This is a genomic window from Paraburkholderia sp., assembly GCF_035948235.1.
In the GTDB taxonomy this organism is placed as follows: Bacteria; Pseudomonadota; Gammaproteobacteria; order Burkholderiales; family Burkholderiaceae; genus Paraburkholderia.
In genome coordinates, this window is sequence record NZ_DASZJJ010000164.1 from 1 (window position 1) to 46,620 (window position 46,620).

The 46,620-nt window shown below is 64.1% G+C and carries 38 protein-coding genes, 1 tRNA gene and 1 pseudogene; 31 read left to right on the forward strand and 9 right to left on the reverse strand.

The features are described 5' to 3' along the window. Nucleotides 1–153 precede the first annotated feature (153 nt). Both VG320_RS14365 and VG320_RS14370 read left to right on the forward strand, forming a co-directional pair. Complete coding sequence (locus VG320_RS14365) at nucleotides 154–540, forward strand: hypothetical protein (protein WP_327200769.1); 387 nt, start codon at nucleotides 154–156, stop codon at nucleotides 538–540. Nucleotides 541–875: 335 nt separating this feature from the next. Further along, nucleotides 876–2,411, forward strand: a complete 1,536-nt coding sequence (locus VG320_RS14370) for an amino acid permease (RefSeq protein ID WP_327200770.1) — start codon at nucleotides 876–878, stop codon at nucleotides 2,409–2,411. A gap of 97 nt (nucleotides 2,412–2,508) precedes the next feature. Here VG320_RS14370 and VG320_RS14375 read toward each other — a convergent pair whose 3' ends face one another. Further along, complete coding sequence (locus VG320_RS14375) at nucleotides 2,509–4,824, reverse strand: FdhF/YdeP family oxidoreductase (RefSeq protein WP_327200771.1); 2,316 nt, start codon at nucleotides 4,822–4,824, stop codon at nucleotides 2,509–2,511. A gap of 192 nt (nucleotides 4,825–5,016) precedes the next feature. Between VG320_RS14375 and VG320_RS14380 the strand changes: the two genes are divergently transcribed. The 7 genes from VG320_RS14380 to VG320_RS14410 all read left to right on the forward strand — a co-directional run bounded on the left by VG320_RS14380 (nucleotide 5,017) and on the right by VG320_RS14410 (nucleotide 12,753). Beyond that, nucleotides 5,017–6,489 (forward strand): PLP-dependent aminotransferase family protein, encoded by a 1,473-nt coding sequence (locus VG320_RS14380; protein WP_327200772.1) that lies wholly within the window; start codon nucleotides 5,017–5,019, stop codon nucleotides 6,487–6,489. Between the two features lie 9 nt (nucleotides 6,490–6,498). Beyond that, complete coding sequence (locus VG320_RS14385; RefSeq protein WP_327200773.1) at nucleotides 6,499–6,801, forward strand: helix-turn-helix domain-containing protein; 303 nt, start codon at nucleotides 6,499–6,501, stop codon at nucleotides 6,799–6,801. Nucleotides 6,802–6,879: 78 nt separating this feature from the next. Then, nucleotides 6,880–7,800, forward strand: coding sequence for a LysR family transcriptional regulator (locus VG320_RS14390; protein WP_327200774.1), 921 nt, complete (start codon nucleotides 6,880–6,882; stop codon nucleotides 7,798–7,800). Nucleotides 7,801–7,896: 96 nt separating this feature from the next. Then, nucleotides 7,897–8,406, forward strand: coding sequence for a MarR family winged helix-turn-helix transcriptional regulator (locus VG320_RS14395; protein WP_414696040.1), 510 nt, complete (start codon nucleotides 7,897–7,899; stop codon nucleotides 8,404–8,406). A gap of 100 nt (nucleotides 8,407–8,506) precedes the next feature. After that, entirely contained in the window at nucleotides 8,507–9,613 is a 1,107-nt protein-coding gene (locus VG320_RS14400) for an HlyD family secretion protein (RefSeq protein ID WP_327200775.1), read from the forward strand. A 16-nt stretch (nucleotides 9,614–9,629) separates the two neighbouring features. Continuing rightward, nucleotides 9,630–11,255 carry a DHA2 family efflux MFS transporter permease subunit gene (locus tag VG320_RS14405; RefSeq protein WP_327200776.1) on the forward strand — a complete coding sequence of 542 codons (1,626 nt, stop codon included), beginning with the start codon at nucleotides 9,630–9,632 and terminating at the stop codon, nucleotides 11,253–11,255. A gap of 64 nt (nucleotides 11,256–11,319) precedes the next feature. Further along, nucleotides 11,320–12,753, forward strand: a complete 1,434-nt coding sequence (locus VG320_RS14410) for an efflux transporter outer membrane subunit (RefSeq protein ID WP_327200801.1) — start codon at nucleotides 11,320–11,322, stop codon at nucleotides 12,751–12,753. A 29-nt stretch (nucleotides 12,754–12,782) separates the two neighbouring features. On the opposite strand, the gene VG320_RS14415 is transcribed toward VG320_RS14410, so the two are convergent. After that, nucleotides 12,783–13,736 carry an AraC family transcriptional regulator gene (locus VG320_RS14415; protein WP_327200777.1) on the reverse strand — a complete coding sequence of 318 codons (954 nt, stop codon included), beginning with the start codon at nucleotides 13,734–13,736 and terminating at the stop codon, nucleotides 12,783–12,785. Between the two features lie 111 nt (nucleotides 13,737–13,847). Between VG320_RS14415 and VG320_RS14420 the strand changes: the two genes are divergently transcribed. The 7 genes from VG320_RS14420 to VG320_RS14450 all read left to right on the forward strand — a co-directional run bounded on the left by VG320_RS14420 (nucleotide 13,848) and on the right by VG320_RS14450 (nucleotide 21,341). Further along, complete coding sequence (locus VG320_RS14420) at nucleotides 13,848–14,384, forward strand: carboxymuconolactone decarboxylase family protein (protein WP_327200778.1); 537 nt, start codon at nucleotides 13,848–13,850, stop codon at nucleotides 14,382–14,384. A gap of 178 nt (nucleotides 14,385–14,562) precedes the next feature. Continuing rightward, on the forward strand, nucleotides 14,563–15,750 hold the full coding sequence (locus VG320_RS14425; protein WP_327200802.1) for a thiolase family protein: 1,188 nt from the start codon (nucleotides 14,563–14,565) through the stop codon (nucleotides 15,748–15,750). Between the two features lie 75 nt (nucleotides 15,751–15,825). Then, entirely contained in the window at nucleotides 15,826–16,257 is a 432-nt protein-coding gene (locus tag VG320_RS14430; RefSeq protein ID WP_103705205.1) for a MarR family winged helix-turn-helix transcriptional regulator, read from the forward strand. A 153-nt stretch (nucleotides 16,258–16,410) separates the two neighbouring features. Beyond that, on the forward strand, nucleotides 16,411–17,769 hold the full coding sequence (locus tag VG320_RS14435; RefSeq protein ID WP_327200779.1) for a TAXI family TRAP transporter solute-binding subunit: 1,359 nt from the start codon (nucleotides 16,411–16,413) through the stop codon (nucleotides 17,767–17,769). 286 nt (nucleotides 17,770–18,055) lie between these two features. Beyond that, nucleotides 18,056–19,438, forward strand: coding sequence for a DUF3300 domain-containing protein (locus VG320_RS14440; RefSeq protein WP_414696041.1), 1,383 nt, complete (start codon nucleotides 18,056–18,058; stop codon nucleotides 19,436–19,438). A 19-nt stretch (nucleotides 19,439–19,457) separates the two neighbouring features. After that, nucleotides 19,458–20,420 carry a DUF2950 domain-containing protein gene (locus tag VG320_RS14445; protein WP_414696044.1) on the forward strand — a complete coding sequence of 321 codons (963 nt, stop codon included), beginning with the start codon at nucleotides 19,458–19,460 and terminating at the stop codon, nucleotides 20,418–20,420. A gap of 336 nt (nucleotides 20,421–20,756) precedes the next feature. After that, a complete protein-coding gene (locus tag VG320_RS14450) occupies nucleotides 20,757–21,341 on the forward strand; it encodes a BPSL1445 family SYLF domain-containing lipoprotein (RefSeq protein ID WP_327200781.1) in 585 nt (194 codons plus the stop codon). A 120-nt stretch (nucleotides 21,342–21,461) separates the two neighbouring features. Here the strand turns inward: VG320_RS14450 and VG320_RS14455 are convergent, their stop codons facing one another. Then, a complete protein-coding gene (locus tag VG320_RS14455; protein WP_327200782.1) occupies nucleotides 21,462–22,688 on the reverse strand; it encodes a YeeE/YedE family protein in 1,227 nt (408 codons plus the stop codon). Nucleotides 22,689–22,990: 302 nt separating this feature from the next. On the opposite strand from VG320_RS14455, the gene VG320_RS14460 reads away from it, so the two are divergent. From VG320_RS14460 to VG320_RS14470, 3 genes and pseudogenes are all read left to right on the forward strand, one after another. Further along, nucleotides 22,991–24,613 (forward strand): methyl-accepting chemotaxis protein, encoded by a 1,623-nt coding sequence (locus VG320_RS14460; protein WP_327200783.1) that lies wholly within the window; start codon nucleotides 22,991–22,993, stop codon nucleotides 24,611–24,613. Nucleotides 24,614–24,747: 134 nt separating this feature from the next. Beyond that, nucleotides 24,748–26,001 (forward strand): annotated as a pseudogene (locus VG320_RS14465) (D-amino acid dehydrogenase); the annotation flags it as partial. A gap of 75 nt (nucleotides 26,002–26,076) precedes the next feature. After that, the gene (locus VG320_RS14470; RefSeq protein ID WP_327200784.1) at nucleotides 26,077–26,985 is read left to right on the forward strand and encodes a glutamate/aspartate ABC transporter substrate-binding protein; all 909 of its coding nucleotides are present in this window, start codon (nucleotides 26,077–26,079) and stop codon (nucleotides 26,983–26,985) included. A 107-nt stretch (nucleotides 26,986–27,092) separates the two neighbouring features. On the opposite strand, the gene VG320_RS14475 is transcribed toward VG320_RS14470, so the two are convergent. Together VG320_RS14475 and VG320_RS14480 are read right to left on the reverse strand one after the other, a co-directional pair. Then, nucleotides 27,093–27,169, reverse strand: a tRNA-Val gene (locus VG320_RS14475). 98 nt (nucleotides 27,170–27,267) lie between these two features. After that, entirely contained in the window at nucleotides 27,268–28,071 is an 804-nt protein-coding gene (locus VG320_RS14480) for a DNA-binding transcriptional regulator (protein ID WP_327200785.1), read from the reverse strand. A gap of 142 nt (nucleotides 28,072–28,213) precedes the next feature. Between VG320_RS14480 and VG320_RS14485 the strand changes: the two genes are divergently transcribed. From VG320_RS14485 to VG320_RS14520, 8 genes are all read left to right on the forward strand, one after another. Beyond that, on the forward strand, nucleotides 28,214–30,049 hold the full coding sequence (locus VG320_RS14485) for a bifunctional 3-(3-hydroxy-phenyl)propionate/3-hydroxycinnamic acid hydroxylase (RefSeq protein ID WP_327200786.1): 1,836 nt from the start codon (nucleotides 28,214–28,216) through the stop codon (nucleotides 30,047–30,049). A 26-nt stretch (nucleotides 30,050–30,075) separates the two neighbouring features. Beyond that, nucleotides 30,076–31,023: a 3-carboxyethylcatechol 2,3-dioxygenase gene (locus VG320_RS14490; protein ID WP_327200804.1), complete on the forward strand. Its 948-nt coding sequence runs from the start codon at nucleotides 30,076–30,078 to the stop codon at nucleotides 31,021–31,023. Between the two features lie 23 nt (nucleotides 31,024–31,046). After that, a complete protein-coding gene (gene mhpD / locus VG320_RS14495; protein WP_327200787.1) occupies nucleotides 31,047–31,835 on the forward strand; it encodes a 2-keto-4-pentenoate hydratase in 789 nt (262 codons plus the stop codon). Between the two features lie 13 nt (nucleotides 31,836–31,848). Next, nucleotides 31,849–32,799 (forward strand): acetaldehyde dehydrogenase (acetylating), encoded by a 951-nt coding sequence (locus VG320_RS14500; RefSeq protein ID WP_327200788.1) that lies wholly within the window; start codon nucleotides 31,849–31,851, stop codon nucleotides 32,797–32,799. A 4-nt stretch (nucleotides 32,800–32,803) separates the two neighbouring features. Next, nucleotides 32,804–33,829: a 4-hydroxy-2-oxovalerate aldolase gene (gene dmpG / locus VG320_RS14505; protein ID WP_327200789.1), complete on the forward strand. Its 1,026-nt coding sequence runs from the start codon at nucleotides 32,804–32,806 to the stop codon at nucleotides 33,827–33,829. Between the two features lie 114 nt (nucleotides 33,830–33,943). After that, complete coding sequence (gene mhpT / locus VG320_RS14510) at nucleotides 33,944–35,182, forward strand: 3-(3-hydroxy-phenyl)propionate transporter MhpT (RefSeq protein WP_327200790.1); 1,239 nt, start codon at nucleotides 33,944–33,946, stop codon at nucleotides 35,180–35,182. A gap of 69 nt (nucleotides 35,183–35,251) precedes the next feature. Further along, nucleotides 35,252–36,136, forward strand: a complete 885-nt coding sequence (locus VG320_RS14515) for an alpha/beta fold hydrolase (protein ID WP_327200791.1) — start codon at nucleotides 35,252–35,254, stop codon at nucleotides 36,134–36,136. 166 nt (nucleotides 36,137–36,302) lie between these two features. Beyond that, nucleotides 36,303–38,018: a dihydroxyacetone kinase family protein gene (locus VG320_RS14520; protein ID WP_327200792.1), complete on the forward strand. Its 1,716-nt coding sequence runs from the start codon at nucleotides 36,303–36,305 to the stop codon at nucleotides 38,016–38,018. A gap of 31 nt (nucleotides 38,019–38,049) precedes the next feature. Here the strand turns inward: VG320_RS14520 and VG320_RS14525 are convergent, their stop codons facing one another. Continuing rightward, nucleotides 38,050–39,450 (reverse strand): GntP family permease, encoded by a 1,401-nt coding sequence (locus VG320_RS14525; RefSeq protein ID WP_327200793.1) that lies wholly within the window; start codon nucleotides 39,448–39,450, stop codon nucleotides 38,050–38,052. 191 nt (nucleotides 39,451–39,641) lie between these two features. Here VG320_RS14525 and VG320_RS14530 point away from each other — a divergent pair, with 191 nt between their 5' ends. Next, nucleotides 39,642–40,196 (forward strand): BON domain-containing protein, encoded by a 555-nt coding sequence (locus tag VG320_RS14530; RefSeq protein WP_414696042.1) that lies wholly within the window; start codon nucleotides 39,642–39,644, stop codon nucleotides 40,194–40,196. A gap of 108 nt (nucleotides 40,197–40,304) precedes the next feature. Next, complete coding sequence (locus VG320_RS14535; RefSeq protein ID WP_327200794.1) at nucleotides 40,305–40,592, forward strand: hypothetical protein; 288 nt, start codon at nucleotides 40,305–40,307, stop codon at nucleotides 40,590–40,592. A gap of 77 nt (nucleotides 40,593–40,669) precedes the next feature. Here VG320_RS14535 and VG320_RS14540 read toward each other — a convergent pair whose 3' ends face one another. Together VG320_RS14540 and VG320_RS31185 are read right to left on the reverse strand one after the other, a co-directional pair. After that, complete coding sequence (locus VG320_RS14540; RefSeq protein WP_327200795.1) at nucleotides 40,670–41,872, reverse strand: helix-turn-helix transcriptional regulator; 1,203 nt, start codon at nucleotides 41,870–41,872, stop codon at nucleotides 40,670–40,672. A 267-nt stretch (nucleotides 41,873–42,139) separates the two neighbouring features. Continuing rightward, nucleotides 42,140–42,637, reverse strand: coding sequence for a hypothetical protein (locus VG320_RS31185; RefSeq protein WP_414696043.1), 498 nt, complete (start codon nucleotides 42,635–42,637; stop codon nucleotides 42,140–42,142). Here VG320_RS31185 and VG320_RS14550 point away from each other — a divergent pair. Together VG320_RS14550 and VG320_RS14555 are read left to right on the forward strand one after the other, a co-directional pair. Further along, the gene (locus tag VG320_RS14550; RefSeq protein WP_327200797.1) at nucleotides 42,636–42,935 is read left to right on the forward strand and encodes an H-NS histone family protein; all 300 of its coding nucleotides are present in this window, start codon (nucleotides 42,636–42,638) and stop codon (nucleotides 42,933–42,935) included. The two genes, VG320_RS31185 and VG320_RS14550, sit on opposite strands and share 2 nt — an antisense overlap. Nucleotides 42,936–43,545: 610 nt before the next feature. Continuing rightward, on the forward strand, nucleotides 43,546–45,147 hold the full coding sequence (locus VG320_RS14555; protein ID WP_327200798.1) for a peptide chain release factor 3: 1,602 nt from the start codon (nucleotides 43,546–43,548) through the stop codon (nucleotides 45,145–45,147). Nucleotides 45,148–45,204: 57 nt separating this feature from the next. Here the strand turns inward: VG320_RS14555 and VG320_RS14560 are convergent, their stop codons facing one another. Continuing rightward, entirely contained in the window at nucleotides 45,205–46,386 is a 1,182-nt protein-coding gene (locus VG320_RS14560) for a GGDEF domain-containing protein (protein WP_327200799.1), read from the reverse strand. Nucleotides 46,387–46,620 lie beyond the last annotated feature (234 nt).

Consider the following 46,620-nt stretch of genomic DNA (forward strand, 5'->3'; position numbering starts at 1 on the left):
CCGTAACGCCGATAGCATTACCGGATACATCGCAACCTTCGATAAAACTGTCGCAAGATGAGAAAAATAATTCGTTTATCCATATCGCTCGCGTTCGCCTTCGCAACATGGTCGATCTATACAACCTCAATCGCTTGCACCATCAGCGAGTCAATGGAGACGCGGCTTCCTCTCAATTCCACCTATCTGACGAACGACGACAGGCTGGCGATCGCGAATATTGTCATCGAAGCGAAAAGGTGGCCCGACGTTGATATTCAGGCCGTAGTTATCGCAGGCGCGTATATCGGAGAAAGGAACGTCGAGAGGCTGAAAAGTGAGCGCGGCGCAACGGTCAGCGCCTATCTGGTTCAGTTGGGCATCAAACCACAACATGTCCTGATCGAGCCGAAGACGCTGACCGATCAGATGGTGAAGAATGAAGACGGTTCGTTAAACCTCCATCAGATCTATGTCGAACTTGTTCCGTTGTGTGACGGTGGTTGCGAGAGGCTGTGTAACGATCCACGAGTGACACCGAACAGCCGCGCGGTTCAGTAGTCGGGTGCTTAAGGGGCGGGACGCGAAGTGCTGACCAAGGCACGCCCTGACCTGTCCCTCACCGCGCCATGCTCCACTAAGATAAAATAACGGGTTGCGCCTTTCAGGGCGAGCAATCCATTCGGTCGATCACCAGGTAGTCACGAGGCACCACCCGGGCACGCCCATGCGGGCGTCGCATCAAATTGCGGGGTCGAATCCCGCTGTCTGCGGCGATATCGCCACCGGTTTTGTCAGCTATCCGTAAAGAATGGTCGGGCATCCGCCTGGCGGTCTGGCCACGTCCTGGATTGTCGTCACACCCAGTCACACTAGCCATAAAGAAACAGAGTTATATGGATTCGGATCCGCATCGCGTTTCAGGGGGCACAGCCCGCTCGGGAGACGAGCAGCCCTCGTTGCATCGCAGTCTCAAAGCCCGCCATCTCACCATGATCGCCATCGGCGGTTCGATCGGCACGGGTCTGTTCGTCGCCTCGGGCGCGTCGATCTCGCAGGCAGGTCCGGGCGGCGCGCTCGCTGCCTATCTGGTGATCGGCCTGATGGTCTACTTCCTGATGACGAGTCTGGGCGAGATGGCGGCCTTCATGCCCGTGTCCGGCTCGTTCGCGACCTATGGCGCGAAATTCGTCGACGAGGGCTTCGGCTTCGCGCTCGGCTGGAACTACTGGTACAACTGGGCCGTGACGATTGCGGTCGAACTGGTGGCCTCGCAACTGGTGATGGGCTACTGGTTCCCGCACGTGCCGGGCGTCTGGTGGAGCGCGGGATTCCTCGCCATCATGTTCCTGCTCAACGCGCTGTCCGTGCGCGGCTTCGGTGAGGCCGAATACTGGTTCTCGCTGATCAAGGTCGTGACGGTGGTGGCGTTCATCGGCGTGGGTCTGTTCATGATCGTCGGCGTGATGAAGGGCGGTGCGGATCACGTTTGGGGCACGTTCACCTCGGAAGGCGGTCCGTTCGTGGGCGGCCTGCCTGCGCTGCTGGGCGTCACCATGATCGCGGGCTTCTCGTTCCAGGGCACCGAGCTGATTGGCGTGGCCGCCGGCGAATCGGAAAACCCCGGCAAGACGATTCCGCGTGCAGTGCGTCAGGTGTTCTGGCGCATTCTGCTGTTCTACGTGCTGGCGATCATCGTTATCGGCTTGCTGATTCCGCATACCGATCCGAATCTGCTGAAGTCCGATGTCACCGATATCGGCGTGAGTCCGTTTACGCTGGTGTTCCGCCGCGCGGGTCTGGCGCTGTCGGCGGGCGTCATGAATGCGGTGATTTTGACCGCCGTGCTGTCGGCGGGCAATTCGGGCATGTATGCGTCCACGCGGATGCTCTACAACCTCGCCGTCGAGGGCCGCGCGCCCCGCATTTTCGCGAAGCTGTCGTCGAGCGGCGTGCCGCGCAACGCGCTCTACGCGACCACGGCGGTGGGCGCGCTGTGTTTTCTCTCGTCGATGTACGGCGATAAAACCGTGTACATGTGGCTGCTCAATACCTCGGGCATGACGGGCTTTATTGCGTGGCTGGGTATTGCGGTGAGTCACTATCGTTTCCGCAAGGGCTTCGTTGCGCAGGGTCTGTCGTTCGCGCAACTGCCGTATCGCTCGAAGTGGTTCCCCATCGGCCCGATCTTCGCGTTCGTGGTCTGCCTCGTCATCATGCTCGGGCAGGACTATCAGGCGTTCACGTCGAACAAGATCGACTGGGCGAGCGTGCTGGCGACGTATATCGGCATTCCGCTGTTCGCGCTGATGTGGCTGGGTTATCGCATCGTCAAGCGTAGTCGTTTCATCCGCTACGACGAGATGGAAATCGCGCCGCTCACGCAGCAGAAGGGCGCACGCGCTCTGGCTGAGGCGAAGAGCGAAGCGTAAGTCTGCAAGCCGCGCTTGCGCGGCGCACGAATACAAAAAAGCCATTCCGGCTCTAAACCGGAATGGCTTTTTTTACGTCCTGCGATATCGCGCTACTTCAAGCCGCCAACGCCGCCGCCTTCGAACGCGAAAGCAGCACGGGAATCGACTTCGAAGTCGGCGTGCCCGCGCCATCGGCGATCGACGAAAGCGGCACGAGCGGATTCGTCTCCGGGTAATAAGCGCCCAGGCACCCACGCGGAATGTCGTACTCGACGAGCAGGAAGTCTTCCACGTGGCGCTCCACGCCATCGTCCCACACGCTGGTGATATCGACATGCTCGCCCGCTGCGAAGCCGAGCATCGCCAGATCGTCGCGATTGGCGAACAGCACGCGGCGCTGGCCGTACACGCCGCGATAGCGGTCGTCCAGCCCGTAAATCGTGGTGTTGTACTGATCGTGCGAGCGCGTGGTCATCAGCGTCATCAACTGCTGGCCGTGTTCGGCGCGCGCGCGGTGGATCGGCGAGTCGAGTTCGATGGCGTGAACCTTGAACTGGGCCTTTCCGCTAGGCGTTTTCCAGACGCGGTCGCGCGAGGCGACGCCCAGGTGGAAGCCGCCAGGCGTCTTGATGCGCTCGTTGTAGTTCTGGAAGCCGTCGAACACTTGCTCGATGCCGTCGCGGATCTTCGCGTAATCGGCGGTCAGACCGAGCCAGTCGACCTTCGCGCTGCCGAGCGTCGCGTGGGCCATGCGCGCCACGATGGCGATTTCCGACAGCAGGTTCTGCGACGCGGGCCGGTTCATGCCGTACGAGATGTGCACCATGCTCATCGAATCCTCGACGGTCACGCCTTGCGGCACGCCGTTCTGCAGATCGATTTCGGTGCGGCCGAGCGTCGGCAGGATCAGCGCGTCTTCGCCGTGGATCAGATGGCTGCGGTTGAGCTTGGTCGTGACGTGCACGGTGAGCGCGCACGAGCGCATTGCGTCGAAGGTGCGCGGCGTGTCGGGCGTGGCGATGGCGAAGTTGCCGCCCAGGCCGATGAACACCTTCACGTGCCCTTCGAGCATCGCGTGAATCGATTCGACCACGTCGTAGCCGTGCTCGCGCGGCGGCTCGAAATCGTAGGCTTTGCCCAGGCGGTCGAGGAACGCCTGAGTGGGCTTTTCTTCGATGCCGACCGTGCGGTCGCCCTGCACGTTCGAGTGGCCGCGCACCGGGCACAGGCCCGCGCCGCGCCGGCCGATATTGCCGCGCATCATCATCAGGTTCGACAGCAACTGGATCGTCGCCACCGAATTCTTGTGCTGCGTGATGCCCATGCCCCACGTTGAGATCACGGCTTTGCCGTTCACGTAGATATCGGCGAGCTTGAGGACTTCTTCAAGCGGCACGCCCGCTTCGGCGACGATGGTGTCCCACGATTCGGCGCGCAGATCGGCGGCGAAGGCGTCGAAGTCCACCGTATGTTCGGCGATGAAGTCGACGTCGAGAATGCGTTCGGTGCCTTCTGCCACCGCCTGGTCGTCGAGTTCGAGCGTGCGCTTGGCCACGCCCTTGATGAGCGCGAAGTCGCCGCCGATGCGCGGACGGATGAACACCGAGCTGATCTGCACGCCCTTGGGCGAGAGCATGTCGAGCGTGTGCTGCGGGCTCGCAAAGCGCTCAAGACCGCGTTCCTTGAGCGGGTTGATCGACACGATGGTCGCGCCGCGCTTGGCGCAGTCGCGCAACTCGCCCAGCATGCGCGGGTGGTTGGTCGCGGGGTTCTGGCCGAAGATCAGGATGGTGTCCGCGTGCTCGAAATCGTCGAGCGTGACCGTGCCCTTGCCGATGCCGACCGTGCCCGGCAGGCCCCGGCTGGTGGCCTCGTGGCACATGTTCGAGCAGTCGGGGAAGTTGTTGGTGCCGTACATGCGCACGAACAACTGGTAGAGGAACGCGGCTTCGTTGCTGGCGCGGCCCGAGGTGTAGAAGGCGGCGCGGTTCGGATCGTCGAGCGCCTTGAGGTGCTTCGCGATCAGCTTGAACGCGTCGTCCCATTCGATCGGCACGTAGCGGTCGCGCTTCGCGTCGTAGACCATCGGATCGGTCAGGCGGCCGTGCTGCTCCAGCTCGTAGTCCGACTGCGCCATCAGGTCGGTGACGGTGTATTGCTCGAAGAAGGCGGGCGTCACGCGCTTGCTGGTGGCTTCTGCTGCGACGGCCTTGACGCCGTTTTCGCAGAACTCGAAGGTCGAGGCGTGCTCGCGGTCGGGCCATGCGCAGCCGGGGCAGTCGAAGCCGTCGGGCTGGTTCTGCTTGAGCAGCGTGCGGTAGTTGCCGCCCGAGACCTTTTCCTTGATGAGATTGATCGCGACCTGTTTCAGGGCGCCCCAACCGGCGGCGGGATGGTGGTACGGCTCGATGCGGGCTTCCGGCTTCTTCATGATGCGCAGGCTTCGTGTGGTGTGGGCGGTCTGCCCGATGTGTTGAGACTACTGTTTGCCTGTGTACCTGGTGGGCACAGAAAATCGGAAAAGCGAGGGATACAGTTGCGACGATTTGACATAGACTCCCGATATCGTCTTGCCCGCCTCCGGTCTTACGTTTTCATGAATGCTTCGCCCTCCGTGCCCCCCGTGCCTCGCTACGAACAGCTCGCCGACGATATCGAGGCCGCCGTTCAACGCGGCGTGTTCGGCCCCGGCGAGCGCATTCCCTCGGTGCGCCGCGCGAGCGAGCAGCACGGCGTGAGCATCAAGACGGTGCTGCATGCCTACGCGCTGCTGGAAAGCCGTGGCGTGATCGAGTCGCGGCCGCAGTCGGGCTTCTTCGTCAAGGCGCGGCCCAGGATGCACGCCGCGCGCACCACGCAGGCAGCGGCGAAGCCGCGCCGGGCCAGCGCGCCGACCGACGCCCGCACCGCAGCCAGCAAGACCGCACCCGCTACCGCCGCCGCGCCCGTGGACGTGAGCCGACTCGTGCTCTCGACGCTGCGCAGTATCGGCGCGCAGGACGCCGTGCCGCTCGGCTCGCCGTATCCGGACCCCGCGCTCTATCCGTGGCGGCGCGTGAACCAGTACGCCAACGCCATCGCGCGGCGGCACGCAAGCTGGAACCTGATCGACGACCTGCCGCCGGGCAACCCCGAGTTGATTCGCCAGATCGCGCGCCGTTACGCGGAAAACGGCGCGACCATCGATCCCGACGAAATCGTCATCACCGTGGGCGCGACCGAGGCCATCAACCTGAGCCTGCAGGCCGTGGCCAAACCCGGCGACACGGTCGCGGTGGAGTCGCCCACCTACTACGCGATGCTGCACGCCATCGAGCGTCTGGGCATGCGCGCGATCGAAGTGAGCACGCACCCGGACACCGGCATCGACCTGGACGCACTGGAGCGCGTGCTCACGCGCCAGAAGGTGGCGGCCTGCATGGTGATGCCGAACTTCCAGAATCCGCTGGGCTTTCGCATGCCCGACGCAAACAAGGCGCGGCTGGTGGCGCTGGCAAGCGCGCACGATCTGCCGGTGATCGAAAACGATGTCTATCAGGAGCTGTACTTCGGGCAGACGCGGCCTTCGTCGCTCAAGCAGTTCGACACGCGCGGGCTGGTATTGCATTGCGCGTCGTTTTCCAAGAGTCTTTCGGCGTCCTATCGCATCGGTTGGGCGCTGCCGGGCCGCTTTCGCGCGCAGGTGGAAAAGCTCAAGTTCCTCAACACGCTGACCACGCCTTCGGTGCCGCAAGTCGCGCTGGCCGACTATCTGCGCCACGACGGCTACGACCGCCATCTGCGCCGGCTGCGGCGCTTTTATCGCCAACAGGCGCGGCTCATGCGTGCGATGATCGAGCGGTTCTTTCCGGCCGGCACGCGCACGTCCGATCCGCAGGGCGGTTATGTGCTGTGGGTGGAGCTGCCGCCGCGCGTCGATTCGATGCGGCTCTATCAGGCCGCGCTCGCGCAGGGCATCACGATCGGGCCGGGCTATATGTTTTCGATGCGCAACGACTTTCACCACTACATTCGCCTGAACTATAGCTATCCGTGGACGGCGCAGACCGAGGCGGCGTTGAAGACCCTCGGCGAGCTGATTGCGAAGATGGCGTGAGGAGACACGATGCACGACGAAGATAGCCACGACATTGACGATAGCAACGACGACGGCGTCGACCCGCAACTGGTGGCGATCCTCGAACAGCTCTGGCGCGCGCATTGCGAAACGCCCGATCGCGAATGGTCGCTCGCAAAGCTCTCCAAACAGGCCGGCGTGCCGATGAGCGGGCTGCGCCGCCACCTCACCGCGCTGGTCGACAGCGGGCTGGTGGTGACCACGCTCGCCGAGGACGGCACGGGCCGCGCGAGCCTGTCCGACGACGGCCGCACGTTCTGCGCCGAAGTGTTTGGCCAGGCCGCGCCGTGAATTCATGGGCCCAAGCGCAATTGCGTGCGGGGCCTTAAGCTACGCCATCGTTTCTATCGCCATTACCTGGTCATTGCCATGGACTACATCGACACCCTGCGGATCTTCCGTTCCGTCGTCGAAGCGCGCAGCTTCACGCGCGCCGCGGACATGCACGGCCTCGCCACGCCCGTCGTTTCGCGCGCCATTGCGCGGCTCGAAAAGCGCCTGGGCAGCCGGCTTTTTCATCGGACCACGCGCGCTGTCTCGCTGACCGAAGCGGCCGAGCGTTTCTACGACGGCTGCTGCCGCGTGCTGGACGACCTCGACGCGCTGGAAGCGGGCGCCACCGAGCAGACCCGCGAAGCCAACGGCGTGCTGCGCATCGTCGCGCACACCACGGCCACGGTGAACCGGCTTGTGCCGCTGATCTCCAGCTTCAAGCGCGCGCATCCGAAGGTGACGCTCGACGTGATGATGACCGAGCGCCCCGTCGACCTGGTCGCGGACGGCTATGACCTGGGCCTCGTGCTGCCGTTCATGCTCAACACCGACACTACGGTAACCAAGCTGCTCGAACGCATACCGCTCGCGCTCGTCACCACGCCCGCATATCTGGCCGCCACATCGACGCCAAAACATCCTTCGGATCTGGCCGCGCATGTGTTCGTGCCGATGCCGCCGTCGCTGCGCAAACCCACGCTCACCTTCCGCGTCGATGGGGAAGACCTGACCGTGCCGCTCAAGTACGAGATCGCTTCGAACAATCCCGAATTCAATCGCGAAATGGTCCTGCAGGGGTTTGGCATCGGCATCCTGCCGCAAGGGCTGGTGCAGGCGGAACTGGACGACGGGCGCCTGGTCACGCTGCTCGACGACTATCCGATGAGCGACATGCAGATCGAAATCCGTCTGGCCTATACCTCGCGCACGCTGCTGCCCGCCAAGGTGCGCGCGTTTATCGACCATGCGACGGAGTTTTTCGGCGGCGTCGCGCAGCCTGCGCAGAAAGTGAGTTGAAAGCTGGAGGGCGCTTGAAGGGGGCATTGTTCTCCGCGCGGTCATAAAGTGATGCCGCGCGCGGCGGTTGTGGCGGGGCGTACTGCCGTCTAATCTGTGCGTATGCACACTTACGCCGATTCCTTCATCGATACAGCCGTCGAAAATATCGTCGATCTTGCGACGCAAGCGCCGTTTCCGGAGCACGACGACTGCTTCGCCGTGCGCCAGGCCGCCCGGCATCTGTCGCAGCTTTACGAGCGGCATCTGAGCGCGGCGGGGCTCACGCCCACGCAGTTCAGTATCCTGGGGGCGCTGGGCGCAGCGAAGTTGGTGGACGGCGAAGCATCGCTGACGATGGCGCAACTCTCCCGCACGATGGTGATGGAGCGCACGACGCTGGTGCGCGCGCTGCGTCCGCTGTTGCGCGGCGCGCTGGTGCAGGACATGGCTCAGGCGCGCGAATGCCGCCGACGCCGTCTTGCACTTACGCCGGCGGGCCGCGAACGACTGACCGAGGCCAATGTGCATTGGCGCGCCGCGCAGGACGAATTCGAGCGCCGCTTCGGGCCGCGCCGCGCGGCGTGGTTGCGGCGCGAGTTGTTGCGCATCACGCGCGCGGTGTGAATGTCATCAGGTTTAACGATATTTCGAGTCGGGCCGCTTCCGTATTAATGCAGAGCGGCAATTTTTTAATCTTTATAGTGCATATACACAGGTGAACGACATGTCGAGTCCTTCCACTCCTGCCACGGGTGCCGCGCCGCGCGAACGCGCCGGCCTGCCCTGGATGCGTCTCGCGCTGGGCGCGGTGGCGCTCGTGCTCGCGGCGGCGGGCGGCTACTGGTTCTTCGTGCTGCGCTTCGTGCAGAGCACCGACGACGCCTACGTGGGCGGCAACGTCACGCTGATGGCGCCGCGTGTGAGCGGCTTCGTCTCCGAAATCGACGTGCAGGACAACCAGCGCGTGAAGGCGGGGCAATTGCTGATGCGTCTGGATTCGCGCGACTACGACGCGAAGCTCGCCCAGGCCGACGCCGATCTCGCCAGCGCCCGCGCCGCGGTGACTGAACTCGAAGCGCAGCGCACCTTGCAGACGGCAGTCATCAACCAGCATCAGGCCGAAGTGCGCGCATCGAGCGCCGAACTCACGCGCAGCGCCCAGGACCAGACGCGCTATCGTGCGCTGGTGAAGGACGACGCCGTCTCGAACCAGCTGGTCGAGCGCGCCGACGCCGATTTCGCCAAGGCGCAGGCATCGGTTGCGCAGAGCGGCGCGACGGTGGTGGCGGCGCAGCGTCAACTGGACGTGCTGGCCGCGAAGATCGTCGATGCCCAGGCGCGCGTGGGCACCGCTGAAGCGAGCCGGCGCCTGGCCGCTCTCAACGTCGAATACACCACGATTCGCTCGCCAGTGGACGGCTTTATCGGCAATCGCACGGCGCGCGTGGGCATGCTCGCCAATGTTGGCTCGCCGCTCCTGACCGTGGTGCCCGCGAGCGATCTGTGGGTGGACGCCAACTTCAAGGAAGACCAGTTGAAGAAGATGCGCGCGGGCGACGCCGCCGACATCGAACTGGACGCCGCGAGCGGAACGCTGCACGGCACGGTGGAAAGCCTCGCGCCCGCCACCGGCGCGACCTTTAGCGTGCTGCCGCCGGAAAACGCCACGGGCAACTTCACGAAGATCGTGCAGCGCGTGCCGGTGCGTATTCATGTCGATGTGCCAAAAGATATGGAGGGCGTGCTGCGACCTGGCTTGTCGGCGACGGTGAAGGTGCATCTGGGCTCGCAGGGTGACGGCGGCAAGCCCGTCACCGCCGCGTCGAACTGAACGGCAGGCGACCATCATGAACGCCCCGACTTCCGCCGCTGAAATTACCGCCGCGCCGCCCGCGTCTGCCGTACCGGCTGAACCGCTCGCGCCGCATCTCCAGCCTCTCGGCCAGCGCGCCTTTGCCTTCGCGCTGATGTGCATCGGCTTCTTCATGGCTACGCTCGATATCCAGATCGTCGCGTCGTCGCTGCGCGATATCGGCGGCGGGTTGTCTGCGAGCCAGGACGAACTATCCTGGGTGCAGACCGCCTATCTGATCGCCGAAATCATGGTGATTCCGATGTCGGGCTGGCTCTCGAAAGTGCTCTCGACGCGCTGGCTGTTCGTGGCGTCGGCGGTGGGCTTCACTATCACGAGCATGCTGTGCGGTCTGGCGTGGGACATCCAGTCGATGATCGTGTTTCGCGCGCTGCAGGGCGCACTGGGCGCGGCGATGATCCCCACCGTGTTCACCACCGCATTCGTGCTGTTTCCCGGCAAGCAGCGCATCGTGGCCTCGACCACGATTGGCGCGCTGGCGTCGCTGGCGCCCACGCTTGGCCCGGTGATTGGTGGCTGGATCACCGATCAATGGTCATGGCACTGGCTGTTCTATCTGAACCTCGTGCCGGGCATCGCTGTGGCCGCGCTGGTGCCCAAATACGTGCATATCGACGAACCCGATTTCTCGCTCGTCAAGCGCGGAGATTATTTAGGCATCCTGCTGATGTGTGCGTTTTTGGGCTGCCTCGAATACGTGCTGGAAGAAGGGCCGCGTAAAAACTGGTTCGGCGACGACGCGATCGTGGCTTGCGCATGGATCGCGGCAATCAGCGGATTTCTGTTTATCGTCCATGCGCTCACCGCGAAAGACCCTATCGTCGATCTGCGCGCGCTTACGGTGCGTAATTTCGGCATTGGCAGCGTGCTGTCGTTCGTGACGGGCATTGGCATCTTCGTGGCGGTGTTTCTCACGCCGCTCTTTCTCGCCGAAGTGCGCGGCTTCAGTTCCTTGCAGATCGGGCTGTCGCTGTTGTCGGTGGGCGTGTTCCAGTTGCTCGCGCTTGGCGTCTACGCGTACTGCACGCGTTATTTCAGCATGCGTGCGCTGCTGATGTTCGGCCTTATTTGCTTCGGGCTGGGCTGTTACCTGTACGTGCCGCTCACGCACGACTGGGGCTGGCAGCAATTCCTGCTGCCGCAGGCGCTGCGCGGGATCGGCCAGCAATTTGCGGTGCCGCCCATCGTGACGATGTCGCTGGGGTCGCTGCCACCTGCGCGCCTCAAATCGGCCAGCGGTTTGTTCAATCTGATGCGTAATCTGGGCGGCGCGATCGGCATTGCGGTAAGCGCGACCATGCTCAACGATCGCCTCAATTTTCACTATCTGCGTCTTAACGAAAGCGTCACGCATGGCGTGCCGCAAGTCGAAGGGCTGCTGGCGGGGCGCACGGCGTACTGGCAGTCGGTCGCGGGCAATACGCTCGACGCGGCGCAAACTGGCATCGCGCAACTGCATGCGCTGGTGCTGCGCGAGGCGCTGGTGATGACTTTCTCCGATACGTTCTTCGTGCTGTCGCTGTGCTTTGTCGTCGCGATTGTCAGCGTGCTGTTTTCGCGGCCCATCACGACCGCCGCGCCGCCGCCCGACGCTCACTGAGCCTTAGAGGTCCACTATGTCCATGTTTATTTCCCCGGCACGGCCCGCGCGTTTCGTGCACTTCGTGCGTTCGACGCTCGCCGCCGCCGCGCTTGCCACACTCGCCGCCTGTGCCGTGCAGCCCGCGCAGCATCCCGATCTGCCAGCCGCCGTGCAATCGACGGCGCCCGCCGCCTGGCGCATTGACGCGCCGCAGGACGCCGTCGATGCACGCGCGTGGTGGGCGCAGTTCGACGATGCCACGCTCGATACGCTGCTCGCTGGCGTGCTCGCCGGCAACCTCGATCTGCAGGCGGCCGCTGAGCGCGTGAAGCAGGCGCAATCGATCACCACGCAAAAGCACGCTGTACTGCTGCCGCAACTGGATTTCACGGCCCAGGGTGCGTACGCGCGCCAGAACACGCCGCCGCCGCTGGGCTACGTGAAGCAGGCGGGCGCGGGCGTGGCGCTTAGCTGGTCGCCCGACGTGTTTGGCGGCGAGCGGCTTGATCTGCTGGCGGCGCAGGCGAATCTGGTTGGCCAGCAACATGCGCTCGATGCAGTGCGTCTTGCGCTGGCGGCCGATACGGCGTCGGCCTATGTCGATCTGCGCTGGGCGCAGGCTGAATTGAAAATTCTTCAGGATAACGTATCGATACGTCAGCGCACCTTGCAACTGACGCAGGATCGCCTGAAATACGGTCTTTCAACCCAGCTCGACGTGACGCGTGCGCAGACGCAACTGAGCGAATTGCAGGCGCGTATTCCGCGCGCGCAGGCCAGCATCGATCATCAACTGAATCTGATCGCGGTGTATACGGGCCGCACGCCGGAATCCGTCTCGCAGCTTGCACTGGCCACGCCCGCGCCGATTCCCGTCGCGCCGCAAAGCGTGCCGCAATTGCTGCCGTCCGAGGCGCTGCTGCGCCGCCCCGATGTGCAGGCCGCCTACGCGACCGTGCAGCAGCGTGCGGCGGAAGTGGGCGTAGCGCGCGCCGAGCGCTACCCGAAGTTCTCGCTCAATCTCACGGATGGCGTGCTGGCGTCGTCGTATCTGGGCATGCCGACGCTCACCGACAATCTCTTCAGCGCGGCGCTGGGCGCGACCAGTCCGATCTTCAACGCAGGCCGCATCACTGCCGATATCGAGCAAAGCGAAAGCCGCATGCGCGAATCGCAACTCAATCTGCAACAGACGATGTTGCAGGCGCTGCGCGAAGTGGAGGACAGCCGCACCGATCTCGTGAGCACGGCCACGCAGACGCAGCAGTTGCATGACGCGGTGGGCTCGTCGGCGCAGGCGCTCAAGCTCGCCAACCAGCTTTACAAGGGCGGCGCGGCTGACTTCCTCGACGTGCTGAGCGCGCAGCAAACCTGGCTTGCCGACGCCGATCTGCTCAACGACGCGCAGCGCGAACGTGCGCAGGCGGCGGTGGCGCTGTATCGTTCGCTGGGCGGCGGCTGGAGCGAAAGCGGTGACGTGATCGCCCAGACGGCAAATCACACGCAAGGTGGCTGATGATCTGCGATCCGAATCAATCGATCGGATCAGGCTTGCGAGCGCGCGGCCGTGCGCCACTGTGCAGGCGTCATGCCCACATGCCGTTTGAAGCCGCGCTGGAACGCAGCGTCCGATTGATAGCCGACGAATTCGCCAATCTCGGCGACGGGCTGGCTGCCTTGGGCGAGCAGGCGGCCCGCGAGCGTCATGCGGATATCGGTGAGCACGTCGGAGGCCGAACGGCCAATGGCTTCGTCGAAATGACGCGCGAAAGTCGCGCGCGACATATGGCAAAGCTCGGCGAGTTCGGGCAGCGTCCAGGGCTTGCCGGGCGTGTCGAACATCGCGTCGATGGCCGGTTGCAGGCGCGGGCGTTGGGCGAGCGCGAGCAGGCCGCGCGGTGGCGCGTCGGTATGGCTCGCGTAGCGCAGCGTGAGCGCGAACAGCGCGCCCGACAGGTGGTTGACGAGCGATTCGCTGCCCGGCTGCGCTTCGAGCGCCTCGTCGCGCAGCAGGTCGATCAGACGTACGAGCCGCTCGGGCACCGCGCCCCCGCTGGGCGCGCTGCGCACCACGAGACGCGCGGGCAGATTCTCGCGCAGCAGGCGCTGCGGCACGGCAGGCAGCACGAAACTGCCGCACAGTACGTCGGCGATCTCACCTTCGCCGTGGTTGGTTTCGATCGTGCGGCCGTGCTCCACACGCTTGTCGATGGCGACGGGCGGCGCGCCGCTGCCGTCGTGCAGCTGGTGCGCGCCGCCGGAGGGAAACAGCACGATATCGCCCGCCTGCAGTGCGGAGGGCGCGCCGTGCGCGTCCTCGACCACCGCCGAGCCGCTGAGCAGCACGTGGTAGCGCATTTCGCGCGCGTCGGCATCGGGCTGGTCGATGCGCCAGGGCGCGCCAAAGTGGCAGCGCACGTCGAGGCGGCCCGCGACGGGCATGAGCGACAGAAGGCGGCTGAGGATATCCATGGTCGGCGGCGTGAGACGAATGAGCATGAAGTCGCGCCATTCTGGCATTAAAAACGCGAGCTTGCGCGCCTAGACTCCTTCCATGCCATCGACGATGGCGTACCGGATGCAACAACCCCGTTTATCAAGGAGTCGACCATGTCCCGTCTTACCGCCATCAAGCCCGAAGAAGCCACCGGCGCCGCCGCAGAAGTATTCGCGAAGATCCGCAAAGCCGTCGGCAAGGTGCCGAATGCTTACGCCACCATCGGCACGCATAGTCCCGAAGGACTTGCCTCGATTCTGGGCGTGGAGGCCGTGCTGGCCGGCGGCTCGCTCTCGAAAGCCGATATCGAAGCGATCAAGCTTGCCGTGAGCGAAGTGGCCGGTTGTGACTATTGCGTGGCGGCGCACACGCTGGCCGGCAAGTTCGCTGGTCTGTCGCCCGAAGCGATGAAGCAGGTCCGCGCGGGTGAGGCCACCGGCGACGAAAAGCGCGATGCGCTGGTGCGCTTTGTACGCACGCTGGTGCTCACACACGGCACGGTGCCGCAATCCGATGTGAACGCCGTCAAGGAAGCGGGCTACACGGAACGTCAGATCGTGGAAACCGCGTTGGCCATCGCGTCGATCACGTTCACGAATCTGGTGAATCGCGTGAACGATACGACGCTGGATTTCCCGGCTGTGGCTTGAGCGAGTGAGAGCAGGGCGCGTGTTTTGCAGCAGGCGCGCCCTGCCATCGACATAAACCGTGCCACGCGTGACGAATGCCGCCTCGACGAATTTCTTTGAATGTGTGCATATGCATACATAAACTGAAGCAGTGAACGCAGAGCTTCTGCAATCTCATGGAGAAAACACGATGAGCAGCATGAATACAGCGCGGGAAATCGTTTTGTGTCAGCCGGTGCGAACGGCCATCGGCGCATTCAATGGTTCGCTCAAAGGCGTGCCGGCCACGGAGCTGGGCGCGATTGCGGTGCGCGAAACGCTCGCGCGCGCGAAGCTCGATCCGGCCCTGCTCGGCTCGGTGGTGCTAGGCAATGTGATTCAGGCCGGCAACAAGATGAACCCCGCGCGTCAGGCGGAACTGGGCGGCGGCGTGCCGGTGCAGGTGCCCGCGCTCACGGTGAACCGCGTATGCGGTTCGGGCGCGCAGGCGATTGCGAGCGCGGCGCAGGAAATCCTGCTGGGTTTGACCGATGTCGCGCTTGCGGGCGGCATGGAGAACATGGACCGCGCGCCCTATCTGCTCGACGGTGGACGCTGGGGGTATCGCATGGGCAATGCCGAGGTGCACGACAGCATGTTGCGCGACGGTCTTGTCGATGCGTTTTCGGGTCAGCATTCGGGCTGGCATACCGAAGACCTCGTGACGAAGGCCGAACTCACGCGCGAGGAACAGGACCGTTGGGCCTCGCGCTCGCAGCAGCGCTTTGCTGCGGCGCAGGCGGCGGGGCGTTTCAAGGAAGAAATCGCTGCCGTGGAGATCAAGGGCCGCAAGGGCGTGGAGCGTTTCGACACCGACGAAGCGCCGCGCCCCGATACGACCTTCGAAACGCTGGCCAAACTCAAGCCCGCGTTTCGCCCCGACGGCACGATCACGGCGGGCAACGCGCCAGGGCTGAACAGCGCGGCGGCGGCGATGCTGGTGGCCGAGCGCGGTTTCGCCGAGGCACATAACCTCGCGCCAATGGTGCGGCTCGTCTCGTGGGGCGTGGCGGCGGTGGAGCCCGGCATGTTCGGCCTCGGTCCGGTGCCTGCCGTCCAACTGGCGTTGCAGCGCGCTGGCTGGTCGCTGTCCGATGTCGATCGCTTCGAGATCAACGAGGCTTTCGCGGCGGTGCCGCTCGCGGTGATGAAGCAACTGGGCATTCCCGACGATGTGGTCAACGTGGAAGGCGGCGCGATCGCGCATGGCCATCCGATCGGCGCGACCGGCGCGATCCTCGCGACGCGTCTTGCCTGGTCGATGCAGCGTGACGGCGTGCGCCGCGGCGTGGTGACCCTGTGCATCGGCGGCGGCCAGGGTATCGCGCTGGCGCTCGAGAAAGTATGATGGCCGCTCGCGTGCAGCGATGCGCGCGCCCGGAACATATGAAGCAAACGAAGCAATAACGGAAGGTGAACGGCGATGACGAAGCGAGTGACGCGCGAGGAATGCAACTGTTTTGCCCTGCGGCAGGCCGCGCGCTTCGTCACGCAGCTTTATGAGCGCCATCTTTCGCAGGCGGGCGTGACGGCGGCGCAATTCACGATTCTCTCGCGTCTCGCGGGCCGTCCCGACGCCACCGCCGCCGAGCTTTCCGATGACCTCGTGATGGACCGCACCACGCTCGTGCGTGCGCTCAAGCCCTTGCAGCGCGACGGCCTCGTGCTCACGGCGGCGGCGCAGCATGATACGCGCACGCTCGTGTACCGGCTCTCGGCGAGCGGCTTGCGGCGCTTCGACAAGGCGCATGCGCTGTGGCAGGACGCCCAGGCGGAATTCGAGCAGTACATGAAGCGCGACCGGGCGAAGGCCCTGCGCGCCGAACTCTTCGCGCTCACGCAGGCAGCAGCCTGAGGCACGGCACAACGCGTTGCGGCATCGCCGCGCTTACATCGCTTTCAACGCTCAGGCAGTAGCGCGGCCTCCGCACAACCCCCAGCGTCCCGATCCGGCGCGAAAATGGCATGATGCAGTTTCCAGAGTTCGACGCCACGCCGCCGGGTTCTCATGAAACGAAATCGACCGCCCTTGCCGCATTTCATGCGCGATACGTCGCATCCCGCGTGGCGCGACATTGCGTTGTCCGCGCTGCCGGTGGCGCTGTTCTGCATTGCCGTGATCGCGCTGGTCGTCTGGCTCGTCGATCCGGCGCCGCCGCGCGCCATCACCATCAGCGCGGGGCCGCGCGACAGTTCGTTCATGCAGATGGCGCAGGCGTACCGCACGATCCTCGCGCGCAACGGCGTGAAGCTCAAGATCCTCGAATCGGACGGTTCGGTCGAAAATCTGCAGCGCCTGCTCAATCCCAAGTCGCATGTCGATCTCGCCTTCGTGCAAGGCGGCATCGCGCAAGGCGTGAGTACGGATACGTTGATGTCGCTTGGCAGCGTGGCGTATCTGCCGATCGTGGTGTTTTATCGCGGTAGCGGACTCACGCAGTTATCCGAGCTGGACGGCAAACGCATTGCGATTGGCCGCGTGGGCAGCGGCACGCGCGAGCTGTCGCTGCGCCTGTTGCACGCGAACGGCATGGACCCCGGCGGCGACGCCACCTTTCTGCCGCTCGACGGCCTGGAGGCGGCCACCGCGCTGGTCTCGGATCGCGCCGATGCGGCCATGCTCAGCGGCGACTCCACCACACGCACGCTGATGCTGCGCCTCCTCAACATTCCCGGCATTTCGGTGATGAGTTTCGAGGAAACCTCGGCCTATACGCGCATCTTCCCGTATCTGGAAGGCGTCGATCTACCGCCCGGCGTGCTCGATCTGCGCCGCCGCGTGCCGCCGCAGACCGTGCATCTGGTGGGGCCGACAGTGGAGATCGTCGCGCGCAATACGCTGCACCCAGCGATCTCCGACCTCATCATCGAAGCCGCGAGCGAAGTCAATGGCGTGCCCGGTCTCTTGCAGCGCGCGGGCCAGTTCCCGAGTCCCGACGCGCACGATTTCCGTATCAGCGAGGACGCCACGCGCTATTACAAGTCGGGCAAGAGCTTCCTGTATCGCTCGCTGCCGTTCTGGCTCGCGAGCGTCGCGGACCGTTTGCTGGTCCTGCTGCTGCCGCTTGCGGTGCTGGTGTTTCCTGCGTTGCGTGCAATACCCGCGCTGTATCGCTGGCGGGTACGCTCGCGCCTTTATCGATACTACGGTGCGCTCATCGCCATCGAACGCGATGCGCTCAAACACACGAACGAGGACGAGCGCGTGGCGCTCATGAACGAACTCGACGAGATCGAAGGTTCGCTCAATACCTTGCGCATGCCGCTCGCCTATGCCGATGCTTTTTATGTGCTGCGCGAGCACGTTGGTTTCGTGAGGATGCATCTCACGCCCGCGCGTCGTCAGCCGGAAAACGCAACACATTGACGAAGGAAATGGGTTAATCGAAGGGCGTGTGAATATGGTTTTCATGCAACTCGAATTGTTTCGCACTCCGTTTTGATTGCGTCAATTGATGCGTTTTTGTAAACGGACAAACTTTAACGATTCGATGGTTGACACTTCGAGTCATACCCCTATATTTTGGCCCTGGTATCCGTTTGAAGTCGTGTGGCATCCAGGCGCATCAACCTAAGCAAACGTTAGCTCCGCAAGCAGGTATGCTGCAGTCCGGCGTCCTGAAAGACCTACCCGCAACGAGGAGGATCGATTCGTGAAATCGTCCGGTGTACGCCAGCATGCTGCCTGGCTCATGTGCGCCGCACTCGCGGCCGCACCGCTGTTCGTGGGGCCCAGCGGGCCCACTGCCGCGCTCGCGCAGAGCGCGGCGCATCTCTCCAACCAGCAACTCGATGCGCTTACCGCGCCCATTGCACTGTATCCCGACGCGCTGCTGGCCCAGGTGCTTATGGCCGCCACGTTCCCGCAGGACGTGCAGGCGGCAGCCGCATGGTCCAAGGCGAATTCGAAGATGCAGGGCGACGACGCCGTGAAGGCCGTGGCCTCCCAGCCGTGGGACCCCAGCGTGCAGTCGCTCGTCGCGTTCCCGCAAGTGCTGGCCACGATGGACTCCAAGCCCGACTGGGTCGCGCAGATCGGCAATGCGTTTCTTGCGCAGCCTGGCGACGTGATGGACTCCGTGCAGCGCCTGCGCGTGCAGGCGCAGAAGGCCGGCAACCTCAAGTCGAACGAACAGCAGAAGGTGGTGGTGCAGCCGGCTTCGAACACGTCCACCACACAGACCATCGTGATCGAGCCGGCCAATCCGCAAGTGGTCTATGTGCCGACCTATAACCCCACGGTCGTCTACGGCGCGTGGCCTTATCCGGCTTATCCGCCTGTGTACATGCCGCCGCCTCCGGGGTATGCGATCGCCACGGGCTTTGTGAGCGGGCTTGCGTTTGGCGCGGGCGTGGCGGTGGCCAATTCGCTGTGGGGCGGCTTCGGTTGGGGCTCGCATGACGTCAACATCAACGTCAATCGCTACAACAACATCAACGTCAACAACCGCATCAACACGAACGGCACGACCACCAACTGGAACCGCAACACCAATGTGGATCGGCGCCAGAACTTCAACCAGAACGTCAACCACGCGAACCTCAACGGCCAGCGCAACAATTTCCGCGGCTATGACCAGTCGCGTCAGCAGGCCGCGCAGACCTTGCAGAACCGCACCGGGCAGAACATGAACGGCAACGCCAGCCAGCGGCTGCAGGACATCCAGCACGGCGGCGGCAACCGGCCGGGCGCGGGCGGCCCAGGCGCGAACGGCACGCAGAACGCCAATCGCGGCAACGAGTTGAACAACCGTACGCAGAACGGCAACCGGCAAAACGACCTCAACAACCGTGCGCAGAACGGCAATCGCCAGAACGACCTCAGCAACCGTTCGCAGAACGCCAATCGCGACAACGCGTTGCGTGGTGCCGGCGATGGCAACAACGCACGCGCCGACACGCAGCGTGGCCAGCAAAGCCGCCAGGCCTTCCAGAACCGCGGTGGTGGCGGTGGTGGCTTCGGCGGTGGCGGCGGCGGTGGTGGCCGCCTGGGTGGTGGTGGTGGTGGCGGCGAACGCCACTTTGGCCGCCGTTGAACTTATAAGGAGTCTCGCGATGATCCGTATTCACGCACGCCGCCGCCTGTCGCAAGGCGCGCGACCTGCCGGGCTCGCCCGGCTCACTGCGGCGCTGGCGTTCGCGCTGTTCGCCGCACCCGCGTTGCTGGCCGTGCCCGGTGCGGGCGTGGCCTCGGCGCAGGCCATCTATCCCACGCCCGACGCCGCTGCGCAGGCGTTCACCGACGCGCTCGCCAGCAACGACCACGAAGCGATGAAGCATGTGCTCGGCAGCGACTTCCAGCACTTCATCCCCACGCAGAACATCGGCCAGGAGGACATCGACGACTTCCTCGGCGCGTGGTCCAAGGGCCACCAGATCGTGCCGGACGACAAGCCCGTCGCGGGCAAGGCCAGTGCGCATCTGGCTGTAGGCGACAGCGGCTGGACGCTACCGATACCGCTGGTGCAAAGCGGCAGCGGCTGGCGCTTCGACCCACGCGAAGGCGGCGTCGAACTGCTCACGCGGCGCATCGGCCGCAACGAGCGCGCGGCCATGCTCTCGTCGCTGGCCTATGTCGATGCGCAGAACGACTACCGCAAGCTCACGCAGCACTACGCCCAGCGCATCGTGAGCACGCCCGGCACGCATGACGGGCTGTACTGGCCGGTCGAGCCTGGCGAAGCTGAAAGCCCGCTCGGTCCGTTGGCCGAAGCCATGCTGCACAACTCGAAGCTCACGCCGCAGGAGGGCTATCACGGCTACCACTTCCGCATTCTCACGGCGCAAGGCTCGCACGCCGACGGTGGCGCGCGCAGCTACCTGGCGAATGGCGAACTGGCCAATGGCTTCGCGCTCGTGGCCTGGCCGGCTCAATACGGCAAAACGGGAGTGATGAGCTTTATCGTCAATCAGGACGGCAAGCTCTATCAGAAGAACCTCGGGCCGAACGGCGCAAAGACCGCCGCCGCGCTCAAGAGCTTCGATCCCGATCCGTCATGGCAAGCCACGGCGCCTTGAATCCCATCGCGCCAGCGAGCGCCGTGTAGCGAATACACGGCACGCTTGCAGCTAATCCACGCTGTTCATACCAGGCGCCTTCGGGCGCCTTTCTTTTTTCTGCTTCTTTCGCGTTGCGTCGCTGCGAGCCGCTGCGACACGCTTTGGGACGCTTGAACGCTCTTATCTTGTAAATCGGGCACAATCGGCTGGAAATGGAGGCTGCCAGCGCGTGGCCGCCTCCATCTCGCGGTTGGGGAAAGGGCGAAAGCGAGGCACTTTTTTGTTGGCAATTGATGCCGGGCACGCCGTTTGCTGTATCTGACCGCAAACTCTTATTCGTGTGGAGATAACGACATGCAACGACGCAACTTCATGCTTTCGGCAGCCGTAGCGCTTGCCTCCGGCGGTATGGCGCTCGCAGGCTGTACGACCACGGGCAATTCCTCCAATGCTTCGACGGATATGTCCAAGCGCCAGTCGATCGACGCCAACGTCAACGACGCCATGACGAAGCTGTATTCGACCGTCAACGGCTCGCGTGAACTGGTCGCGAAGTCGCGCGGCGTGCTGGTGTTCCCGTCGGTGCTGCAGGCGGGCTTCATCGTCGGCGCGCAGTACGGCGAAGGCGCGCTGCGCGTGGGCGGCGCGACGACGGGCTATTACAGCACCGTGTCGGGCTCGTTCGGCCTGCAGGCCGGCGCGCAGTCGAAGGCCATCATCTTCTGCTTCATGACCCAGGACGCGCTGGAAAAATTCCGCAGCACGGACGGCTGGGCGGCGGGCGCGGACGCTTCGGTCGCGCTCGTGACGGTCGGCGCGAACGGCGCTGTCGATACCAACACGGCGACGCATCCCGTGGAAGTCTTCGTGATGACCAACGCAGGCCTGATGGCGGACGTCTCGCTCGCGGGCACGAAGGTCACGCGTCTGAAGATCTAAGGCGCGACTCGCGTGTAGATTTGCGCGGCGCGCTGGTTTGAGCGCCGCACAGTGAAGTGATGAGAAAGGGCAAGGCCGGTGGCCTTGCCCTTTCTATTTTTGGCGTTGGAGATCAGCTATTCAGCACCCCGAACTCTTCACCCGCTCAACCTCCAGCCCGAACACCGGACGCAACCGCGTGCCGACCACATTCCCCGTGAAGGCGCACACGAGCCACAGCCAGCCGTGCAGGCTGCCCGACACGATCCCGCTGAAATACGCGCCGATATTGCAGCCATACGCCAGGCGCGCGCCGTAGCCAAGCAGCAGCCCGCCGATCACCGCCGCCGCGAGCGAGCGCAGCGGAATGCGCCACACGGGCGCATAGCGTCCCGCAAGCGAGGCCGCGGCCATCGCGCCCAGCACAATGCCGATATCCATCACCGTGGTGACATCGTGGCTGGCGGGCGCGGCGAGCGCCGCCGCATTCGGCCCGGCCATCCAGTACTTCCAGTTGGCCACGTCGATGCCGAGTGTGGCGAAGCCCTTGGCCCCCCACAGCGCGAACGCCGAAGTCACGCCCCACGGCCGGCCCGACAACGCGAGCGTGGCGAAGTTGAGCACCGCGAGCGCGACGGCGCCGGCCAGCAGCGGCCACGGACCATGCAGCCACGGCGAGGCATGCGGCGCGCGCTCCGGCTGGTTGACGAGGCGGCCGTGGCGGCGCTTTTCGATTGCCACGGTCAGCGCGGCAATCGCCGCAAACACGGCGAGGTTGAGCGCGATCGCGGGCGCGACGCCCAGTGTATTGACGAGCGAGACGGGCTTGAGCTGCGGCATCGACGTCCAGAATGGCATGTGCGCCGTGGCGACCACCGAGCCGACGATAAATGCAATCAGCGTGACGACCATGCGCGTGCTGCCGCCGCCCACGGTGTACAGCGTGCCCGAGGCGCAGCCGCCGCCCAATTGCATGCCGATGCCGAACAGAAACGCGCCGACGATCACCGACGTCCCCGCAGGCGACACCAGCCCGACCACCGGATGGCCGAACAGCGATCCCGCCGATAGCGCCGGAAAGAACAGCAGCACGCCGATGGCGAGCATGACCATCTGCGCGCGCAGACCCGCGCCGCGCCCATCGGCGATAAACACGCGCCACGCCGAGGTAAAGCCGAACGCCGCGTGATAGAGCGTCATGCCAAGCAGCGCGCCCACCACGTAGAGCGAGGCCTGGCGGGCGCTGACCGTCTGCGCCAGATAGACGGCGCCGAGCGCGACGAGCAGCAGCGCCAGCGCGAGCGGTTTCGGATTGATGGAGTCGAGACGGCGCGGCGCGCGCGCCAGCGGCGAGGAGAGGTCGGACATGATGGGAGCAGCGGGAAAGCGGCGTCGAGGCAGCATAAAGGCGTGAAAAACAAGCCAAAAAACGCCAGAAAAGCCGCACAGGTCAAAAAAATGAAAGGAAAACGATAGCACGAAACGCATAACGGGCCGCCGGGCTACCCGCGCCGCTCTCATGGATATCCCCTATGCGCCTTCGCTGTGCTGCTGCCGATAGGACGAAACGAAGAGCACGAATGCGCAACGCAAAAGAAGTGACGCAAAGAAGCCAACAAGCGACGCCCCTCAAAGCGATCGCGGACAAATACGCCAGGAGACCGGACCACATGCTCAGGAACATCACGATTCGCGGAGGGCTTACCCTCGTCATCGGCATCTTTGTCGCCTTCTTGCTGGTCGTGATCGGCGTGGCCTACGGCGCGCTGAAGCTGACCAACGAGAGCCTGCTCGACACCCAGCGCAGCGCGCAATCGCTCGCCGCGCTCAAGACCAGTTCGGAGCGGCTCTTGCAGGTGCGCCTGGCGCTGGGCGGCTACGAGACGCTCTTTAGCGTCGGCAAGTCCACTGAGGGCATGCTCGAACAGGCGCACAAGATCCTCGCCGATTCGAACAAGGATTTCGCGCAGTACAGCGCCGGCCCGTTCGCCGATAACGACGAAGCGCGCCTTGCGCAGACCGTTGCGCAGGCCCGCACGGCGCTGGTCGAGCAGGCGCTCGAGCCGGAGTACAAGGCGCTCGTCGACAACGACTTCAACACCTTCCGCACCATCCAGGGCGAAACCGCCGACCGTTACTACGGCACCTACGCGAAGGCCATCGACGCGCTGGAGGACTGGCAGGATGCGCGCGAGCAGCGCAACGCCGATACGGCGGCGACGCGCTTTCGTATTTCGCTGATCGTGTTCGGCGTGATCGGCGCGGTGGGCGTGGCGATCGGTCTGATCGCGCGCGGCGCGCTGGCGGCGGCCGTCGTCAAGCCCGTCGATACGGCGATTCGCCATTTCCAGCGCATCGCCGCAGGCGACCTGACCGTGGACGTGCGCGTGCGCTCGAACAACGAGATGGGGCAACTGCTGGGCGCGCTTGCGCAGATGCGTGAAGCGCTGATCGGTACGGTCGCGCGCGTGCGCGGCAGCACCCAGGAAATTACGCTCGGCGCCAATCAGATCGCGGCGGGCAATGTCGATCTGTCGAGCCGCACCTCGCAGCAGGCGGCCGCGTTGCAGGAAACCGCCGCGAGCCTGGAGCAGCTTTCGGCGGCGGTGCGCCAGAACACGGCGGGCGCGCAGGAGGCCAGCGGCCTCGCGCAGGGCGCGCTCAGCACGGTCTCGCGTGGCGCGGACGTGGTCGCGCGCGTGAACGAGACGATGAGCGACATCTCGTCGTCGTCGCGCAAGGTCGAGGAAATCACCGGCATCATCGAAGGCATTGCGTTCCAGACGAATATTCTCGCGCTCAACGCCGCCGTCGAGGCGGCGCGCGCGGGCGAGGAAGGGCGCGGCTTCGCCGTGGTGGCGCAGGAGGTGCGCAGCCTCGCGCAGCGCTCCGGCACGGCGGCCAAGGAGATCAAGGAGCTGATCGCGGCTTCGGTGGCGACCGTCGGCACGGGCGCGCGGCTCGTCGAGGAGGCGCGTCACACGATGGGCGAGGCGCGCGACGCCGTTGCGCGCGTGAGCCACATCATGGGCGAAATCACGGCGGCGACTCACGAGCAGAGCGACGGCATCGAGCAGGTCAACCGCGCCGTCGCGCAGATCGACGAGGTCACGCAGCGCAACGCGGCGCTCGTGGAAGAGGCGGCAGCTTCCGCGCAATCGCTGGAATCGCAGGCCGATGCATTGCGCGAGGCGGTTTCCGTGTTCCATCTGGGCGAGGGCGCGGCTGCGCGCGCGGCGTCCCACGGCGGCCACGAGGCCGCAACGGGCGTGAGAACGGCGGCGTTCGCGTGATTCCAGCAGGGTTCGCCTTAACCTCAGGTTATATCCCCCGATCGATTCGCAATTGAGTTCCTTTTTTTGCCCGGCGAGACTGATGTAGCGGTCCGCCGGGGCGGACTAAAAAGGAACAGAAAAAGCGGGAACGACGGGATATGCGAATTTGCGTGCTGGGCGGCGGAGTGATCGGGGTCACGACCGCGTATTTTCTTGCCCGCGATGGACATCAGGTGACGCTCGTGGAGCGTCACGCGGACGTGGCGCAGGAGACCAGCCACGCCAACGGCGGCCAGTTGAGCTACAACTACGTCGCGCCGCTGGCCGACCCTTCGGTGCTGCCGAAGCTGCCGCAATGGCTTTTTTCAAGCGATGCCGCGCTGCGTTTCGTGCCGCGTCTGGACCCCCGTCAATGGCACTGGTGCGCGGCATTTCTGCGTGCCTGCACGCGCGCCCGCAGCCGCGCCACCACGGCGGAACTCCTCGGGCTGGGTTTTCTCAGTCAGCGCCTCATGCACGAGATAGTTGCGCGCGAAACCATCGCCTTCGATTATGTGCGCAACGGCAAGCTCGTGGTGTTTCGCGATCAGGATGGCTTTGAGGGCGCGCGTCGCCAGGCCGACTATCAGGCTCAACTGGGCTGCGAGCAGCATGCGCTCGATGGCGCGGCGTGTGTCGCGCTGGAACCGGCGCTTGCGCATATCGGCGGAGAAATCGCGGGCGGTATTCACACGCCGGGCGAGGAAGCCGGCGATTGCGACAGCTTTACGCGCGGTCTCGCGCGCGCGGCGCAACGTGATGGCGTGGATCTGCGCGTCGCCACCGAATTCTCCGGACTACGAACCAAGGGGCGGCAGGTCGAAGCGGCTATGACGTCGGCGGGCGCCATTGAGGCTGATGCCTTCGTCGTGTGTCTGGGCATGCAGAGCCAGCCCTTGCTGAATTCGCTCGGCGTGCGCGTGCCGATGTATCCACTCAAGGGCTACAGCCTCACGCTGCCCGGCGCGAATGCGCAAGGCGCGCCGCGCCTTTCGGTCACCGACGCCCATCACAAGGTGGTCTATGCGCCACTTGGCGAGCGCTTGCGCATTGCGGGTATGGTCGATCTCACGGGTATGAGCGCGCATGCCGATCAGGCGCGCATCGCGCTGCTCACGCGGCAGGCGCGCGAGACTTTTCCGGAGGCCGGCGATTACAGCGCGGCTCAGACGTGGACCGGCATGCGGCCGGCCACACCCGACAGCAAGCCATTGATCGGCGCGACGCATTTTCGCAATCTGTGGATGAACACCGGGCACGGCGCGCTGGGCTTCACGCTTGCCTGCGGCAGCGCGCAACTGCTGGCGGATATGCTCGCTCAGCGCGCCTTGCCACTCGACAGCGACGCGTTTGCGCCGGCGCGCTGAACGTTTTTACGCTTCACACGCGGTCTATCGACGTTTTTCATTAGGTTTCTCACTACACGCTGGGAGTCAAGCACGATGAACACAGGTAAAACGATCGCGGCGCTGGCCGTTGGTTTCGCCACGCTGGTCACGATGACGAATGCGGCGCGCGCGGACGAACTCACGGGCACGCTCAAGAAAGTGCATGACGGTGGCGTGATTTCGCTTGGTACGCGTGAATCGTCGATTCCGTTTTCGTATTACGACCAGAACCAGAATGTGATCGGCTATTCGCAGGAGATCGCGCTCAGGATCGTCGATGCGATCAAGCAGAAAACCAATACGCCCAATCTCAGGGTCAAGACGATTCCGATCACCTCGCAGAATCGCATTCCGCTCGTGCAGAACGGCACCATCGACCTTGAATGCGGCTCGACCACCAATACGTTCGAGCGCCAGAATCAGGCGGCGTTTTCGAACAGCATCTTTCTCTATGGCATCCGCTTTATCACGCGCAAGGATTCGGGCGTGAAGGACTTCCCCGATCTCGCGGGCAAGACCGTGGCGACCACGGCGGGCACCTCGGATGAACGCATGCTGCGCAAGATGAACGAAGAGAAGCACATGAATATGACGATCATCAGCGCAAAAGATCACGCTGAGTCGTTCCTCAACGTCACGACCGGGCGCGCGGTGGCCTTCGTCATGGACGAGCCGCTGCTCTATGGCGAGCGCGCGAAGACAAAGAATCCGCAGGACTATGTGGTGACGGGCACGCCGCCAGTGTCGGAAAACTACGCCTGCATGTTGCGGCGTGACGATCCGCAGTTCAAGGCGCTCGTCGATGAAACGGTCGCGAAGATGCAGACCTCGGGCGAGATGGCGAAGCTTTACACCAAGTGGTTCACGCAGCCGATTCCGCCGACCGGCATGAATCTCGACTATCCGCTTTCGCAGCAGATGAAGGACCTGTTCGCGCATCCGAACGACAAGGCGCTCGATTGATACGGTCGATGCCTGGGTAAAGCCAAAAAGAAAATGCCGCAGTCCTGTGAAGGAGTGCGGCATTGTCATTGCGCGGCGAACTGAGCCGCGCGGTACTACATATTCGTTGGTAGGCTCGATTGGATTCGAACCAACGACCCCCACCATGTCAAGGTGGTGCTCTAACCAACTGAGCTACGAGCCTGTTGAGAGCGCGAATTATAGAGAGGCCCTCGCAGCCTTGCAAGCCCTTTTCGCAAAATGTTGAAAAAAACTTTGGGCGCGCTTTTGGGTGCATGACCCTCAGCGCTTCGCGCCGTCCTCTGCCGCTTCAAGTGCCGCCTCCATTTCCTGCGCCGCGCGCTGCAATTCGGGCACGAAGCGGCGCACGGCTTCCGCGGGGTTGATCGCCTGCTCCAGATAGATCACATTGAGGCTGGCGATCACGCGGCCATGCGCGCCGATCGCCACCGCGAGTGCGCCGATCTTGCGCTGGTCGGCCCAGTCGCCGTGGTTCGAGCCAAAGCCATCGGCCAGGGTCTGGCGCACGAGGTTGCGAATGAAGGCCGGGTCCGCGGCCAGCTTCTGCTGTTGCTCGCCGCCCGCGCCCGCGCGCAGCATGTCGAGAATGTCTTCGCGCTGCGCCTCGGGGCAGTGCGCGAAATAGGCGCGGCCCGCGGCCGTGAGCAGCATCGGCAGACGGCGGCCCACCATCGCGCGGTGAAATGACAGCGGACTGAAGCGATGCGTGGTCTCGCGGATGATCATGGCCTCGCCGTCGGGCGTGGTGAGATCGGAGGGCCACACGATACGCTGCATCATCTGACCCATGATGGGCGGTGCGATCGTGGCGATCAGTTCGTCGTCGGTGAAGCCTTCGCTCAATGCGCGCACGTTCATCGTCAGGCGAAAGCTGTCGTCCGAGGCGCTGCGCCGCACGAGATTTTCTTCCACCAGCGTTTCCAGCAAACGTCGCACGGTGGTGCGGTGCAGGCCCGTGGCTTCGCTTAGCTGCTGGCTCGTCGCGCGGCCGTTCTCCATCGCGTTGAGCGCGCGCAACACCTGCAGGCCGCGCGCGAGACCTCGCACGTTTGCATACTTAGTCATCTAAAAATCTCTTTTAAATCAATCATGTGCATTCTATGCACATTTCTCTCAAATTGTTGAGCGCGTGTCGCGGCGAACCTAGACTCGCATTCATGCCTTGCATGAGATCGCCCCGACCAAGGGCGACTGACACGGAGACAACATGAACACCCCTCCCGCAGCAGCGGACGCTGTCCGCTTGCGCCAGCGCGCCACCGATGTCGCCATCATCGGCGCAGGCCCGGTCGGCCTGATGATCGCCAATATCCTCGGTTTGCAGGGCGTGCGCGTCACGCTCATCGAAAAGCTTGAACAGATTATCGACTATCCGCGCGCAATTGGTTTGGATGACGAAGCATTGCGCGTGTTCCAGTCGATCGGGCTTGCCGATGCGTTGCTGCCGCATACCACGCCCGACCACTGGATGCGCTTCGTCACGAAGGACGGCCATTGCTTTGCGTCCATCGAGCCGCGCACCGACGAATTCGGCTGGCCGCGCCGTAACGCCTTTATCCAGCCGCTGGCGGATCGTGTGCTCTATGAAGGGCTCGCGCGTTTCGAGCACGTCGAGGTGATGCTGGGCACCAGCGTGAACGGCTTTGCGCAGGACGCGCAGGGCGTATCGATCGACGTGACGGGCGCGGATGGCGAGCGTCGCACGATACGCGCGGCGTATATGGTGGGCGCGGACGGCGGCAACAGTTTCGTGCGCCGCGCGCTGAACGTGCCTTTCGAAGGCCGCACCAAGCCGAATCAATGGATCGTGGTGGACGTGCGCAACGATCCGATTGGCTCGCCACACATCTATATGCATTGCGATCACGAGCGCCCTTATGTATCGGCGGCGCTGCCGCACGGCATTCGCCGCTTTGAATTCATGGTGATGCCAGGCGAGACCGAGGAAGAACTGTCGAAGCCCGAAAACATGGCCGCGCTAATCCGCAAGGTGGTCGCGGACCCGGACAAGGTCGATTACATCCGCAAGCGCGTCTATACGCACAACGCGCGGCTGGCCGGGACGTTCCGCGTAGACCGCGTTCTGCTGGCGGGCGACGCCGCGCACATCATGCCGGTATGGCAAGGCCAGGGCTATAACAGCGGCATTCGCGATGCCAACAATCTGGGCTGGAAACTCGCGATGGTCGCGAAGGGGCTTGCCGATGGCCGCCTGCTCGATACCTATACCGTCGAGCGGCGCGCGCATGCGCGTTCGATGATTCATCTATCCGAAGTCGCGGGCGACATCTTCGCGCCCAATACGCGATTCGGCGCGCGCTTTCGCGATGCGTTTGTGAAGTCGATGAACGTGTTCCCTGCTGTGAAGCGCTATTTCGTCGAGATGCGCTTCAAGCCGATGCCGCGTTACGAAGCGGGCGTCGTGCTGTTGCCGGAACCGAAGCCGACGGGTGGCTGGCTCGCGCGCAGGCTCGAACGCGGCGGCGCTTCAGCGCCAGGCCGCCTGCTGGGTCTGATGAGCCAGAAGCGCGATTCGCTGCTTGGGCGCATCGCATATGGGCGCGATCCGCTGGCGGCGTCGCCGGTGGGCCGGATGTTTATCCAGCCTCGTGTGCGCCTGAGCGATGGCCGCGTGGTGCGCCTGGACGATGCGATCGGCCAGGGCTTTGCGGTGCTCGCCTGGGGCGCGGATCCAACCTTCGGTCTAACGCCGCAGGCGCGTGCGTTGTGGGAGCGGCTAGGCGCGCGCTTTGTCTTTGCGAAGCCCGACGTGCAACTCGATTACGCCGATGACGTGCCCGAAGGCGTGCTCGCGCTGGGCGACGTTCAAGGGCGCTTGAAGGACTGGTTCAGCCGCTTGCCGGAATCAGTCGTGCTGCTGCGTCCGGATCGCTTCGTGGCGGGCGTGTGCACGCCGCAACAGGTATCCGACGCCATCGTCGAACTCGCGGGCAAGCTTGGGATGAGCGAAATCGCCGTGCGTGACGCGGCCCCGCAACATCGTCTGGCGCGCGAAAACGCCGCCGTCGCGCACGCAGCCTGAGCAGGAGCCGCACCTTGAATTCCAGTATGCCGATCCACCTCGAATGCCTCTCTCACACGCCGCTGCACGGCTACTTCGATCCAGAGCCGCACATAGTGGCCGAAGTCGAGCGCGTGGGCCGCGCTGCGCGCGAACGCGTCGAGGCCTTCCAGCCCGATCTGATCGTTGCGTTCGCACCCGATCATTTCAATGGTTTTTTCTATGACGTGATGCCGCCGTTCTGCATCGGCGCGAAGGCGCAGGCAATCGGCGATTTCAAGAGTCTTGCGGGCGCGCTGCCGGTGCCGGAAAAGCTCGCTCACGCGCTGGCTGAAAGCGTGCTTGCTGCCGATATCGACGTGGCGCTGTCCTATCGCATGCAGGTCGATCACGGCTGCGCGCAGGCGCTCGAAGTGCTTACGGGCGGCCTCGATCGCTATCCGGTGATTCCGGTCTTCATCAACTCCGTGGCGCCGCCGATGGCGACGCTGCGCCGCTCGCGTCTGCTGGGCGATGCGATCGGGCGCTTCATGGCGAGCACGGGCAAGCGCGTGCTGGTGGTGGGCTCGGGCGGCATATCGCACGAACCGCCTGTGCCAGAGCTGTTCGACGCCACGCCCGAAGTAGCCGAGCGCCTGATAGCAGGCCGCAACCCGTCCGCTCAATCGCGCGACGCGCGCCAGGCGCGCACGGTGGCCGCGGCGCAGGCATTCACGAAAGGCGACAGTCATCTGCATCCGCTCAATCCCGAATGGGACCGCGCGTTTCTCGACCGGCTCGCGTCGGGCGAATTGACCGCCGTGGATGGCATGACCAACGCCGCGATCACGCGCGACGGCGGCAAGTCCGCGCATGAAATCCGCACATGGGTGGCGGCGTTTGGCGCGCTCGCGGCGTATGGCCCATATCGCGCGTCGCTCGATTATTACCGCGCGATTCCCGAATGGATCGCAGGCTTCGCCACCATGCATGCCATGCCCGCGCACGCGGCCTGAACGTGTCGAAACAGGAGAAGGTTATGACCGATCCCAAACTTATCGCGGCGCTGGCCGCGCGTCTGCGCGAAGCCGAAGCCTCGCGCGGCGTGATCGAACCGGTGCGCGGCCAGATCGCCATCGACGACATTGCCACGGCCTACGCCGTGCAGCAGGCCAACGTCGATCTGCGCGTGCGCAACGGCGAGCGCATCGTGGGCCGCAAGATCGGCCTCACGTCGCTCGCAGTCCAGCAGCAACTGGGCGTCGATCAGCCCGATTTTGGCGCGCTGTTCGCGTCGATGGCCTCTGGCGACGGCGAGCCGATTTCGCTTGCGCAACTGATCCAGCCGAAGGTGGAGGCGGAAATCGCCCTCGTGCTCGAACGCGATCTCACGCATGAAAAGCACACCTTCGTCGATATCCTGCGCGCGAGTGCGTATGCACTGGCCGCGATCGAAGTCGTCGATAGCCGCATCCAGAACTGGGATATCCGCTTTGTCGATACGGTCGCCGACAACGCATCGAGTGCGCGTTTCGTGGTGGGCAGCCGCCCGGTGCCGCTTTCGCAGCTTGATCTTGCCGCCTGCGCGATGACGCTTTCGCGCGATCAGGAAGTGCTCTCGCGCGGGAGCGGCGCCGCATGTCTGGGCAATCCGCTCAACGCGGCCGTGTGGCTCGCCGATCGCATGGCGCAGCTTGGCACGCCGCTGCGCGCTGGCGACGTGGTGCTCACCGGCGCGCTCGGCTCGATGGTCGCCGTGAAGGAACCCGGCACTTTTACCGCGCAGATCGACGGCCTCGGCAGCGTTCGCGCGACTTTCACCGCTTGAAACAGGGACTCAAATGGCTTCCGACAAACTCAAGGCCGCGATCATCGGCTCCGGCAATATCGGCACGGACCTGATGATCAAGATCATGCGCCACAGTCAGCATCTGGAGATGGCGGCGATGGTCGGCATCGATCCCAACTCCGATGGCCTTGCGCGCGCGGCGCGCCTGGGCGTGGCGACCACCCATGAAGGCGTGGAAGGGCTCACGCGTCTGCCCGTGTTCGACGATATCGATTTCGTGTTCGACGCGACTTCGGCGGGCGCGCATGTGAAGAACGATGCGCTGCTGCGCAAGCTCAAGCCTTCTATTCGCATGATCGATTTGACGCCCGCCGCAATTGGACCGTATTGCGTGCCGGTGGTGAATCTGGACGCGCATATCGATGCGCCCAATGTGAATATGGTCACGTGCGGCGGCCAGGCGACGATTCCGGTTGTGGCGGCGGTGTCGAAAGTGGCGAAGGTGCACTACGCGGAAATTGTTGCATCGATCAGCAGTAAATCGGCGGGGCCGGGCACGCGCGCCAATATCGACGAATTCACGGAAACGACCTCGAAAGCGATCGAGGCCGTAGGCGGCGCGGCAAAAGGCAAAGCCATCATTGTGCTCAATCCCGCCGAGCCGCCGGTCATGATGCGCGACACGGTTTATACGCTTTCCGCGCTGGCGGATCGTGAAGCCGTGGAGCGGTCGATCGAAGAAACCGTAGCGAAAGTACATGCCTATGTGCCGGGTTATCGCCTGAAGCAAAAGGTGCAATTCGATGAAATTCCCGCGAGTGCACCTTTGCATATTCCGGGCCTTGGTTCATTCAGCGGCCTGAAGACGTCGGTGTTTCTCGAAGTGGAAGGCGCCGCCCATTATCTGCCTGCGTATGCGGGCAATCTCGACATCATGACTTCCGCCGCGCTCGCTACCGCCGAGCGTATGGCGCAGACGCTCTTGAGCGTGCAGGGAGCGTAAAGCAATGAGCAAGAAACTCTATATCTCCGACGTCACGCTGCGCGACGGCAGCCACGCGATTCGACATCAATACTCGATCCAGAATGTGCAGGACATCGCGCGTGCGCTGGATAAAGCCAAAGTCGATTCGATCGAAGTCGCGCACGGCGACGGTCTGCAAGGTTCGAGCTTCAACTATGGCTTCGGCGCGCATAGCGATCTGGAGTGGATCGAAGCGGTGGCGGATGTGGTGAAGCACGCGCAGATTGCGACGCTGCTGCTGCCCGGCATCGGCACGATTCACGATCTGAAGGCGGCTTACGACGCGGGCGCGCGCATCGTGCGCGTCGCGACCCATTGCACGGAAGCGGATATTTCGAAGCAGCATATCGAATACGCGCGCGAGCTGGGAATGGATACCGTCGGTTTTCTGATGATGAGCCACATGACCACGCCGGAGAATCTGGCGGTTCAGGCGAAGAAGATGGAAAGCTACGGCGCGACCTGTATTTATGTGGTCGATTCGGGTGGTGCGTTGACCATGAACGACGTGCGCGACCGCTTTCGCGCGGTAAAAGACGTGCTCAAGGCGGAAACGCAAACGGGTATGCACGCGCATCACAATCTCTCGCTGGGCGTGGCGAATTCGATCGTCGCAGTGGAGGAAGGTTGCGACCGCATCGATGCATCGCTTGCTGGCATGGGTGCGGGTGCGGGCAACGCGCCGCTCGAAGTGTTCATCGCCGCCGCTGAACGCATGGACTGGAATCACGGCACCGATCTCTACACGCTGATGGACGCCGCCGACGACATCGTGCGCCCATTGCAGGATCGGCCGGTGCGAGTGGATCGCGAAACACTCGCGCTTGGATATGCGGGCGTTTATTCGAGCTTCCTGCGTCACTCCGAAGTCGCCGCGAAGAAATACGGCCTGAAAACCGTGGATATTCTGGTCGAACTGGGTAAGCGCCGCATGGTGGGCGGTCAGGAAGACATGATCGTGGACGTTGCGCTGGATTTGAAACAGCGCACCGAATCTGCCGTGAAGTAAAAACATACGCCGCGTGTCGCATCAAGCAACTCGCGGCGTTGTTACGTAGTACTGGAAATAACCATGACTAGCTGCCGAAAGAGCGGCCGACAAAACACATTGGAGACTTTTCACATGACGTCACGAATTAACGGTGCCGGAGGAAGCAACAAGGCGACGATCGGCTTATGCCTGGCCATTGCGTTGCTGGAAGGGTTGGACCTGCAATCGGCGGGCGTTGCCGGGCCGCGCATGGCAAAGGAGTTTTCGCTCGCCGTGGCACAGATGGGCTGGGCGTTCAGCGCGGGCGCGATCGGCCTGTTGCCGGGCGCGGCGCTCGGTGGGTGGCTGGCCGACCGCTTCGGGCGCAAGCGCGTATTGATGGCGTCGGTCACGCTGTTTGGCCTCTTCTCGCTCGCGACCACGCTGGTCTGGAACTTCGAGGGCCTGCTGGTCGCGCGCCTGTTGACGGGCCTGGGGCTGGGCGCGGCAATGCCCAATCTCATCGCGCTGTGTTCCGAAGCCGCGGGTCCGCAGCAGCGCAGCACGGCGGTGGGCGCCATGTATTGCGGCATGCCGTTCGGCGCGGCCATTGCGGCGGTCATCGGCATGCTGGGCGCGAGCCCGACGAGCTGGCGCGATGTGTTTTACGTCGGCGGCCTGGGGCCGATTGTGATGGTGCCGCTGCTCGGCGTGTTTCTGCTCGAGTCGCAGCAGTTCGTGGCGGCGCGCGCGGCGCAGGCAACGCGTGAAAGCGTACCCGGTGTGAGCGAAGCACTGTGGCGTCATGGCCGCGCGCGCATCACGCTCGCGCTGTGGATCAGCTACCTCGGCACGCTGATCGTGCTGTATTTCCTGATGAACTGGCTGCCTTCGATGGTGCTCTCGCGTGGCCTCACACGCGTGCAGTCGAACATCGTTCTGATGATGTTCAACATCGGCGGCGGTATCGGTGCCGTTGCGATCGCAACCATCATGGATCGCTTCGGCCGACGCCGCACGGTGATCGGCATGTATGCGGGCATTGCGCTGGTGCTGGCCGGGCTGTCGGGCGCTGGCGGCGCGGTGTCGATGGCGTGCGGCGGCCTGCTTTGCGGGCTATTTCTCGTCGGCGCCCAGTCGGCGCTTTACGCGCTTGCGGGCCACGCGTATCCCACCGAAGTGCGTGGCACAGGCGTGGGCGCAGCGGTGGCGGTCGGGCGGCTCGGCTCGATTCTCGGGCCGCTAGTGGCCGGGCAATTGTTCGCACTGGGGCAGAGCGCTTCGATGCTGGTCGCGGCGAGCATTCCGCTGTGCGTAATCGCGGCGCTTGCGGCATCGACAGTGGTGGGCGCATTCGCGCCGCGCCGCGCAACCGGCGTGCAAGGCATTTGAGATTTTTGGCGGAGCAGGCGAGCGCCTGTTCCATGAGGGATTGGCGGTTTTAACTGCAAGGACATCATCATGAATGCAACGGCAAACACGATTACGGAAGCCTCCACGAGCCAGTTCGCTCGCGTGAAAGACGGCGAACTCGAACTGCAGATTCACTACAACGACACCGGTGCAGGCGCGCCGAATGCAAACGGCGAAACCGTCGTGATGCTGCACGGTTCCGGTCCGGGCGCGAGCGGCTGGGCTAACTTCAACCGCAACGTCGAACCGCTCGTCGCGGCGGGTTATCGCGTGATCCTGATGGACTGCCCGGGCTGGAGCAAGAGCGATCCGATCGTCTGCACGACGTCGCGTTCCGACTTGAATGGCCGCGTGCTCAAGGGCCTGCTTGACACGCTTGATATCGAGCGCGTACATATCCTGGGCAACTCGATGGGCGGGCATAGCGCGGTGGCGTTTGCGCTGGCGAATCCGCAGCGCGTTGGCAAGCTCGTGCTGATGGGCGGGGGCACCGGCGGCCCGAGCAACTTCATGCCGATGCCCACCGAAGGCATCAAACTGCTGCAAGGCCTGTATCGCGAGCCGAGCATCGAAAACCTCAAGCGCATGATGAATGTGTTCGTCTATGACGCAAGTGCGCTGACCGACGAACTGATGCAGGCGCGGCTCGACAATATGCTCGCGCGCCGCGATCACCTTGAAAACTTCGTGAAGAGCCTTGCGGCGAATCCGAAGCAGTTCACCGACTACGGTCCGCGTCTTGGCGAGATCGCCGCGCCGACGCTCGTAATCTGGGGCCGCGACGATCGCTTCGTGCCGATGGATATCGGCTTGCGTTTGCTCGCGGGCATGCAGAACGCGCAACTGCATGTGTTCAACCATTGCGGCCACTGGGCGCAGTGGGAGCACGCGGACGCGTTCAATCGCATGGTGCTGGATTTCCTGCGCCATTGATGCGGTTTTAAAGTCGTAACGGCGCGCGCGAGTGATTCGTGAATGAGCACGACCGCGCGCCGCTCCGACGAGCGGCGTACACTGGACGCAGCCGTGGGCGCGGCTATGCGCACTGCATGTACGCGCCCGATGGCCAGCATGTCCAACCGTATTCATCGGGAACGCCATGAAGAAACTGGTCAATCAGCCGTCCGACGTCGTGCGCGAAATGCTCGAAGGCATCGCGCTGCAAGATCCCCATATTGTCATCCTCGGCGATGAAAACGTGCTGGTGCGCCGCGATATTCCGGAGCCGCAGGCGCGCGCGGTCGCGCTGATCTCGGGCGGTGGCAGCGGCCACGAACCGGCGCACGGCGGCTACGTGGGGGCGGGCATGTTGAGCGCGGCCGTGTGCGGCGAAGTGTTCACTTCGCCGCCAACCGACGCCGTGCTCGCAGCGATCCGCGCGACGGCGGGCCCGAAGGGCGCGCTCCTGATCGTCAAGAACTACACGGGCGACCGCCTTAACTTTGGCCTTGCCGCCGAACTCGCGCGAGCGCAGGGCATTCCCGTCGAAGTCGTGACCGTGGCCGACGATGTTGCGTTGCGTGCTCACGCGGAAAAACATCAGCGGCGCGGCATCGCGGGCACGGTGCTGATCCACAAGATCGCGGGCGCGGCCGCCGCGCGCGGCGCGTCGCTCGACGTGGTGGCGGCGACGGCGCGCGAGGCGGCGGCGAACCTGGGCACGATGGGCGTGGCACTCGACGGCTGCACGCTGCCGGGTGTGGCGCAATCGAGCTTCACGCTCGCGGACGACGAAATCGAACTCGGCTTGGGGATTCACGGCGAAAAAGGCGTGGAACGCAGCGCACCGTTGCCCGCCGATGCGCTGACCGAAGCGCTGCTCGTGAACATTCTCGAAGACCTGGCCATCAAGCGCGGCGAGCGCGTGGTGCTGCTCGTCAACGGCCTGGGCGCGACGCCGCAGATGGAACTCGATATCGTGCTGCGCGCGGCTTACGCCAGCTTGCGGCGGCGTGAGGTGCAGGTTGAGCGAGTGTGGGCGGGGACGCTGTTATCGGCGCTCAATATGCCGGGGTGTTCGATTTCGCTGATGCGTGTCGACGACAGCCGGCTCGCGCTGCTCGATGCGGCCACCGCGGCGCGTGCGTGGCCCGGCAAAGGCTGCATCAATCCGACGATCCGGCTGGATGTTGTTTCTCACATTCATGAGGATTCCATATTGAAGCCGCTGGATGCTTCGCGTGCGGCCTGGGCGGCGCGGGTGAAGGCGGCTTTGGATGCGGTTGCGCAGGCGTTAGTGCACAACGAGGCGCGTTTGACGGAGCTTGATGCGCTGGCCGGTGACGGCGATCTCGGCGCCAGCATGCATCGTGCCGCCGATGCGGCTGCGGCGCTGCCTGAAGAAGCGCTGGGCACGGCGCCGCAAGCGCTGGCGGCATTGGGCGCGAGCTTGCGACGAGCTATTGCGGGAAGTTCGGGGCCGTTCTATGCCACGGCGCTATTGCGCGCTTCGCGCGTGCTGGCCGATACGCCAGAGCCGACGCCACAGCAATGGGCGCGCGCGTGGCGCGGTGCGATCGAGGCCATCAGCGAACTGGGCGGCGCGAAGGCCGGCGATCGTACGATGCTCGACGCGCTCGTGCCGGCGGTTGAGGCGTTTGAAGAGGCGCTGAAGAAGGGGCAGGCGGTGCGGGAGGCGTGGAGCGCTGCCGTTTCCGCCGCCGAACATGGCGCGCAGGCTACGGCGCATATGCATCCGCGCGTGGGGCGCGCGAGTTATCTGGGCAAGCGCGCGATGGGATCGCCCGATGGCGGCGCGGTGGCGGTGGTGTGCTGGTTGGGGGCGCTGAAGGGGCTGCTTGCAGGCAAGCCGTGAGCGCAGCGGCTCACGGCGTCATCCATCGCCTTTAAACCCACCCGGTCACATAAAAAACCGCGATCACAAAAAACACCGCCATCGTCTTGATCACCGTGACAGCAAAAATGTCGCGATAAGACTCGCGGTGCGTCAACCCGGTCACGGCCAGCAGCGTGATTACCGCGCCGTTATGCGGTAGCGTGTCCATACCGCCGCTGGCCATCGCCACCACGCGATGCAGCACGTCGAGCGGAATATTCGCAGCCTGCGCGCCCTTGATGAAGGTATCGGACATCGCGGCCAGCGCGATACTCATCCCGCCCGAGGCCGACCCCGTAATCCCCGCAAGCGAACTCACGGAAACCGCCGCATTCACGAGCGGATTCGGAATCGCCTTGAGCGCATTGCTCACCACGATAAAGCCCGGCAGCGCCGCGATCACGCCACCGAAGCCATATTCCGAAGCCGTATTGAGCGACGCCAGCAGCGCGCCCGCCACAGCGGCCTTCGTGCCGGTGGCAAAGCGCTCTTTCACACGCGAGAACGCGGTAAGAACCACAAACACGATGCCAAGCAGCAACGCGCCTTCAACCGACCAGATCGCCACGACCTGCTTGACCGTGGTGGTCACGGGCGTGTGAATGCCGGGCAGCACATCGGGTGTGACGGTGTAGCTGTCGCCGTACCACTGCGGAATCCAGCGCGTCAGGAAAAAGTTCGCTACGCCCACCAGCACGAGCGGCGTGATGGCCAGCAGCGGATTGGGCAGATGATCGGTCTTGACGTGTTCCGGCTCGTTCACAAGCGAGCTGCCGTAGCCTTCGCCCTTCGCCATCGCGCTGCGGCGGCGCCATTCGAGGTAGGTCAGGCCCACGACGATGATAAACAGCGAGCCAATCACGCCAAGCACCGGCGCGGCCCAGGCCGTGGTCTTGAAGAAGGTCGTCGGGATGATGTTCTGGATCTGCGGCGTGCCGGGCAGCGAATCCATCGTGAACGAGAACGCGCCAAGCGCGATCGCGCCGGGCATCAGGCGTTTGGGAATGTCGCTCTGGCGATAGAGTTCGGCGGCGAACGGATAGACCGCGAACACCACCACGAACAGCGACACGCCGCCGTAAGTCAGCAGCGCACACACGGCCACGATCACGGCGTTCGCCCGCGCGCTGCCGATATAACGGATCGCGGCGGCGACGATCGCTTCAGAGAAACCCGATAGTTCGATGACCTTGCCAAACACGGCGCCGAGCAGGAACACGGGGAAATAGAGTTTCACGAACCCCACCATTTTTTCCATGAAGATGCCGGAAAAAACGGGCGCGACGGCGGCGGGATCGGTGAGCAGAACGGCGGCGAGCGCCGCCACGGGAGCGAACAGGATCACGCTGTAGCCGCGATAGGCGGCAAGCATGAGAAACGCTAGAGCGGCTAGAACGATGATGAACGACATGGAGTCTCCTGCTGGGCGTGTTGCACTTCGTCGATGCACTTATGTATTGCGCCTTCTTTTTCTACTGCGTGGCCCACGTTCGATGCATGGTGCGCCGCAGCGATTGTACCGAAACGTTCAGGAACGCTTCGCTATTGCGGCGCGCGCGGCGCGGTCCTATCTTGACGGGATCGGCATTCGGGGAGGCGGCCATGCGCAAACGCACGGCGTTTCAGGTGAGAAGGGGGCGTCCGTTTCATGCCGCGATGCCCGTCGTGGCGATTCTGGTAACGTTTTCTGCCTTGGCGATGGCGCAGTCGACGACCGTCGATCCAAGCGAAATCCGCAACTGGTACAACGATCCGTTTTTCGCCTTGTCGAGTGCGGTGAACGCGTGTCCGCAGCCGCTCGGCCCGCGCATGACCAAGTCCGACGCCGATGACGACGCCCACTATCGCGTCGAGCGCGGCACCACCTGCTGGCTCGCGCACAAGTGCTCGAAGCCGAACTCCTATCTCTACGACGCCGACATCGCCCAGGCGATCCGCACGCAGTTCAAGGACGATGCGAGTCTTGCCGGCACCAGCCTGTGGATCACGGTGCAGCGGCGTTTCGTGTATGCGGAGGGCTGCGCGGGCGCGCAATTCGATCGCGCGGCGCTGGAGCGGCGGCTGACGGCCATCGCCGATGTCGAGCAGGTGTTCGTGCGCGTGAGCGCCGACCCCCACGCGCCGCCGCCTTACAAAACGATGCCGCCGCAGCGCTGAAAGCCCCGGCTGGCCTGGGGTGCGCAATGCTTGCCGCATGGCGCTCAGGCGTCACGCGGCATGGCACAATCGCAACGTCGAAAAACTAGAACGCCCCCGGGGTACTCCATGACTCGTTTTGCTTCGCCGTCGTTTTCTTTGTCGTCTCTTCGCAGGCTGTCGTTTGCGGCAGGCGCCTGCGCGCTGCTCGCGGCGCTGTCTGCCTGCAGCAGCGGCCCGCCGCTGTTTCTTTCGGATGGCCGTCCCACGATCCAGGTTCAGTGCCCGGCGGGCGGCGACCGCGATTCGTGCGTGCAGCAGGCGCGCGCGCGCTGTGCCGGGGCAGGTTATGACACCGTCGATACCACCACGAGCGGCGATACCTTCACGCTCGTGTTCGCCTGCAAGGGCAAATAAGGCTGAATCTGGCCGGCACCTGGCCGGCACCTGACCGAAATTGACTGAAAGCCTGGCCGCGGTGTGTTTCGGCCGCGTCAGTGACTGCTCGCGCCGGGCTGCCCGCGCGCCGGCAGGTTCATCAGCAGGCGCAGCAGGTCGGGCTGCCGCCGCGTGGCGGTCTTGAGGTAGATCGACTGTAGTTGCTTGCGCACCGTGTCGTACTGAACGCTCACGCGTGCGGCGATTTCCTTGGGCGTGAAGCCGTCCACCAGCAGATGCACGATCCGGCATTCGGCGGGTGAGAGGTCGAAGGCCGTTGCCAGCACCTGTTCGTCCACCGTCGGCGCCGATCTCGGGTGGTAGAAAGTCAGCGCCGCCATGGCGCGCAGATCGGTCGTGGAGGCTTCGCCCGGCGTCACCACGTTGTAGAACGCGTAGAGCACTTCCGGGGCGGCGGGCAGCGACGCCCCGGATTCATCGTCCGTGTTCTCCGTGCGTCTGGCGCGATCCGCCGCGCTGACAATGCGTAGCGCCCGCAGGCGCGCCGCGGCGGCCCGCGCGCCGCTCACCTGACTTCGCAGGCGCGCCTCGCTGATCGCCACATCCTCCAGAAAACGCGCCTGATACGGCGCCGCCAGGGCGATGCGCTTGCCGCGCACACGCACGAGCGAGGTCGCCCGCAAGAGGCGCTGCGCGCTCTCGTTGCTGTACAGGACTTCGCCGATCGCGCTCACCAGCATCGCGGGTGCGTGTGTCTGTCCCGCGAGCGCACTGGCGTCGGGCAGCAGGCGGCTCAGGCTCAGGCGCATCGCACGGATCAGGTGGGGTGTCAGACGCTCGAGCAGGGCGCGTGCGGGCTCGGGAAGCGGGCCGTCGGCTTCGTTGCGGCGGCAGGCGATCATGGCCGTGAGCGCACCGCTGTCGATCAGCTTGCACAGCGAGACGAAGCGCCCGCCGCCCGCGAGCACGCAGGGTTCGAACACCGCCTGGCCGTGACTGTGCCCGGCGTCGCTGCAGCAATTGAGCCATTTGCCGGGCGCGCAGGCGCGCAGCCATTCGAGGCGGGCGTCATCGCAATAGAGCGCGGGAATGAATTCCAGTGGTTCGGTCTGCAGCATGGTGAAACCGTCGGACCACGAGAACAGCTCGCGCTGGCGGTCGAATGCGCTCAACTGGATCGAGGCGGCGCCCAGTGCTTCGCGCAATTGGGCACAAAAATCCTTCCATGCCGCGGGTCGTTCGAGCGTGGCGTAAATGCCGTGCAACAGGCAGTCGTATTCCGATTCGTTCGATTTCACGCCGACCCCGTTTTCAAACCCACCGCGAAGTATCGGCCGCATTAAAAATGCGTAGCGCATATTCCTTGCACAACTGTGGAATATACAGCGGTTTTAGCGGCCGTTAATCTTCGATTTGTCTGATGACTGATTGCCGTCAGGTTGGACGAGCCGCCCATTGTGTTCCGTGCGGTAGGCAACGGATGCTCTGCTACGCCCGTTCTAGTCTCAATTTGCCTTGCAGAGAAAAAAGACTGCCAAGGGCCAATGAGCCGCCCTGCGAGACAGTCACCATTCTGCAATCCGGCGCAATCCAATCAATGCGCCGATTAATCGTTTTTCGTTGTGCGGCATTGAATGCGCCGATGCCATTTTGAATGGCGTCTTTCGGAAGTTGGATGAATCCCGGGGCCAGGAATGAATCATCATCAACTCGAAAAGGATATTGAGCATCTCGAGCAGGTCGTCGCAAGACTGTCGGGCACTGACCGCATTCCTCTTTCTTACTGGCGCGGTCGCGTTGCGGCGGTTTCGGGCGCCAATCTGGTGCCGTCGCAATTGCAGCGCGTCAAGCGCCTGGCCGAAGCGCTGTGCGCCCTGGAGCGGCGCGCGAAAGGATGTCCTGCCCGCGAAACCGTTCGTTAGCGAGCGTATTACGTCAGATTGCGCGTGTAAGAAATCGCAATAATTTGACGGAAATATGCGAAAAAGACGCGCAATTTGCCACTTTCGCGCGTGAGAAGAGCCACAATAATGCCCTGTGTCCTTCTGGAGATCTCTACTCATGCCGAGCTACAAGCAACTGACCGCCCAACTCGAAAAGCTGCACAAGGAAGTTGCGGCGGCACGCGAAAAGGAAGTCGCGCAGGCGATCGCCGACATCAAGGAAAAGATCGCGGAATACGAAATCACGGCGGAAGAGCTCGGCTTCACGACCGCAGCTTCGGCGGCCGCGCGCAAGAAGACGCCGCTGCCGGCGCGCTTTGCGAATCCCAAGACCGGTGAAACCTGGAGCGGCCGTGGCCGCGCTCCGGCGTGGCTCGCTGGCGTGAAGAATCGCGACCGTTTTCTCATCAAGCAATGAGGGTGTCGTCTGAACCTGGCGTCAACTCACGCCTCCCGTAAAACCTCACCTTCAAGCGGCGCACGGTTGTTTCCTGGCGCTGCCGTCAGCCCGGCGCCGCGTCATTGCGGCGCCGGGCTGTTTCATTTGATGGCGCTCAGTCCTCGCGCCGCACGCGCGCAAGTCCATGACGCAAAACACTTTCTTCTGAGCGTTGCGCTCAAGCGCTGCCGCGCCGAGACCCGAGCGCCCGACCTTTCGCGCTTTGCCCGGCGGCTACGGCCTTCCGCTTCCGGCCCCGTGGCGCCGGTTTCCCGTAAAAGCTCACCATAAAGGCTCCGCCACTGCGCGCCGCTTCCCGCCCTGCTTAGCGAACTCTTAGTCGTGGGCGGTAATGCCGTGTATCATTCGTCCCCGGCGCCTTCCTGCCGCGAACCGTCGGTCGCGTTTTTCAGACCGATCGTGCTATTCGCCTCGAAGGCCGCGACGCGCAGGCCGCCCGCCTGCCGTGCCGCAGCCGGCCTGCCGCCGCGCTGGCCGCCGGGCCGGCCGCCGCCGATGCGCCGGCCACATCCGCAACCCCCGCCGCGCGGCCGGTTGCCCGAATTTATCCGTGATACCCGCTCCATCCATGTCAGTTGCCGAACTCAGACGCCGCCGCACGTTCGCGGTCATTTCTCACCCGGACGCGGGTAAGACCACGCTCACCGAAAAGCTGCTGCTGTTCTCGGGCGCGATCCAGATCGCCGGTACCGTGAAGGGCAAGAAGAGCGGCCGCTTCGCGACCTCCGACTGGATGGAGATCGAAAAGCAGCGTGGCATTTCGGTCGCCAGCTCGGTGATGCAGTTCGAGTACGGCGACGCCGTCATCAATCTGCTCGACACCCCGGGCCACGAGGACTTCTCGGAAGATACGTACCGCGTGCTGACGGCCGTGGACGCGGCCGTGATGGTGATCGACGGCGCGAACGGCGTGGAAGCGCAGACGCTCAAGCTGCTCGAAGTCTGCCGCAGCCGCAAGACGCCCATTCTCACCTTCATCAACAAGCTCGACCGCGAAGTGCGCGAGCCGCTCGATCTGCTCGACGAAATCGAGCAGCATCTGGGCGTGGCGGCGGTGCCGTTCACCTGGCCGATCGGCATGGGCAAGGAATTCCAGGGCGTCTACGATATCCAGCGCGATCAGGTGCGCGTGTTCCGCGCGGGTCAGCACTCGCTCGACGGCGAGGTCGAAACGCTGCAGAACATCAGCGATGCCGAAGGCGAAGCGCGTTTCGGCTACCACTGGAAGCGCACCAAGGAAGAAGTCGAGCTGATCACGGGCGCGACGCCCACCTTCGACCGCGATGCGTTCCTCGCGGGCGAGCAGTCGCCGGTTTTGTTTGGCTCGGCGATCAACAACTTCGGCGTGAAGGAAATTCTGGACGCGCTGGTCGATCTCGCGCCGCCGCCGTCGCCGCGCATGGCCGTGCAGCGCGCGGTCTCGCCTGACGAAGCCAAATTCACGGGCGTGGTGTTCAAGGTGCAGGCCAACATGGACCTCGCGCACCGCGACCGCGTGGCGTTTATCCGCGTGTGCTCGGGACACTTCGAGCGCGGCATGCAACTGAAGGTCACGCGTAACAACAAGACCTTCCGCGCCAACAACGTGGTGAGCTTCCTGTCGCAGCGCCGCGAAACCGTGGCGGAAGCGTACCCTGGCGATATCATCGGTATTCCTAACCATGGCACGCTGAGTCTGGGCGACACACTCACCGAAGGCGAAGACCTGCAGTTCACGGGTCTGCCGTTCTTCGCGCCGGAAATCTTCCAGACCGTGGAAGTGGTCGATCCGATGCGCGCCAAGCAACTGGGCGAAGCGCTCAAGCAGCTTGGCGAAGAAGGCGCGATCCAGGTGTTCCGCCCGATTCACGGCGGCGCGACGATTCTGGGCGCGGTCGGTCAACTGCAGTTCGAAGTCGTCTCGCACCGTCTGGCGGCCGAGTACAAGGTCGCCGTGCGCCTGATGCCTGCGCGCTACCGCCTGTCGCGCTGGGTGACCTGCGACGATCCGGTCGAGCTGCGCCGCTTCACCGATTCGTACGAGGCCCGCATGGCCTATGACGCGTCGAATGCGCCGACTTACCTGGCCTCGCACGTCTCCGAAATCGACGTCGCGCAGAAGGCCTGGCCGAAGATCGTCTTCAACGAACTGCGCGAGCATTCGGGCGCGCCGTTCAAGAAGTCGATTTAAGCGGCGGTATTCGCCGGATGTAAAAAGGGCCGCGGGGGTGATTCCCGCGGCCCTTTTTTATGCGTCGGTGGTTTGCGCGCCGCTGTCCGCGCGCTCCAGCCGGTTGCCGCCCAGAGACTTGGCGCGGTAGAGCGCCTTGTCGGCGGCGGCTAGTAGATCGGCGAGCGTCGCGGTGTCGCCGTCCTTGCTGGCGAGGCCGATGCTGACTGTCGTGCGCATGCCGATACCGACACCGTCGATGCCCAGCGCCGCCGTCTGCTCGAAGCGCCGCACGATCAGCTCGCCCATCGCCTGGGCGGGCGCGCTTTCCATTCCCGGCAGCAGCGCGGCGAACTCCTCGCCGCCGATGCGCGCGAGCAGCGCCTGCGGCCCGACCGCGCCGCGCGCGATGGCCGAAAACGATTTCAGCACTTCGTCGCCGGTCTTATGGCCGTAGCGGTCGTTGATCGCCTTGAAGTGGTCGAGGTCGAACGCCAGCAGCGCAACTGGCTCGTGCCTGCCCGCGTGGCCGAGCATGCGCGCGCCTTCTTCGAAGAACCAGCGGCGGTTGCCCAGGCGCGTCAGATAATCCGTTTGGGACTCCTGCAAAAGCTGGCTGTGCGTCTCTTCGCGCACGAGCCGCAGCAGGGTCATCGGCAGGACGACGGAATACAGCACGCCTTCATACATGGTGATCTTGCTGACCATCGGCAGGATGGACTCGCCGTAGCGCGTGGCCAGCCACGGCAGCACGGCCGCGCGAAACGCGTAGAGCGCCGCGTGGGCGCCCGTCACCAGCACCGCGATATTGCGCGCGTGGCCCCACTTGCGGCCTTCGCCGCGCAACAGTTCGCGCGCGGCCATCGCGGCGGTCAGCGAAATAGGGATCGCGGTGAGATACATCCACATGATCTCGAGCCAGCGCGTGCCCGAAATTACCCAGGCGAGCGCCTGGACCAGCAGGATGAGCGCAGAGGCCAGACGATAGCGCCGCCCGTTCATGGTCGCGACGCCGTGGGCGATCAGCAGATAGCCACACAGCATCACCATATTGCTGAGCGCGGAACCCCATACGCCGGGCAACTCGCGACGCCAGATCACCGCCGCGCAGCCAATGGCGAGCGTGGTGTAACCGGCTGCGAGTGTTTTCAGTTCCTTGCTGCGCCCAGGGTGCGTGCGATGCTCCCAGAGGGTCATCGCGGCGCTGGCGAGAAGGGTTCCGATCGCGAGGAAATATAGGGTGAGAAGATCGACGTGCATCGCGGGCGTAAAAGCGCTACGCCGTTAGAGTGCGGCGGCTGGCGCATTTTACGATGAAATATTGAAATCATAATGTTCGTGTCAGGAGAGCGCAGATTTGCAACAGATGCGCTTTGGCATGTTTTTGCCATGTTTATGGCGCCGCTTTTGACACCCCTTCGTCACTGCTACTGTCACTGCTGCTAACCGCAGCCACGTCCGCGACGCCATGCCGCCGCCGCGCAAGGCCCGGCT

What these genes read in the sequence shown, in the direction of transcription:
- VG320_RS14485 (WP_327200786.1), top strand. Translation starts at nt 28,214, where the DNA reads ATGAACACCCCTCCCGCAGCAGCGGACGCTGTCCGCTTGCGCCAGCGC.
- VG320_RS14430 (WP_103705205.1), top strand. Translation starts at nt 15,826, where the DNA reads ATGACGAAGCGAGTGACGCGCGAGGAATGCAACTGTTTTGCCCTGCGG.
- mhpT (WP_327200790.1), top strand. Translation starts at nt 33,944, where the DNA reads ATGACGTCACGAATTAACGGTGCCGGAGGAAGCAACAAGGCGACGATC.
- VG320_RS14500 (WP_327200788.1), top strand. Translation starts at nt 31,849, where the DNA reads ATGGCTTCCGACAAACTCAAGGCCGCGATCATCGGCTCCGGCAATATC.
- dmpG (WP_327200789.1), top strand. Translation starts at nt 32,804, where the DNA reads ATGAGCAAGAAACTCTATATCTCCGACGTCACGCTGCGCGACGGCAGC.
- VG320_RS14455 (WP_327200782.1), bottom strand. Translation starts at nt 22,688, where the DNA reads ATGTCCGACCTCTCCTCGCCGCTGGCGCGCGCGCCGCGCCGTCTCGAC.
- VG320_RS14525 (WP_327200793.1), bottom strand. Translation starts at nt 39,450, where the DNA reads ATGTCGTTCATCATCGTTCTAGCCGCTCTAGCGTTTCTCATGCTTGCC.
- VG320_RS14470 (WP_327200784.1), top strand. Translation starts at nt 26,077, where the DNA reads ATGAACACAGGTAAAACGATCGCGGCGCTGGCCGTTGGTTTCGCCACG.
- VG320_RS14375 (WP_327200771.1), bottom strand. Translation starts at nt 4,824, where the DNA reads ATGAAGAAGCCGGAAGCCCGCATCGAGCCGTACCACCATCCCGCCGCC.
- VG320_RS14535 (WP_327200794.1), top strand. Translation starts at nt 40,305, where the DNA reads ATGACTCGTTTTGCTTCGCCGTCGTTTTCTTTGTCGTCTCTTCGCAGG.
- VG320_RS14365 (WP_327200769.1), top strand. Translation starts at nt 154, where the DNA reads ATGGAGACGCGGCTTCCTCTCAATTCCACCTATCTGACGAACGACGAC.
- VG320_RS14490 (WP_327200804.1), top strand. Translation starts at nt 30,076, where the DNA reads ATGCCGATCCACCTCGAATGCCTCTCTCACACGCCGCTGCACGGCTAC.
- VG320_RS14390 (WP_327200774.1), top strand. Translation starts at nt 6,880, where the DNA reads ATGGACTACATCGACACCCTGCGGATCTTCCGTTCCGTCGTCGAAGCG.
- VG320_RS14420 (WP_327200778.1), top strand. Translation starts at nt 13,848, where the DNA reads ATGTCCCGTCTTACCGCCATCAAGCCCGAAGAAGCCACCGGCGCCGCC.
- VG320_RS14515 (WP_327200791.1), top strand. Translation starts at nt 35,252, where the DNA reads ATGAATGCAACGGCAAACACGATTACGGAAGCCTCCACGAGCCAGTTC.
- VG320_RS14560 (WP_327200799.1), bottom strand. Translation starts at nt 46,386, where the DNA reads ATGCACGTCGATCTTCTCACCCTATATTTCCTCGCGATCGGAACCCTT.
- VG320_RS14460 (WP_327200783.1), top strand. Translation starts at nt 22,991, where the DNA reads ATGCTCAGGAACATCACGATTCGCGGAGGGCTTACCCTCGTCATCGGC.
- VG320_RS14385 (WP_327200773.1), top strand. Translation starts at nt 6,499, where the DNA reads ATGCACGACGAAGATAGCCACGACATTGACGATAGCAACGACGACGGC.
- VG320_RS31185 (WP_414696043.1), bottom strand. Translation starts at nt 42,637, where the DNA reads ATGAGTAGAGATCTCCAGAAGGACACAGGGCATTATTGTGGCTCTTCT.
- VG320_RS14445 (WP_414696044.1), top strand. Translation starts at nt 19,458, where the DNA reads ATGATCCGTATTCACGCACGCCGCCGCCTGTCGCAAGGCGCGCGACCT.
- VG320_RS14435 (WP_327200779.1), top strand. Translation starts at nt 16,411, where the DNA reads ATGAAACGAAATCGACCGCCCTTGCCGCATTTCATGCGCGATACGTCG.
- VG320_RS14400 (WP_327200775.1), top strand. Translation starts at nt 8,507, where the DNA reads ATGTCGAGTCCTTCCACTCCTGCCACGGGTGCCGCGCCGCGCGAACGC.
- VG320_RS14520 (WP_327200792.1), top strand. Translation starts at nt 36,303, where the DNA reads ATGAAGAAACTGGTCAATCAGCCGTCCGACGTCGTGCGCGAAATGCTC.
- VG320_RS14425 (WP_327200802.1), top strand. Translation starts at nt 14,563, where the DNA reads ATGAATACAGCGCGGGAAATCGTTTTGTGTCAGCCGGTGCGAACGGCC.
- VG320_RS14450 (WP_327200781.1), top strand. Translation starts at nt 20,757, where the DNA reads ATGCAACGACGCAACTTCATGCTTTCGGCAGCCGTAGCGCTTGCCTCC.
- VG320_RS14415 (WP_327200777.1), bottom strand. Translation starts at nt 13,736, where the DNA reads ATGCTCATTCGTCTCACGCCGCCGACCATGGATATCCTCAGCCGCCTT.
- VG320_RS14530 (WP_414696042.1), top strand. Translation starts at nt 39,642, where the DNA reads ATGCGCAAACGCACGGCGTTTCAGGTGAGAAGGGGGCGTCCGTTTCAT.
- VG320_RS14555 (WP_327200798.1), top strand. Translation starts at nt 43,546, where the DNA reads ATGTCAGTTGCCGAACTCAGACGCCGCCGCACGTTCGCGGTCATTTCT.
- VG320_RS14550 (WP_327200797.1), top strand. Translation starts at nt 42,636, where the DNA reads ATGCCGAGCTACAAGCAACTGACCGCCCAACTCGAAAAGCTGCACAAG.
- mhpD (WP_327200787.1), top strand. Translation starts at nt 31,047, where the DNA reads ATGACCGATCCCAAACTTATCGCGGCGCTGGCCGCGCGTCTGCGCGAA.
- VG320_RS14370 (WP_327200770.1), top strand. Translation starts at nt 876, where the DNA reads ATGGATTCGGATCCGCATCGCGTTTCAGGGGGCACAGCCCGCTCGGGA.
- VG320_RS14405 (WP_327200776.1), top strand. Translation starts at nt 9,630, where the DNA reads ATGAACGCCCCGACTTCCGCCGCTGAAATTACCGCCGCGCCGCCCGCG.
- VG320_RS14480 (WP_327200785.1), bottom strand. Translation starts at nt 28,071, where the DNA reads ATGACTAAGTATGCAAACGTGCGAGGTCTCGCGCGCGGCCTGCAGGTG.